Source organism: Enterocloster aldenensis (genome assembly GCF_003434055.1).
Taxonomy (GTDB): Bacteria; Bacillota; Clostridia; order Lachnospirales; family Lachnospiraceae; genus Enterocloster; species Enterocloster aldenensis.
Genome location: NZ_QVEX01000009.1, coordinates 1 through 57,671, shown reverse-complemented (window position 1 = coordinate 57,671; position 57,671 = coordinate 1). Strand labels below are relative to the sequence as shown.

Sequence of the window (57,671 nt, the reverse complement as noted above, 5' to 3'; positions counted from 1 at the left end):
ACAGAAGACCCCAACAAGTTCAGTAAGGTTCTGGTATTACAGCTGCTTCCTGGTACACAGGGTATCTACGGCCTGCTGATCGGTTTCATCACCCTGACACAGATCGGTATCATGGGCGGAAGCTCCGACATTTCCGTAGCTAAGGGATTTTTATACCTGGCTGCCTGCCTTCCAATGGCATTCGTTGGTTTATATTCAGCCATCAAGCAGGGCAAGGCCGCTGTTGCAAGTATTGGTTTAGTTGCTAAGAAACCGGACCAGTTTGGTAAGGCAATGATCTTCCCGGCCATGGTTGAGACCTACGCCATCCTGGCACTGCTGATCTCCATTCTTGCTATCTTCGGTATTGCAGGCGTTAATGCGTAAGCAGCGTACGGATATCAGGAGAGAATCAGGAAAGGAGAACATGGCATGGCGGGATTAGATAAAATCATCAGCCAGATAAAAGAAGAATCCCAGGAAGCGGCAGCCCGCACCCTGGCAGGGGCCAGGGATGAGGCAGATAAGGTCCTGGCAGCTGCCCGTAAGGAAGCGGAAAGCGAGTGCGCCGACATTGAAAGGCGTTCCAGGCAGTCCGTTGCCAACATCCTGGAAAGGGGGCAGTCCGCTGCCGACCTTAAGAAACGCGGAAGTATCCTGGCCGAGAAGCAGAAGCTGATTGGCGACACCATTGAGAAGGCGAAAGCAGAACTTAAGGGAATGGATACGGATGCCTACTTTGACATGATTCTTAAACTGGCTGTCAAATCCGCACAGAACGGTAAGGGCGAGCTTCTGTTTTCAGCAAAAGACCTTGCCCGGGTTCCGGAAGGATTTGAGGACAGACTTAATGCAGCGTTAAAGGATAAGGACGCGGCCCTGCACATTTCCAAGGACACCAGGGATATTGATGCCGGATTTGTGCTGACCTACGGCGGGATCGAGGAGAACTGCTCCATCAACGCAATCTTTGATTCAGCCCACGAATTATTGCAGGATAAGGTGCAGGAAATTCTTTTTTCATGAACGGAGGAACGATTTAAATGGCAGACAAACAATATGTTTATGCAGTAGCCCGTATCCGTTCCAAAGAATTGTCCCTGCTATCCGGCGCATTTTTAGATCAGCTGACAGCTGCAAAAGACTACGATGAGTGTATCCAGCTTCTCATGGAAAAAGGCTGGGGCGACGACAGCACTGCAAGTGCTGAGGCGCTTCTGGCCCTGGAGCGGGAAAAAACCTGGGGATTGATTTCAGAACTGGTGGAGGATGTGTCCGTATTCGACGTGTTCCTGTACGGCAACGATTACCACAACCTGAAGGCAGCCATCAAGGAGGCGGTCAAGGCGGAACGCACCGGCCATGACTATCCGGGGATTTTCATTGACCAGGGCTCCGTGGATGTGAAGCTGATACGCGACTCCATACAGAACCGGGAATTCCAGAATCTTCCGGAACCCATGAGGGGACCGGCGGAGGAGGCGTATAAGGCGCTTCTGCACACCCAGGACGGACAGCTTTGCGACATCATCATTGACAAAGCGGCCCTGGATGCGATTTATCATGCCGGTAAATCATCCGGCAATGAGTTCCTGAAGCTTTATGCGGAGCTGACAGTGGCAGCGGCAGATATAAAGACAGCGGTGCGGGCATCCCGTACCGGTAAGGACAGGGCATTTTTGGAACAGGCGCTGGCGCCTTGTGATACCTTGGATATAACACGCCTGGCCCAGGCGGCCATAGAAGGAGTGGATGCCATCGGCATTTACCTGGAATCCACCACCTATGCAGACGCGGTAGAGGAACTTCGCCGCTCACCTTCAGCCTTTGAACGGTGGTGCGACAATCTGATGATCCGCAAGATTAAGCCTCAGCAGTACAGTCCCTTTGGGCTTGGGCCGCTGGCAGCTTATATTCTGGCGCGTGAGAACGAAATCAAGTCAGTTCGGATCGTACTTTCCGGGAAACTCAACCATCTTCCCGAAGAGTCCATCCGGGAAAGGGTAAGGGAGATGTATGTATAAGATTGCAGTGATGGGCGACCGGGACAGTATCTACGGTTTCGCAGCCCTGGGTCTGGAACCATTTCCCCTGACAGACCCGGTGGTGGCAGGAAAGAAATTAAGGGAACTGGGAGAAAGCGGGTATGCCGTGATTTATATCACGGAAGCCCTGGCAGCCCAGGTTGAACCGGAGATTGACCGCTTCCGTGAAGCTGACCTTCCGGCCATCATACTGATTCCAGGCGTGTCCGGCAACACGGGCAGGGGAATCATGGCAGTGAAGAAGTCAGTAGAGCAGGCAGTTGGCTCTGATATAATATTTAACGGGCAGTAGCGCCCCATTGACGGGTGTCTGGTGCTCTTGACGAGGAGGTAAAAGATGAGCAAAGGCGTAATCAAAAAAGTGGCAGGTCCCCTGGTTATCGCAGAGGGCATGCGCGACGCCAACATGTTCGACGTTGTACGCGTTAGCGACCAGCGTTTGATTGGTGAAATCATAGAGATTCATGGCGACAAGGCTTCGGTCCAGGTTTATGAGGAAACCTCCGGACTGGGACCAGGGGAGCCTGTGGAATCCACAGGCGTACCCATGAGCGTTGAGCTGGGGCCTGGCCTGATTGGAAGTATATATGACGGTATCCAGCGTCCCCTGGATGCAATCATGGAGAAGACAGGCGGAAACCTGTTGAACCGCGGAGTGGAGGTTCCCTCCCTGAAGCGTGAGAAGAAGTGGACCTTTGTGCCTTCAGTCAATGTGGGCGACAAGGTGGGCAGCGGCGATATCATCGGTACGGTACAGGAGACGGATGTGGTACGGCAGAGGATCATGATTCCTGTCGGCATCGAAGGCACCCTGACCTATATCAGCGGCGGCGAGTACACGGTAACGGATACGGTTGCTGTGGTGACCGATGAGAAGGGACAGGAGCATCCCGTTGGCCTGATGCAGAAATGGCCGGTACGTAAGGGCCGTCCTTACCAGAGGAAGCTGTCCCCTGACATGCCCCTTGTAACAGGACAGAGGGTCATCGACTGTCTGTTCCCTATCGCAAAGGGCGGTGTTGCGGCTGTTCCCGGACCATTCGGTTCAGGCAAGACGGTTGTACAGCACCAGCTTGCCAAGTGGGCTGATGCGGATATCGTGGTTTACATTGGCTGCGGCGAGCGCGGCAACGAGATGACGGATGTTCTGAACGAGTTCCCGGAACTGAAGGATCCAAAGACAGGCAAGTCCCTGATGGAACGTACGGTCCTGATTGCCAATACCTCGGATATGCCGGTTGCTGCACGTGAGGCATCCATCTATACGGGTATCACCATTGCCGAGTATTTCCGTGACATGGGTTATTCCGTGGCCCTGATGGCAGACTCCACATCCCGTTGGGCGGAGGCACTGCGTGAGATGTCGGGACGTCTGGAGGAAATGCCTGGTGAGGAAGGTTACCCCGCATACCTGGGTTCCCGTCTGGCACAGTTCTATGAGCGTGCGGGACGCGTGATTTCCCTGGGCAAGGATAACCGCGAGGGCGCGCTTTCCGTAATCGGCGCAGTATCCCCTGCAGGCGGCGATATTTCCGAGCCGGTCACACAGGCAACCCTGCGTATCGTTAAGGTATTCTGGAGCCTGGACGCCGACCTGGCATACAAGAGACATTTCCCGGCCATTAACTGGCTGACCAGCTATTCCCTGTACGTGGACACCATGGAAAAATGGTTCAACGCAGAGGTGGAAAGCGACTGGACCGAGCTTCGCGCCCGTCTCATGCGCCTGCTCCAGGAAGAGTCTGAGTTAAATGAAATCGTACAGCTGGTCGGTATGGACGCCCTGTCCGCGCCTGACCGCCTGAAACTGGAGGCAGCCCGTTCCATCCGTGAGGACTTCCTGCACCAGAACGCGTTCCATGAGATTGATACCTTTACATCCCTGAAGAAGCAGCACATGATGATGATGCTTATGATGGCATATTTTGATAAAGCAGGCCAGGCCTTAAGCCAGGGCGTGAACATCGAGCGTCTGGTCAACCTTCCGGTGCGTGAGGCTATCGGACGTTTCAAATACACCGAGGAAGCCGATCTTGACAGCGTTTATGCAGATGTGATCAAGACGCTGGAAGCAGAACTGAGCGATGAGCTGAGCAGAAAGGAGGACTTCTAATGCCCAAGGAATATAGAACAATTGAAGAGGTAGCAGGTCCTATCATGCTGGTCCGCGGCGTACAGGGTGTAACCTATGACGAGATGGGTGAGATTGAACTGGCAAACGGCGAGAAACGCCGCTGCAAGGTCCTGGAGATAGACGGCGGCAACGCCATGGTGCAGCTGTATGAGGCGGCTACCGGTATCAACCTGGATTCCAGCAAGGTGCGTTTCTTAGGCCGTACCATGGAACTGGGCGTGTCCGAGGATATGCTCAGCCGTATGTTTGACGGCATGGGCAAGCCCATTGACGGCGGCCCCGACATCCTGCCTGAAAAGCGTATGGATATCAACGGCCTTCCCATGAATCCGGCAGCCAGAAGCTATCCTGAGGAGTTTATCCAGACCGGCGTCTCTGCCATAGATGGACTGAATACATTGGTCCGCGGACAGAAGCTTCCTATCTTCTCCGCATCCGGTCTGCCCCACGCCAACCTGGCCGCACAGATTGCGCGTCAGGCAAAGGTGCGCGGTACCAGTGAGCCTTTCGCCGTTGTATTCGCGGCCATGGGTATCACCTTTGAGGAGGCAAACTTCTTTATGGAGAGCTTCCGTGAAACAGGTGCCATTGACAGAAGCGTCATGTTCATCAACCTGGCCAATGACCCTGCGGTTGAGCGTATTGCAACACCGCGTATGGCGCTGACCGCGGCAGAATACCTGGCATTTGAGAAGAATATGCACGTGCTGGTTATCCTGACCGATATTACCAACTATGCAGATTCCCTTCGTGAGATTTCCGCTGCGCGTAAGGAAGTTCCCGGGCGCCGCGGTTATCCCGGATATATGTACACCGACCTGGCTTCCCTGTATGAGAGAGCCGGACGCCAGAAGGGCAAGAGCGGTTCCATCACCATGATTCCTATCCTTACCATGCCTGAGGATGACAAGACCCATCCGATTCCTGACCTTACGGGATACATTACCGAGGGACAGATCATCCTGAGCCGTGACTTATACCGCAAGAACGTAACACCGCCAATCGACGTGCTTCCATCCCTTTCACGTCTGAAGGATAAGGGTATCGGCGAAGGCAAGACAAGGGCGGACCATGCCGATGTCATGAACCAGCTGTTTGCAGCCTATGCCCGTGGTAAGGATGCAAAGGAACTGATGGTAATCCTTGGCGAGGCAGCCCTGACTGACATGGATAAGCTGTATGCCAAGTTTGCAGATGAGTTTGAAAAAGAATACGTATCCCAGGGCTACTATGCTGACCGTGACATTGAGGAAACCATGGAAATCGGCTGGAAGCTGCTGCGCATCCTTCCAAGGAGCGAGCTGAAACGTATCAAGGACAAATTCCTTGACCTTTACTATGATGCAAAATAACCAGCAGTCAGAAAGGAAGTTGACATAACATGGGTGCAAAACATGTGAATCCCACCCGTATGGAGCTTACCCGTCTCAAGAAAAAGCTGGCGACGGCAATCAGGGGACACAAGCTCCTTAAGGATAAGCGGGATGAATTGATGCGTCAGTTCCTGGACCTGGTGCGTGAGAACAAAGCTCTTCGTGAAAAGGTAGAGGCAGGCATTGCGGCGGCCAACCAGAATTTTGTGCTGGCCCGCTCCGGCATGACAGACGAAGCCCTGAATGTGGCCCTGATGGCTCCCAAGCAGGAGGTTTATCTGGAATCCGAGACAAGGAATGTGATGAGCGTGGAGATTCCTGTGTTCAAGTATAAGACCAGGACTTCGGACCCCAATGATATCTATTCCTATGGATTTGCCTTTACCTCCAGCGATCTGGATGATGCGGTGAAAAGCCTGGCAGACCTTCTGCCGGATATGCTGCGCCTGGCCGAGTGTGAAAAGTCCTGCCAGCTCATGGCAGCGGAGATTGAAAAGACCCGCCGCCGTGTAAATGCCCTGGAGCATGTGATGATTCCCCAGACCCAGCAGAATATCCGCTACATCACCATGAAGCTGGATGAAAATGAGCGCAGTTCCCAGACAAGGCTTATGAAGGTTAAGGATATGATGCTCGAAGAAGCCCACCACTACAGCGAGAGGGAAGTGGTCCCTGTGGTGGATGAGGTATGACCGGTATGCAATCCGTACCGGAGTATCAGCCATAAGGCTCAGTGACGGTTTTATGAAAGGTTAATAAAACTTTCATAAAAACCCCCGCAATGCCGGGTGGACAGAAGATAATAAATATGATAGAGTAAATTCCAGGTAATGGTATGAAAGCCATTGCCTGGATTTATTATTTTAGGGAAGCCCGGACAGCCGAGCTTTTTTTGTCACTGCAGATTGTAAATCATGATACTGGATACTGAAACCAGGGTGTGTTTAATAATTGCTTTCCATCCGCTGTGTGTCCCGGTATGTGGCAAATTTGGGCCAAATGAAGGACGCACATCTGGCGGAAAGCAATTTTCAGACACGCTCTAGGGCACTGGCTGCGCCGGAACGGACATGGCGCGGTTTGGAATGATGGGAGGAAATCTATATGAGGAAACCGTATTTTATGGTAAATAGGAAATCAGCGGTCAGGATGGGGGCGGTACTGTCCCTGACCATATGTATGGCCCTTCAGACTGCGGGATGCAGTTCTGCGGGCAAAGGTGGGGAACAGACAACGGCTGCGCAGGCGGATGGGGATGTGAAGGAAGCAGCAGGCACAACGGCAGGAAATCCAGGAGACGGGCAGACCGGCGGGGCTGCAGGGAAAGCCGCGGCAGATAAGGATAAGACGGATGCTGGCCAGGGGGCCGGTGAGGCAGCCAAAGACAAAGCGCCGGAAGGCGCCGGACAGACAGACGGTGAGGCAGCGGCAGGTGAGACCCGGCCAGACGCCGGTGAGGCAGCGGCGGATGAAGCCCAGGCAGACGCCGGTCAGGGCGAGGGCGACAGCGGTATCGAGGCCCAGCCAGGCGTGCCTTTAAAGGCAGGCAATAAGGCGCCTGACTTCACGGCAGAGCTGATTGACGGTTCCAGCCTCGCGCTCTCGGACCTGAAAGGCAAGCCTGTCATCATTAATTTCTGGGCAACCTGGTGCGGACCATGTGTCAGGGAGATGCCTGCATTTGAGCGTCTAAAAGAGGACTTTGGGGATGAAATAGGCATTATTGCAGTGAACTGCGGGGATGATGCTGATACGGTAAAGGATTTTGTGGACGAGAACGGATACACCTTCCCGGTGGCGCTGGATGAAAATTATGAGGTAGCCATGCTCTATCCATCCAATTCCATACCATATACCGTGGTTCTTGACGCCAATGGCAAGATTACCCATGTATCAACAGGCGCATATGACGCAGATACCATGTACGACAGGTATAAAAAGGCGCTGGGGTTATAAGGATACAGGGATATCAGGGCGTGTCAGGGATGGGATGGATGATTAGCCAATACGTGTCCTATCAGCCAGTACGTGTCCTATCAGCCAGGACACGTACTATCAGCCAGGGCACGTACTATCAGACAGGACACGTACTATCAGACAGGGCACGTCCTGGCTATGGAGACACGTGAAAAGGAGGTTTGTCCCATATGAGGCATATGACAAGACAGAATAAAATAGCTGTCCTGCTTCTTTTTCTGGGAATCATATTCCTGTGCACCGGATTGTACCAGGGCGGATATCAGGATACCCTGCACAAGGCCATACGGGTATGCCTGGAATGCATAGGAATCGGATGAAAGGATGAGGACCATGAAAAGGCGGCTGATACAGCTTTGTTCTGCATTACTATATAACCTGAACCTGAAGGGATTTGCCCAGGTATCCATCTACCAGGGCAAGGCCAAGGGCTTATGCGTGCCTGGGCTTAACTGCTACTCATGTCCAGGCGCGGTGGGTTCATGCCCGCTGGGAACGCTTCAGAACTCCCTGGCGGCATTGGACCGGAAGATACCCTTTTATATACTGGGGGTGCTGCTGCTTCTTGGGGTCACGCTGGGAAGGACCATATGCGGTTTCCTGTGCCCCTTCGGGCTTGTGCAGGAACTGCTTTATAAAATTCCTGTCCCCAAACTTAAGAAGAGCCGGTTTACCCGGGTATTATCCAAATTGAAGTACATGATACTGATTGTATTTGTAATCCTGCTCCCCATTATACTTAAGATGGCCACAAGGCTTCCGGTGCCTGCGTTCTGCAAATACATATGTCCCGCAGGAACCCTGGAAGGCGGTATACCGCTGGTGCTCCTGGACGAATCGCTGGGCAGCCTTGCAGGGGCGCTGTTTTCCTGGAAAGTGTTTGTGATGGCTGTCATCCTCATCAGCGCATGTTTTATTTACAGAAGCTTCTGCCGTTTCCTCTGCCCTCTTGGGGCAATCTATTCCCTTTTTGCCCCGGTGGCAATGCTGGGGGTAAGGATAGATGAAGGCGCCTGTACCAACTGCGGCAGGTGCGTGCGCACCTGCAGGATGGATATTAGGAATGTTGGGGATATGGAATGTATCCAGTGCGGGGAATGCATGAAGGAATGCAGTGTGGATGCAATCCATTGGAAAAAGCCGTTTCGGTCATGAGAAGAGATTGATTAAACTATAAAATTAAAAGCTCCTGTACGGGAAGTTGGCGGCAAAATGCCGTGTTTCCCGTATACAGGAGTTTTTTTAGTACATAAGGACTTGCAATATGCTGTAGTATTCCGCCTTTGGCAGGATTTTTATTCTGTTTCCAACAGGATTTTATCCTGCTTCCATCAGGATTTCTTATTCCACTTCCACCAGGACTTCGATTTCACATGCAATTCCCCCGGGAAGTGCATTGGTACCGATGGCGGAACGGGCCGGGCAGCCCGCTTCCTCGCCGAACAGGTCAACAAGCAGGTTGGAAGCGCCGTTTACCACCTGGGGCTGCTGGGTAAAATCATCTGCGCTGTTCACAAAACCCAGCACTTTTACGAAACGTTTGATTTTGTTCAGGTCGCCGGTTTTGGCCTCAATGTTTGCCAGAAGGTTCAGCATGCAGTTATAGGCGGCCTTCTGTCCTTCCTCAACGGTCAGGTCCTTTCCTAATTTGCCGACCACGGTATTGCCGTTTCCTAAGTCAGGGCCGCAGCCTGAGCAGTATAAAAGGTTTGTCCCGAATTCCTGGACCGGTGTATAAACACCGCCCTTTGGCGGCGGCGCGGGAAGGGTGATTCCTTTTTCGTTTAATTTGTCATATACGTTTGCCATAGTATTATTTCCTTTCAATCAAATGTTTATTTTACGGTTTCTGGCTGTTACTTCCCAAGTATGGCGGATATGTCCCTTTTCCACCACCGGTACGGATGGATACAGGGCGCTTGTGGGGCAGATATGGGTGGGCACCACGAAAAGTTCATCCCCCACCCCGGGGCACTGGTCTTCGTATCCGGGTTCCATGCAAAAGGCCCAATGTTCCTCGCTCTGGAACAGTTCCCTGACATGTTCCATCCCGGCAATGACGCCCCGGGTCCCTTCCGGGTCAGAGGCAATCCCCTTATATCCCAGGTCCAGTGTAAAATGCCCTTTCACCGGACAGCTGATGACCCTGGTCATGATGGCTGCGCCCGGAGTGAACACAAGGTCCGGATACTTCATTGTATACCCATAGTCGTTGACGAAATAGGTACCCGGGGAGAGGTACACCTCATACTGTGTCCTGGGAAAATCCACATAACATGGCATGGAAGGGGAACCGCCCAATACCAGGGTCCTGCAGGAGTAGCCTTTTTCACACAGGCTGCTTGAGATTGCCTGGATCTGGGCAGCGCTTGCGTCTGTTTCCTTCTTGCGCCGGTCAAAGTCATGCTCGGTGCGGTGGCCATCATAACAGTGAAGCCCCATCATGGAGATACCGTCCATCAAAGCGCACTCCATGAAGAATGCACCTGTATCCTGAACCGGTACGCCGGTGCGGTCCATGCCCAGGTTCACATCCACCAGGACATTGGCCCTGAGACCGGCTTTGGAGCATTGCTGCCCAAGGGCGCGTACCTGTCCCTCATTGTCACCCACTGCCCAGAAACAGACCTGGGGGTAGGTTTGCATCAGTTGGATGAAACGGCTGATATTCGGACCTACCAGAGGGTATGCCACAAGGACATGGGCTGCCCCGCAGCTGGCTGCCATCTCTGCTTCCGCTATGGTGGCGCACTTAAAACGGGTTATGCCGGCTTCCATCTGAAGGCGGACCATCTGCGCCATCTTGTGGGTCTTTACATGGGGCCACAGATATCCGGGTCCGCCGGCCAGGTCCACTGCCTTCTTAATATTTTCTTTAATGATATCCAGGTAATAGACCAGGGCCGGGGTGATTACATCCTTGGATTCTTCAAACTTATAATGATTTTCCATAACAACCTCCTTCTCATCTGAACTCGGCAGAACCAGAAACACTGTTCATTATGGTTATAACACAAATTGTTGAAGCTTACAAGGCTAAAAATAAAAATATATGCAAAAAAGCTAGACATAATATGGGGATAAAGAAAAAAGTGCACAAAAAAGTCAAAAAACATATTGACAATTTGTTTAAAGCTTATTACAATGGGGTTAAACAAATTGTTGAACCGTTCAAAAATTTGGCAGAATTCAGAAACAGGTCCAACAATCCTGTGTGACACTATCCATTTATAATACAAAGGAGGAAGAGTATGTTAACAAAGACCCATGCAACATTCTTTATTATTGGATTCATGCTTTATGTGCTTTTAATGATTGTGGTAGGCATTATCTGCAGCAAGGGCAAATCCAAAGGAAAAGATTACCTTACAGGCGGAGGTAAGATGCCCATGTATCTTATTTTTGCCACCATGGGCGCCACCCTTATCGGTACAGGCTCGTCCATCGGGGCAACGGCCAACGGGTTTAAGAATGGTTTTGGCGGTTCTGCCTATGGTATGGGCGCCGCCCTTGGGATCCTGGCCCTGGTACTGGTAGCCAAGAAGTCCAAGCTAAGGGCCAAGAACCTGCTGACCATGGCTGAGGAAGCACAGTTCCATTACAATGGCAATAAGATGGTCAAAGCTGTCATGAGTTTCATGATGTACATCATAGAGGTTGTATGGCTGGGGAACCATATCAATGGAGGGGCTACCTATTTAAGCTATGTAACCGGAATGGACCTGACCACCTCCAAGCTGGTGGCAGTGCTTGCATTTGGAATCTACGTTATCATCGGCGGATATCTGGCGGTTGTATGGACAGACCTGATCCAGCTGACCGTGCTTGTAATCGGATTCATCGCCATCACAGCCATTGCCATTCCCATGGCAGGCGGATGGGGGACCATATCCGGGACCATCACCGAAGCCGGCAAGGCAGGCAACTTAAGCTTTTACGGTGTTGAGTCCATGGGAGGCATGGCGCTGTTCTCACTGATGTTCTCCATTGCCATCCCCTGTCTGGGCACGCCTACATACCGTATGCGTATCTACACGGCCAAGGATGACAAGACCGCAATCCGGGCTTTGAGCCTTTCTGGCTGGCTGCTGTTGATTTTCTCCCTTCTTCCTGCTATTATTGGTATGGCGGCATTTACAATCGCAACCAATACAGGCGCGCAGGCAGTGCTGGAACAGCCGGATTTTGCATTTACCTATATCGCAACCGTTGTGTTAGGACCGGTCCTGGGTCTTATGTTCATGATTTCCGGCCTGTCCGCAACCATGTCCTCCGGTGACTCCGATGCAATCGCAGGAGTAACCATATTGATACAGGACATCTACCCGATCCTCACCGGCCGGCAGCTGGAGGATGAGAAGGTTGGCAAATATTCACGGGTAGCCACCGTGGCAACCCTGCTCCTTGCCTTCTTTGCAACCTTGTTTGCAAAGGATGTCATGAGCTACATCAGCAATGTAATCGGCTCCATCATTCCGGGCGTATCCATTGCCATGCTGTTAGGCGCATGCTGGAAACGCGCCACCTGGCAGGGAGGCATTGCTTCGGTAGGCGTGGGAACCCTGTTCGGCGTCCTGTATCTGGCGGTCCCTGCATTCTCCGGCGCGGTGGCAGGCATTTTCACCGGACCTGCCATTCCTGCAACACTGGTAGCCCTTGCAGCGGAAGTGATTGTTTCCTTATGTACAAAGAAAGAGGAAATGTCTGAAGAGGAAAGACTGGCTCTGGTTGTGGAATCAAGAGGAGCTGTAAAATAAGCATCAGCCGGGCATCGGGATTAAGTCCTGATGCCTTAAGGCTTGAAGGGAGATAGGTTCATGGGGTTTGTAAAAGATAATTTCGAGGTTCTTGACAGTCTGGCAAAGTGTATTGCCATCCAGTTCGGGACGAACTGTGAGGTGGTGCTCCACGACCTGACGCTGCCATATGACCGCACGATCGTGTCCATCTATAACGGCCATGTGACGGGCCGTGAGGTAGGCGGGGGCGGCACCAATGCGGGCCTGGAGATACTGAGGGGGACAGCCATGCCTGAAGACCAGTATGGTTATATCAACTATACAAAGGACGGCAGGACGCTGCGCACCTCCAGCAAGTATTTCATGGGCGAGGATGGCAAGGTAGAGGGAAGCCTCTGCATCAACCTTGATATTACAGGCCTTATGATTGGCGAGGCAGCCATGAGGGCCCTGAGCGGTCAGGGCGCTGAGACAAACACCAAGGAAGTATTCACCGCCAATGTGGACGAGCTTTTGGACACCCTGATGCAGGATGCGGTACAGAGCACCGGCAGGCAGCTGGCCATGCTGACCAAGGAAGACAAGGTGGCAGTGGTCCGCTATCTGGATGAAAAGGGTGCGTTCCTCATTAAGAAATCAGCTGAAAAGGTGGCGGACTTCCTTGGCATCTCCCGGTTTACTGTGTACAATTATCTGAACGAAGGAAATGGGACAAAGGAAAGCGGGGAAGACGGATAATGGCTTCTACATTAATAAAAAACGGATTGGTATACGACGGCCTGGGAAATGCACCCAAAAAGGCTGATATATATATAAAGGATGACAGGATTGAACGGATTGGGGAAACCATCTGCCGGGAAGCGGATCTGGTGGTGGATGCGGCAGGAAGGGCGGTGACGCCCGGATTTATTGACATACACCGCCACTGTGATGCCAAGCCATTTATCAGCCCTGATTTTGGGGATGTCCTGCTGACCCAGGGCATTACAACCACCGTGGTGGGCAACTGCGGCATCTCCATGACGCCGGCCAGCGCGGACCCGGTGCGCGCAAAGGAGATGTATGAATTCGATGAGCCGGTGCTGGGGCCCATTAAGGACAACCGGATCCGCACCTATCATGACTATATGGAAGCGCTGGATAAGACAGGGCTTCCGGTGAACTTTGGGTCCATGATAGGGACCGGGGCAGTGAAGATAACGGTCAAGGGATTTGCCGACACCCCGTTCACGGACAAGGAGATGGCTGAGGCCAGGGCCTTGGTGGAGGATGCCATGAAGGAGGGGGCCGCGGGCGTGTCCGTGGGCATCATGTACCTTCCGGAATGCTACAGTACAACGGATGAGTTTGCCAGGCTGCTGGAGCCGGTGGGACGTTACGGCAGGGTCGTGACCGCCCATATACGGGGGGAGGGCGACAGCATGGTGGACAGCGTGAAGGAAATGATTGAGATTGGCAGGAAGGCAGGCTGCGCCGTGGAAATCAGCCACTTCAAATCCTGCGGCATGGCCAATTGGGGAAAGGATATCCACAGGGCCATCGGGCTGATAGAAGAGGCAAGGGCCAAGGGACAGGATGTGACCTGCGATTTCTATCCATATGAGGGAGGTTCCACTGCCCTGACCACCATGATCCCGCCTGTGTACGTGCAGGGGGACATGAACCGTGCGTTAAAGCGCATGGGCACGCCTGAGGGTATTGCTGAGTTCAGGAAAGCCTGCAGCGTGACCTATGATGACTGGGATAACTTTGCAATCACCCTTGGATGGGACAGGATACTTATATCCGGGGTTGTGAGGAAGCATAATGAAAAGTACCTTGGGATGACCGTGACGGAAGCAGCCAGGACATTTGGGTTTGAGGATGCCGCGGCCTTCGCGGCCTGGCTGATGCACGATGAGGACGGAAGGACCGCCATCATTAACATGAGCATGTGCCAGGAAGACATTGACACGGTGGCCAGGCTTCCCTATTCCGTGGTCATATCGGATTCCATCTATGCGGACACCAATACGCCCCATCCCAGGATGTACGGTGCATTTCCAAAAATCATCCGGGAATATGTAAGGGAGCGGGGCATCCTTACCATGGAACAGGCAGTCATGAAAATGACCTCCCTGCCCGCGGACCGCATGAAGCTTGAGGGACGCGGAAGGCTTGCCGAGGGATGTTATGCGGATGTGAACATATTTGACCCGGCGCGGTTTAGGGACAACGCCACATTCCCTGACCCTGCCAGGATGGCCGAGGGACTGTGGCTCTGCATGGTCAACGGCAATGTTGCTTTAAGGGATGGAAAGCCCTTAGGCGGATATTACGGAAGGAATCTTCGCATTAAGAGAAAGTAAAAGGAGGAAGACATGCCTCAGATTGTTACGGTTGGAGAGACAATGGCTGCATTTACCCCTGGTTCCACGGGATTCTTGCGGTATGTGAAAAACTACGAGATGCGGATTGCCGGTGCGGAAAGCAACCTTGCAATCGGCGTATCCAAGCTGGGACACAGCGCCGGATGGATCAGCTGTCTGGGAAAGGATGAGTTTGGGGAGTTTGTCCAAAACAGCATACGGGCAGAGGGAGTGGACACCAGCAGGGTCGTGTTTGACCCTGAGTACAGGACAGGCATCATGTTCAAACAGGTAAGGAACGCATCGGAGACTTCTGTATTTTACTATCGGGAAAATTCAGCGGCAAGCCATATGCGGCCCCAGCTGCTGGACGAGGGATATCTGGCCCAGGCCGATGTCATCCACCTTACCGGAATCACGCCCGTGCTGGGGGACAGCTGCCGGGAGACCGTGCAGGCAGCCATGGATCTGGCGGTGAAGCATGAAAAGCTTATCAGCTTTGACCCCAATATCCGCAGGAAGCTTTGGAAGGGCAGGGACTTTGTCCCGATGCTGCGGGATATGATGTTCAGGGCGCAGATCGTGCTTTTGGGAGCGGATGAGGCAGAGGCGCTGCTGGGGGTATCTGAGGCCCGCAGGGTCATGGACATCCTGTTTGAAAAGGGGCAGGCCAGGTATGTGGCTGTTAAGAACGGCGCCAAGGGAGCCATTGTGGGAGATGGGGACGGACTGACGGAAATCCCGCCGTTTCCATGTGCCAGCATTGATCCGGTGGGCGCGGGCGATGCGTTCAACGCCGCCTTCCTCTGCGGCATCCTGGAAGGTAAGGATGTGGCGGACTGCGGAAGGATGGGCGCTGTGGCTGGCGCCCTTGCAACGGAGACCTATGGGGATACGGAAGGGTATCCCTCCATGGAACAGATGGAAACGGCAATGAAAGGTGAGGACATCATCTACCGGTAAGGATGCCGGAAAGAAAGGAAAGGGAACCAATGAAACATATTTTGGAGAATAACAGGATTTGTGCAATCATGCGCGGAGTGCCCTTAGGCAAGACGCTGGATTATGCGGACGCCGTGTACCGCGGAGGCGTGCGGATGTTTGAGGTGGCCATGAATTCCGGGGATGCGGCCAGGCAGATTGAGCTTATGAGGAAGCATTTCGGGGACAATGCCTATGTGGGCGCAGGTACTGTAATCAGCGCAAAGCGCTGTGAGGCGGCGAGGGAGGCGGGTGCCCAGTTTTTCCTCACCCCATCGGCAACCACGGGCACCATGGAATTCTGCCGCAGATACGACATCCCTCTTCTTCCCGGCGTGCTTACCCCAACGGATGTGGCCGTGTGCCTGGAGTACGGATATACCATCATGAAGCTGTTTCCGGCAGGGGATATGCCTCCTTCCTATATCAAAAGCCTGAAAGGACCCTTTGACGGCACCGAGTATGTGGCTGTGGGCGGTGTGGACGCAGGTAATATCAAGACCTTCCTGGACAATGGATTTATCGGGGTGGGGATTGGAAGCAACCTGATGCCAAAGGAATACGTGAAAAATGATGCGTGGGATAAAGCATCTGAATATGTAAAAGGGATTGTAGGGTCTATATAGAAAGCCATGAACTTTACATTCCCGGCTGCCGGTGTTACAATAAATTGGACACCGGCATTTTTGACTGCAGAAACAGGCGGGTCGCTGATGAAGGTCTGGAACAGGGCATTTTGCAAAAAAGTCATATAAAAAAGTCCTGTAAAAAACATCCTGGATACAGAGGTAATGACATGGAAACAAAGAGAATTGTTATTAAAGATAGAAAGAACATAAAGGATGAGGAGCTGGCAGAGGCTGCGGCGGTACTCAGAAGCGGGGGCCTTGTGGCTTTCCCCACAGAGACTGTATACGGCCTGGGCGGCAATGCCTTGGATGAAGATGCGGCCAGGAAGATTTATGCTGCCAAGGGGCGCCCCTCCGACAATCCCCTGATTGCCCACATATCATGCGCCGCAGATCTGGCGCCCCTGGTAAAGGAGATACCCGTGGCCGGCAGGAAATTGATGGAAGCCTTCTGGCCCGGTCCGCTGACCATGATATTCCCAAAGAGCGGCAGGGTGCCCTACGGCACCACGGGAGGGCTTGACACAGTGGCTGTCCGCATGCCCGACGACCCGGTGGCTGGACGCCTGATAGCCCTGGCCGGGGTTCCAGTGGCAGCGCCCAGCGCCAATACCTCGGGCCGTCCAAGCCCTACCACGGCAGACCATGTGTGGCAGGACATGAATGGACGCATTAACATGATCATTGACGGAGGGCCGGTGGGAATCGGTGTGGAGTCTACCATTGTGGACGTGTCCTCCCCTGTGCCGTCTGTCCTGCGCCCGGGGGCCATCACCATGGAAATGCTCAGGGAAGTGCTGGGGGAGGTGACCATTGACCCGGCCATACTGGGACCCATGAAGGAAGATATAAGGCCGAAAGCGCCCGGGATGAAGTACCGTCATTATGCGCCGAGAGCAGAGCTTACACTGGTGGAAGCCGCGGAGGATGAAACTGCCGGATGTGAAGCTGCCAGATATGAAACTGCCGGATATGAAGCTGTCCGTGGACAGGAAAGGGTTGGCTGCGGCGGGCAGATGAGCGGTGGGCAGATGAGAGACGGACAGGTGGAACGCATGGTGGGGAAAGTGAAGGAGCTGGCCCATGAAAAGCTCATCCAGGGCTGTCAGGTGGGTATTATCTGTACGGACGAATCACGGTCTTGCTATACCGAAGGCACGGTCCGCAGCATCGGAGCCAGGAAGAGCCAGGAATCGGTGGCCCATAACCTGTATGCGGTGCTTAGGGAATTTGATGATCTTAAGGTGGAGTATATATTCTCGGAGAGTTTTTCAGAGGATCACCTGGGACAGGCAATCATGAACCGGCTTTCGAAGGCGGCCGGGTATAAGATTGTACGGGTATGAGATTGCACGGGTATAAGACTGCGCGGGTATGAGATTGTACAGGTATAAGATTGCCCGGGTATAATATTGTACAGGTATAGATTGCCCGGGTATGAATTGTACGGATTTAAGACCATACGGGTATGGAATGGCCTGTTTATGGTGATACACAAGCTAGGACGGAGCGGACAAGGAGGCAACATGGAAAAACAGACCCTGGGGGAAATTGCAGCCCAGAAGCTTTTAGGAATGATACAGGATAAGGGATACACGGCCGGGGATAAGCTGCCTACGGAGGCAGAACTGGTGGAACGTCTGGGCGTGGGGCGCAACACGGTCCGTGAGGCCCTGCGCATCCTTATGTCCAGGAATATCGTGACCATACGCCAGGGCTCAGGCACCTTCATATCGGATAAGAACGGGGTGGCTGACGATCCGCTGGGATTTTCCATGATAGAGGACAGGCGCAAGCTGACAGAGGATTTAATCCAGATCCGGGTCATGCTGGAACCTCCCATAGCGGCCCTGGCTGCCCAGAACGCCACAGAGGAGGATGTGCGGATTTTAGGGAATATCCTCTTGGAACTGGAATACTGCATGGAACGGCATGAGGATTATGCGGACAAGGATTCCCAGTTCCATGCCCACATAGCCGGCTGCAGCCACAACCTGGTCATGACCAACCTGGTGCCTGTGATTACAGACGGGGTACGCGTATTTGCCGGCTCTGTCCGAGAGACAGAGTATGACAAGACCAGGGAATCCCACCGGCGGATTTACGAGGCAATCCGTGACCGGAGGCCGGTGGACGCCCAGCAGGCCATGTATTTCCATCTGATGTTTAATGACAACCGGTATAGGGATGAGATGAAATAGGGGGATGTCAAGTGCTTTATGCAAATCCCCCTAAAACATAAGACATCATTTCTGTGAACATGGATTTAAACGCGTGGGAATCCACCTTCAGCGCCACCATGGTTTCTTCGGTCCCGCCGTGGTCCGCCATAAGATTTTCCGTTATCCTTCCAATCAGGGGGCCGTCGGTGCACACGGTCAGATGGAAGGGCAGCATGGTGAAAATCTGCGGGCAGCAGGCAGCAGCCACTGCCAGGGGGTCATGAAGGGCGCATCCCTGCAGGTAGGGATAGAAGCGGCGGTACTCATTCAGATAAAAAGTAAGGAGGTCACAGTAAAAGGACCCGGCTGCCGTGCCCATGTTTTTCCATGTTTGGATTTCCTCCCATGTAAGCAGTGTTTTCCTGGTTACATCCAGACCAATGAGGGTAAGGGGAAGCCCTGCTTCAAGTACTGCTTTTGACGCTGCCACATCAGCCTTTATATTGGCCTCAGCCACAGGGGAAGAATTACCCGGGCAGGTAAGGGCGCCGCCCATGGATATGACCTGTCCAAGGGCCCGGCATTGGCTGGGATACAGATTTAGAAGTCTGGCCAGGTCCGTAAGCGGACCGGTGGTGACAAGCGTTAAATCCCTGCCGTACCGCTCAATGGATTCATGAATAAATGCAACGCTGCTTTTCATATGCTCTGGCGGCCTTTCTTCCCATGCCGGCTCCCCTAGAAGATTGGCTGCCCCGTCCATCCCATGAAAATCCCCGTTATAGGTACGGATTCCCTGAAGCGGCGCGCTGCTGCCCGGATAGACAGGAACCTCCGGATGTCCCATGAGATTTAAAAGATGGCGGGTATTGCGGTAGGTTTTTTCCAATGGGGCCATGCCATAGGATACCGTAATCCCCAGAAGCCGGTATGTTTTCTGCCCCAGGGCGTAGGCAATGGCCAGCGCGTCATCGATTCCCGTATCAACGCTCAATATCATATAGTTCATTTTTCCTCCTATCAGATTCCCGCTTTTTCAGACAGCGGATCATCGCTCATTCCTCCCTTTGTCCGGTTTCGTCCGATGGGCCGGACACACGGTATCTGGAGGGCGGCACTCCCCAAAACGATTTAAAACGTTTGGAAAAATAGAATAAATCACTGTAACCGGCCTGTTCTGAAATCTGGGCAATGGACATATCCGTATGTTTCAGCAGGTTCCTGGCATGCTCCATCCTGCATCTGGTGATGTAAGCGGTAAGGGAAATCCCCTGTATTTTGGTAAAACTGCGGCTCAGATAAGAAGGGCTGACAAGCAGTTCTGACGCAATGGTATTAAGACTGAGGCAGGCCTTGGCAAAATCCCGGTCTATTATCTTCTTGGACTGCAGGACCACTTCTTCTATAAAGTGGCGGTCCCCCAGCTCCTGTGCGCTCAGTAAAGCGGAGAAAAGGCGTGCGAAGGTATCCTTTATCTGCTCCAGCCTTAGCCCGGATTGGATTAATTCCGTGCAGGACAGGGAATTCCAGTCATTTTCACTGCTCAGGATATCCAGGTGTTTTTCTGCTGCATGGTGGATGGCCATACCCATCAGGGATACAATTTCGGATTCAAGGGCCTGAATGGGAAACAGGTGCTTTTTCAGCAAAATAAAAATCCGGTCCAGGTTGTGGAGCATAGCGGCTTCCTGTCTGCCGGACAGGTCAAGCCTGAGCCTGTTGTTTAAGGCGGACAGGCTGTCCAGCACCGGGAGGGAGGGCATTAAGACCTGGCTGATGTCAATGGTTTCTCCATAAATGGTGCGGAGCCAGAAAAACTGAAGGCTGTTCTGATAGGCGGCAAGGATATCCCCGGCATTGCCGGAGGCGGATATGGAATAGCCTGACAGTAAGGACAGATGAAAGCGTTCCCTGACTAAGGCCTGCAGCCTGGATGTCAGCTCCTGGCCCGATATGGAGGCAGGGAGATTTTCCAGAAGAATAACGGAACGCCCGTATCCATCCGGGGTAATGAGATAAAAGCAGGCAGGAGCCAGAAGCTGTTCCACACAGTTATTTACAGCCAGACGGTCAGCCTGCTTCTGACCGTCATGCCTGTCATGGCCATTTTTTGATATGGTATCAAGAATCAGGATAAGGTACCGGGAAGAGGGGCGGATACCGTAGGTTTCCAACAGCTCGTTGGCACGGTCCGGGATGTGCCCGGTATAAAGGTTCCGGAAAAAATTCCGCCGCGTTTCCTGTTCGATGGCAGCACTGGTCCATTCCAACTGCAGAAGCGCCTTTGCGCGGCTGCTCTCCCGGTCCAGTTCTGCCTTCAGGGAGGTGATGGCCGCCGTAAGGGTTTCAGGTCTGATTGGCTTAAGGAGATAATCACTGACACCAAATTTCAGAGCCTCCCTGGCATATTCAAAGGTGGCAAAGCCGGTCAGGATGATTACATGGGGACGGGGATGCTTTTCCTCATCCAGAAGCTTCAGAAGGTCCATGCCGCTCTGGCCAGGCATGGAAATATCCAGAAGAATCAGTTCCACTGCGTTGTGCTCCAAAAATTCCATGGCCTGGTATACGTTGGAAGCCTCGCCTGCATATTGGAAATCATAATCCTCCCATGGAATACAGCAGCGGATGTGCCTGCGTATGTAATATTCATCATCAACGATTAAAAAACGATACATCATGCTTATATTCCTTTCATTTTCCTGTGATTGCCGGCTGCCTCTGCGGGAAACAACAGGCAGATGACAGTCCCCCTGCCGGGCTCCGATTCAATGGAAATGGACACCGAGTCCCCAAGATTCAGCCGGAGGCGCTCTTCAATACTGCGGATGCCAAACGAAATACCTGGACGGGAAACGGATTCCCCTGAAAGGCAGTTCAGCTGTTCTTTTGTCATGCCGGCCCCATTGTCAGAAACAGTCAGGCGGATTACATCTGATTCCCGTCTGCATGAGATAAGGATTTTTCCCCGGATTTTTCCCGAGGAAAAGTCCGGGCAGGAGGCAAAGGCATGGATGATGGAGTTTTCCAAAAGCGGCTGCAGGGTGAGCTTTGGAATGCAGCAATCCATCACATCCCCGTCTGCCTCAATATCCCAGGCAAACATTGCAGGGTAACGCTTGTCCATGATATTCATATAACTTTCTGAGATTTCCAGTTCCGCCTTCAGGGAAATGATGGAATCGCCCTGATTTAATACCGCCCGGTAGAACTGGGAGATATCATGGATCATGGAAACAGCAGTGGAGTTCTCTCCGATTGCAACCATGCCGCATAGGTTTTCCAATGTATTGTAAAGAAAATGGGGCCGCATCTGCATTTGGAGATAGGCCACCTCATATTCCTTTTTCCGCTCCTCTGAGGTACGGATCTGTTCCATTAAGTGCTCTGTATTTGCCGCCATCTGGTCAATCTGGCCTGCAAGGGAACCCAGTTCGTCATGAAATGCGGCATGGATCCTGGTGGAGTAATCTCCCTGGGAGAGAAGCCTTACTTTATTTACAATCAGTTCCAAGGGCGCCAGGAAATACCGTGTTGCCTGATGGAATACAAAGAAGGACAGAACCAGCGCGCCAAAGCCAATGAGTATGATGACTGTCACAAGGATATAAGAGTCATGGTAAACGGAGGCCTTGGAGACCAGTGTGGCGGTGGTGGCAGAGAGACGGTCATAAGGCCTGGTAACCATAAGCTGGGAGTCATCCAACATGACCGGGGTTCCTGACAGGGGCGTGGGCGAATAAAGGTCCTCCGGGAACAGCAGTACATAAGCGGCATCTCCTGACAGTTCGGAAGGAAAAAGGCTGGTCACGCTTTTTTCAGCCAATGTCAGGGAAAGGATGCCCCGCAGATGGCCGTTGAGATTATACATCTTTCTGATAAATACAAACTCTGCACATTGTGGATTCCCTTCCCTGGGGATGACATACCAGTGATGGGAATAACCGTCAGAGAGAAAGGTCTCGATTAACTTTTCCTGGCCCGGGGAACTTTTTAAGCTGCTTTCCTCATTGAAGGCCCGGTAAAAGCTTTTTCCGTCATATGTAAAAAATGCCATGGAGTAGATATCCTTCTGGACGCTTAAGAACTCCAGCAGATGGCTGGTGATTGTGGCGGAATAAAGATAGGAATCATAATAACCTGATTGTTTTTGGGATTCATAGGTCTCCTTGTATGCCTCATTCACCACAAAATGAAGGGATGCATTCTCAACACGGTCCAGCAGGGCATCCAGCCGTTCCGATGCCAGGGCTGCCTGCTGTTCCAGGGATGCAACGGATTTTTGCCTCAGCATCCGGTTGCTGATGAAACCGATGCCTGCAGCAATGCAGATGATAATGATAAGGTTGATTGCCATGCAGAATAGGTTGAGGCGGAAACGCAGCGAGGTTCTTTTGAACAGGGTCATTCAAATCTCCTTTCCTGATACAGTATTATCATACTATAATAAAAATAATATTGTCAATTTTCCGGGCTTAACCAGACAAAAAAATACAAAAAGGACAAGAAAGTATAAAAATATTGAGAATAAAGTGGGAGGGGGAAGATAATAAAGGAAAAATACATACATAACTGCAAAAAAATACAAAAAATAGAAAAATGTCTCCATGGCAATGAATCATATAGGTGATAAAATAAATGCAGATAGAAAAAATAAGGAGGAGGAGAAGTAAATGAAACGGGTGATATCATTGGTAGTGGCAGCCGCCATGACAGCAGGTTTTCTGACGGGCTGCGGGTCATCTGGGACCCAGGGGGGAAATGCCAAAACAGAGGCTGTGAAAGAAGAGCCGAAAACAGAGGAATCAAAAGAAATGGACTCAAATGAGGAAAAGCCGAAGGCAGAGGGGGCAGACGGCAAAACAGTAAAGATAACGTATCTATCCAGATTTGTAAATCCGGAGCTGGTCAGGGCTGGTTATTATATTGAAAAGTTAAATCAGTTCCGTGGGGAAAATCCCAATATAGAGATAGAGGATATTTCCATTGGTGACGACTCGGAAGCCTTTAAGGCTAAAATCAATGCCGGGGTTGCTTCGGGAGACCTGCCTGACCTTTTCATTGCCAATAATGGTTTTCCTTTGGACCAGTGGGTTGAAAACGGGCTGGTGGCAGACCTGACTGAGGTGGTGAAATCGCCTGATTGGACAGGTCCGTCGTCCGACGAGATGCTGGAGGCATTTACCTTTGGAGGTAAGGTCTATGGCGTCCCCAATGCGTTAAATACAGGACAGGTATTTGTAAATACCGGCTTGCTGAAAGAACATGGCATTACAGAGGTTCCAAGGACCTGGGAAGAAATTGAGGCCATGGCGCCCGCACTCAATGAGGCAGGAATTGTACCCTTTGGCGTGGCTGCAAAGAGCAAGGCAGAGGTGGGGCGGTTTATCAGCGCGCTGTCCTGTATGATGTACGGCACACAGTTCCGGGATCAGCTGGCAGATGCTTCGATTAAATGGGATGGCGAGGAAGGCATGGCCCTTGCAAAACAGTTTAAGGCCTTTATAGATGAAGGCGTGCTTGACCCGGACGCTGTTTCCTTTGAGGTACAGGACACCATCTCACTGTTTGAACAGAAGCAGGTGGCAATGATGTACACGGCTGCGTATCATTTTGACCGGTTCCAGCAGATGGACTTTTCAGACGATATCGTGTGTGTGAATTTCCCTTCTTTCAGCGACAGGCCTGAAAACAAGGATATCTGGATTGCCAGCGCCAGTGAAGGGTTCATGATTTCTTCAAAACCCGGCACCCCGGAATACGATGCAGCCTGCAGCCTGCTGTCCTTCATGCTTTCAGCAGACACATTTAAGGGATATGCTGAGAGGAACGGCGGCGGTGCGTTCCCTGTGGATTTTGATTTTGATCTTTCCCAGGCCAAGAATGTGGTGGGCAGCTTCATGGAGGAATTTTCTAAGAGGACGGCATCCACGGATGAATTTACGGCGTACCTGAATAATGCCAGCCTGGTGGATACCACCAGATCAGAGTTCCAGTCCCTGTTTGTAGGCAGAAGTCCTGAGGAAGTCTGCAGGACCCTGGCAGAGCAGTATGCCAAGGAAGGGCGGTAGCCTTTCGGGCGCTGTGTGAGGAAAGGAGCTGCCGGATGAAGTTTCGTATAAATGGCAAGAAATATTCGCCGGAAGGGGTACTGCTCCTCCTTCCGGCCCTTCTTCTATATGGGGCAGTCATTGTGTTTCCGGTGTGCAGCACATTCTATACATCCTTTTTTGAATGGAATGGGATTAAGCAGCAGGCCTACCGCTTTGTTGGACTTGAGAACTACAGGACCTTTTTTCATGATTATCAGACAGCCACTGCATTTAAGAATGTGTTCATGCTGGCAGGCACCGGCGTATTCCTGACAATCCCCATTGCATTTTTCCTGGCAACCGTCATCAACCAAAAGTTCAGGGGACTGCGCCTGTTTAAGACATTCTATTTCATGCCTGTGGTCATTAACCGGATTGCCATCAGCCTGATGTTTACATTTATCCTCTATCCCAAGATGGGGCCGGTCACCGTGCTTTTGCGTGAGTTTGGAATCCGAGGCGTTAATATCCTGGGGAATTATGCCACGGCCATGCCGGCGGTATGCCTGATTTATATGTGGTGTGATGCGGGCTTCCAGATGATTGTGTTCTCATCCGGCCTGGCCGCCATACCCGATGAGATTTACGAGGCGGCCCAGATTGACGGGGTAAGCAGCTTTCAAAAGCTGCGTTATATCACAATCCCCATGATGAAGTCCACATTTAAGATTGTATTGGTGTTTGTATTTACCGGGGCATTTAAAATGTTCGACCTGGTGATGGGCCTGACTTCAGGCGGCCCGGGCGGGGCCACTGAGGTCCCCAACACCTTGCTTTACAACAATGCCTTTACATACAGCCGCCTGGGATATGCGGATTCCATTGCAGTGGTGGTGGTCCTTATCTGCCTTGCGTTTTCGTTTGTCGTCAATCTGGTATTCCGTCAAAGGGATTGAGAAAGGATGGGATTATGAAAAAAAGGATAAGGCCGGGAACTGTTCTATACTGGTCGGCAGCAATCATCTGGTTCCTGGCTGCTGCGTTCCCGCTGTATTTTACATTTATATCGTCCTTTAAGGACAACAGCCAGATATTCAGCGCATTCCTGATACCTTCGTTACGGCCGGTTTTTGACAATTATGTAATGGCCCAGAAGATGGCCGGGATTTTAAAGGCCACGGCCAACTCTCTGTTTGTATCCGGCAGCGCCATTGCAATCATGCTGTTATTCTGTACAATGGCAGCCTATGTGACGGCAAGGAAAAGGGTACCTTTCGCATCCGCGGTTTCGGGCCTGTTGATTGCGGCCCTTATGATTCCCATACAGAGCGCCATTGTACCCATTGTACAGATGGTAAGCAGTCTGGGGCTGAAGAACCGCCTGTGGACATTAACCATCATATATGCGGGATTAAATATGGCGCTTGTGTTTTTTATCATGAAAAATTATATTGAGGGAATCCCCTCGGACCTGGATGAGGCTGCAATGATTGACGGCTGCAGTTTGACCAAAATCGTCATGCTGGTCATCATGCCGGTGGCAAAGCCTGCCATGGCAACCTGCGCCATCATCACCTTCCTGTTTACATATAACGAACTGCCCATTGCCAATGTCCTGATTAATGATAAAAGCTTAAGGACCATTTCCGTGGCACTTTTAAGCCTGAAAGGGGATTTTGGGGTATTGTACTCCGTAATATTTGCAGCCATCATGATATCATTGGTTCCCACGGTAACCATCTATCTTCTGGCACAGGAAAAGGTGGAAAAAAGCATTGCAAGCGGTATGGTGAAAGGATAGGGAAAAGAACATGAAATGTGATATTTTGGTTAAGGATTGTACGGTAATGATGCAGGATTACTCTACGCCTGGACATATGGCAGTGGCCATTGACCAATCCATGGTGCTGGAGGTGGGGCCGACAAAGGAGATGGAGGAAAGGTACCAGGGAATCACGGTGCTAGATGGGCGGGGTAAGCTTGTCATGCCGGGCCTTACGGACGGACATACCCATGTATGCCAGCAGCTGCTTAGGGGCAGGATTTCCGATGAGTTCCCCATGATCTGGACCAGGTTCCTGGTACCTTTTGAGAGCAGCCTCACGGAGGAGGATGTGGCTGCCAGCGCCAGGCTTGCATGTCTGCAGATGATAAAATCAGGGACAACCTCCTTTGCGGATGCCGGAGGCACGCACATGGAACAGGTGGCAGAAGTTGTCCTGGAATCCGGAATGAGGGCTTCCCTCACCCGGTCCACCATGGATAAGGGGGAAATGATACCGGCATCCATGAAAGCGCCTGCCAAAACGTGCATCCAGGGCACGGAAGAACTGTACAGGCATTATAACGGAAAAGGGGATGGAAGGCTGGCCATCTGGTTTGGGCTGCGCCAGATTATTTCCTGCTCGGATGAGCTAATCCGCATGACAGGGGCGAGGGCAGCGGAATTAAAGACAGGAATCCATTTACACCTGGCAGAACATAAGGATGAGGTGGTTTACTGTCTGGAACATTACCACCTAAGACCGTTGGAATATCTCCATAAGACGGGGGTACTTGGGGAAAATGTGGTTGCTGCCCACTGTGTGGCGGTAGCGGACAGGGAGATACCCTTGATGGCGTCCAGCGGCATGAAGGTGGTCCACTGTCCCAGGGCGAATTTCTGCTGCCAGGGCATCCCGAAAACGCCCCAGTTTTTAGACCGTGGGGTAACCGTGGGACTGGGGAGCGATGGGGCTGCCAGGGATGATGTGAGTATATTTGAGGAAATGAAAACAATCCGGACCGGGTTATCTGCCGCATGGGGGCTTCCTGTCTTTGACTCCACGGCGCTGCCCAATAAGGATATCCTGAGGATGGCGACCATGGGAGGCGCCGCCGCCATGCAGATGGAGGCGGTAGAGGGAGCTGTGAGGCCAGGGGCGAAGGCGGATCTTATACTCATCCGTACCCATGCCCCCCACCTAGAACCCACCAGCAATCTGGCCTACACCGTGGCGGAAACCGCTTATGGCAGCGATGTCAGTGATTCCATCATCAACGGAAAACTGGTCATGAAGGAAAGGCAGGTGCTGACCCTGGATGAGGAGGCCATACTGGCGAATGCTGGACATAGGATGAAGCAGGTCTATGAGAGGGCCGGGATTTAGGGGGAATCTGGTTTGGAACGGTATGACAAGGAAAACATGGTGTTAAAAAGGGTAAGCCAGCCCAAGGCGGATAGGCTGGAGCCGGTTCCTCTTTCTGATTCCACCATGGAGGAGAGAAGGAAGAACTTACTACGCGCAATGGAAGAGGAACAGATAGACTGCCTTATTATTTATGGGGATTTAGAGCATGGGTCTAATTTTGAATATCTCACCGGCTTCCTTCCCAGGTTTGAGGAGGCCCTGCTGGTAATCCACCGCAAGGATACTGCCTTTTTGCTGTTGGGAAATGAAAACCTGAAAATGGCCCGCCATTCCAGGATACAGGCCCAGCCTGTCCATGTACCGGCATTTTCATTGCCGAACCAGCCCATGGACAGGGGGCTTACAGTCAGGGATGGGCTTATGCAGGCGCGGACAGCAGAGGCAGGGCGGATCGGGGTTGTGGGATGGAAGCTGCTTGAAGAAAAATGCCCTGACCAGGATGGACTTTTTGATGTTCCATACTATATCGTCGACGCGCTGAAAAAGCTGACCGGGGAGAAGACACAGATAATAAATAAAACAGGCATCTTCATCCATCCCGGACATGGAATCCGCACGGTGAATAATTGCAATGAGATAGCCCATTATGAATTTGGTTCAGCCCTTTCCGCCAACTGTGTGCTGGATGCCATGAATCAGTTAGGGCCGGGGAAAACTGAGATGGAGATTGGGAGCAGCCTGAAAATCTGGGGCCAGCCAAACAGCGTGGTGTCAATCAGCGCAGCTGGCGAGCGGTTTCAGGACGCATCCCTTTACCCGGGAAGGAAAAGGATAAAAACAGGTGACAAACTATCCTTAACAACGGGGTTTAAGGGCGGCCTCACCAGCCGGTCCGGGTATGCGGTGAGCTGTAAGGAAGAGCTTCCTGAAGATTCCAGGGATTATCTGGAACGTGTGGCGGCCCCTTACTATGCAGCTATGGCGGCATGGCTGGAGCAGATTAAAATCGGTATGAAGGGAGGAGAAATGTACCGGTTGATAGAAACCGTCCTGCCCAAGGACACATACGGATGGAGCCTGAATCCCGGGCATCTGACTGCGGATGAGGAATGGCTTTCATCTCCCATATGGAAAGATTCCGCCCATCTGCTTAAAAGCGGGATGCTGCTGCAGGCAGACATCATTCCCAGCGTACCCGGTTATGGGGGCGCCGGGGCTGAAAGCGGGATTGCCCTGGCAGATGAGGACTTGAGGAACCAGCTGAAGGAACATTACCCAGAGACGTGGGCACGGATAGAGGAAAGACGGGATTACATAAAGGAAGAATTGGGAATCCTCCTGCACCAGGAAGTGCTGCCCTTATCCTGCCTTACCGGGTATTACCGTCCGTTCATGCTGGACCGGGACCGGGCATTTACGGTTGGCAGATAACATCATATAGGAAAGGCGGAAGCCTTGATACCCATGGCATTGGCTGTATGGCGGTATCAGGGCTTTTTTAAATATTAAGGAGTGTCCTATTGGAAATCTGTCCTGCGGTAAATGATAATATGTCCTATGGAAAATCAGTCCAGTGGATAATGATCATATGCCGTATAGTAAATCAGCCAGTGGAAATATATGTTTCAATAAGATTCATCCCATGAATTTGAAAAAATATATGAATATATATTGACAATCCATTTTATATATGATAAATATAGACTATATTTATAGGATGAATAATGCGGTTTATAGAAAGATGACCCAACATTTAGGGGCTGCATGCAAACAGATCCGGACAGGCCCTAAGTATTAAAACAAGGAGGAAACAGCGGCATGAAACAGCTATATGATGTACTCATTATCGGCGGCGGCGTGGTAGGCAGTGCCATAGCCAGGGAAATGTCCAGATACACCCTGAAAATCGGTGTGCTGGAGAAAAATCTGGACGTATGTTATGAGACCAGCGGACGCAATTCCGGCGTGGTCCACGGAGGGTTTGCCTATGACACCGGGTCCCTTAAGGCCAGGCTCTGTGTGGAGGGGAATAAAAACATGGGACAACTTGCAGAGGAACTGGATTTTAAATTCATCCGCTGCGGGAAAGTGTTGGTAGGCAGCACCGAGGAAGATATGGAGACGCTGAGACGTACCATCAGGCAGGGGGAGGCCAACGGCGCTTCGGGGTTGGAGCTGATTGACAGTAAACGCCTTCATGAGCTGGTACCTGCCGTGGTGGGTGAGTTTGCCATGTTTTCACATAACAGCGGCATTGTGGATCCGTTTAACTACACAATCGCTCTGGCTGAGAATGCACATGCCAATGGGGCGGACTATTTTTTTGACCATGAAGTGACTGCCATTGAACGGGATGCGGATGGGATTTACGCCCTTACAACCCCTCACGGCATATTCCACACCCGCTGGGTGGTCAACAGCGCAGGACTGGGCTGCGGACGTATTTCCGATATGCTGGGAATCAAAGGTTATAAGATCATCGGCTCAAAGGGTGATTATATCATACTGGACAAGAGGACAGGACCCCTCCTTCCCATGCCGGTATATCCGGTGCCAAGCAATACCTATATGGGAATCCATGTGACCAATACCACGGATGGCAATGTGATCATTGGGCCTAATGCGGATATGGTATTTGATTTTACATATTACGGCGTGCCTCAGGAGAATATGGATTACCTTGCAGAGAGCGCGTCCAATCTCTGGCCCTGCATCCGCAGGCAGGATTATATCCGCAATTATTCCGGCATCCTTCCTAAGTGGGTGGACGACAATGGCGCCATCCAGGATTTTAAGATTGAAATCCGTGATGATATTGCGCCGCGGGCCATCAACCTGGTGGGCATTGAGTCCCCCGGCCTGACCGCCGCGGTGCCCATTGCCCGATATGCAATCGGGCTTATGGCAGAGCGGGAGAAGTTAGAACCGAACCCTGACTTTAATCCTGTGCGCAGGGGAATCCCAAGATTTGAGGAGCTGACAAAGGAAGAACAGAACCAGCTGATACTGGAGGACCCGGACTATGGCGAGGTCATATGCCGCTGTGAAAAGGTGACCAGGGCTGAAATCCTTGCCGCGATCCACAACCCCCTGGGCGTGGATACCATGGCAGGCATCAAGTACAGGACCCGCTCCATGATGGGGCGCTGCCAGGGCGGGTACTGCCAGATGCGCATTGCCCAGATGATAGAGGAGGAGCTGGGCAGGAAGGAAACTGAAGTACAATATGCAAGAAAAGGCTCCCGGATGTTTTTCGGCAAAGTCAGGCAGGAGGTGTAGGGCATGGACGGGCAGATGGATAAAAAAACATGCAGTCAGATAAATGGAATCAGAACAGAGGCCGTTGACGTGGTTATCGTAGGTGGCGGCCCTGCGGGGCTGGCGGCTGCAGCAGAACTGTATCATAAGGGAATCCACGATATCCTGATTGTGGAACGTGAAAAACAGCTTGGGGGGATCCTGCGCCAGTGTATCCACGATGGCTTTGGGCTGACCCGCTTTTGCACCACGCTCAGCGGGCCGGAGTATGCCAAGCGCTTCATTGACGAGGTGGAGGAACTGAAAATCCCATACATTACGGATGCGGCCGTGTTGGAAGTAACGGACGCAAAGCTGGTAACCGCTGCCACCCGCGACGGATTAAGGCAGTGGCAGGCCAAATCCGTCATCCTTACCATGGGCTGCCGGGAGAGGACCAGGGGGGCGCTTGGGATTCCCGGAGAACGTCCCACCGGTGTGTTCACGGCAGGTGTTGCCCAGGCGTACATTAACCTTTATAACACCATGCCTGCCAGGGAAGTGGTGATTCTGGGGTCCGGCGATATCGGAATGATCATGGCTAGGCGGCTGACCCTGGAAGGCGCCCATGTACAGGCCGTGTTCGAGATCCAGCCATACCCCAGCGGACTTCCGCGCAACATTGAACAATGCCTTAACGATTATGGCATCCCGCTGTACCTGAGCCACACGGTTACTGCAATCCATGGCGACAAGCGCCTTACGGGCGTGACCATTTCCCGGGTGGATGAGCATTTTAAACCCATTCCGGGCACGGAAAAGGAATACAGCTGCGACACGTTAATCCTTTCAGTGGGACTGATACCGGAAAATGAACTTTCCCTGGATGCAGGCGTTGCCCTGGACGGCAGGACAAAGGGCGCTGTGGTGGATGAATATTTCCAGACCAATGTGCCGGGCATCTTTGCCGCGGGCAATGTGCTCCATGTCCACGACCTGGTGGACTTTGTGTCCATGGAAGCCGAGAACCTGGCTGATTCGGCGGCGGAATATATCAGGGACAAAAGCCTTCCCGACTGTCCGGTTGAGATTAAGACGGACAGGAATATAAACCATACCGTACCTCAGCGCATCAGCGGCACACGTGGATTTAAGCTGTCCATGCGTGTGAACCGTCCCATGAAGGACTGCCGCATTGTTGTGCGCCAGGACGGCGTGGAGATTGCTGCAAAGAAGATGAAAAAAGCCATACCGGCAGAGATGATCCAGATGGAAATCAAGCCGGAGAAACTTAAAACATCCGGAAATCTGGAGGTGTGTGTGGAATGATGAGGGAATTTACATGTATCATCTGCCCCAATGGGTGTGAAATCAGGGCTGAGATAGAAGAAAAAGAGGGCGGCGCAGTGGAAATCCTTTCCATTGAAGGCGCAGCCTGCAAAAAAGGCAACGCCTATGTGGAACAGGAGTTAAAAGACCCCCAGAGGAATATTGCTACTTCTGTCCTTGTCAAAGGAGGGATCCTTCCCTTAACCAGTGTGCGCCTGACAGCGCCAATCCCGAAAGGCCGCATTTTTGATGCCATGGCTGAAATCAGGAAATGCACCCTGACTGCCCCGGTGGAATCAGGAACCGTGGTCATCCATAATCTTTTTGGTTATGATACGGATGTGATTGTGACAAAGGATATACCGGAAAATGCCGAAAAGTAATATATTATATCAAGATAGATATATTAAGATAAATATATTATAAGGGCACACTTCTGGATGTGAACCGATTAGTAAAAAAAGCTTCCCAAAACATACATGCCGGTACGGTACCACGCCGGCATGTATGCTGGGAAGCTTTCTGCATCTTCACATCCAGCTATGTGTTTATCTACAGGAAATAATCCGGGAATTTCTTCTTCAGGATTCCCTGGTCAACCAGGGCGGTGGATATATGCGCCACCATGGCCCTGCCGGCTGCTGCCGGGTCCTTGTCCTTCAAAGCCTTACAGATGGCCACATGTTCGCTGATCACACGGTCGGAGATGGCGATGTGGTAGCTTAGCTTTCTCTGACGGTCAAAGTGGGGCATTACATTCTGCATGGTATCATAGATAAAGGACATGCTGCATATATCATAAAATTCTTTATGGAACGCAATGTCCAGGGAGAGGAATTTCTCAAAATTTTCCCTTGGTCCTCCGGAAGCATAGTCTTTCTGCAGGGTGATTGTGTCATAAAGGTTGTCCAGGTTGCTTTGGGTAACGAGGCCGCAGCTCATCTCTGCCAGGGGACCTTCAATCATCTTACGCATGGTACATACCTGTTCCACAATCTCTGAATTAATTAATGACACGAAAATCCCGCGCTGGGGATAGCTTTCAATCAGCTGTCCGTTGGTAAGGGAGAGGATGGCTTCGCGGACCGGCGTCCTGCTTATATTTAATTCTTTTGATATCTCTACATCTGAAATCTTCTGTCCAGGTTCAAAGTTAAGGTTGATGATCTGGTACAGCAGATACCTTTGCGCGTATTCGCGGGCAGTTTCCCCGGGCTTCTGAGTGAAATTTTCCATATTCAGGTCTCCTTTGGCAGTATATATATATATTAATACCACGATTCGAGTAATATATTAAGTTATATAACTGTTAAATTTTACTTTTCTAGTATATCGTCTTTGCCATCAATCTGTCAAGTAAGACAGAAGGTTGTGATATACAAAAATGTGGTATGTCAATAGGGTGTTAATAAATCTTAACGGTTAAATTGCACAAAAAAATTATGATATTAATGTAAAAAGTAACAAAAGTATTGTTAAAAAAATATTTAATATTGCATTTGTAATTCGGTAGTAGTATATTAACTGCATTAAGATATATTACACCCGTATTAATATATCGTTAAGATTCTTAGCAACAGCATTAAGAAGGTATAAAGATAAGCAGAGGAGGATTAGAACATGAAGAAAAACATGAAAAAAATCTTAGGCGTAACACTGGCGGCATGTATGGTGGCAACCTCACTGGCAGGATGCAGCGGATCCCCGGGCAAGCAGACAACAGCAGCACCGGCAGCAGGAGAGCCAGGGGCAGGACAGGCAGCGCAGTCCACTGCAACCGGAGAGCCCATCAAGGTAGGCGTTTCCAACATGGTGACAGGCCCCATGGCAGCCGGCGGCATCCGTATGAAACAGGCCATTACCATGGCATTTGAAGAGATTAATGCAGACGGCGGCGTACTGGGCGGAAGACCCCTTGAGATGGTCCTGGTAGATGATACAGGAACACCCACAGGCGCTGTTAACGCGGTCAACAAGATCCTGGGCGAGAACGTATCTGTTTCCATTGGACCGCACACTTCCCCAATGGCATCTGCAACCCAGGAACTTTACAGAAAGGCAGGGGTTCCTTTTATCACGGCAGCCACATCACCAAAGCTTCTGGAAGCTGAGAACCCATACTTTTTCCGTATTTCCGTATCCGACGGAGCGGTTGGACCAGCTATGGTGGAGTTTGCAAAGGACAAGTTCGGGGTTAAGAAGATTGGCGCCCTGTATGATACGGACGACTATGGCGTGGCTGCTGACGGGGCAACCAAGCAGTACTGTGCAGACAACGGCATTGAGTATTATTCAGAAGGATTTACCTCCGGCGACAAGGACCTGACCTCCCAGCTTTCCAAGATTAAAGGATGGGGACCGGATGTTGTGTTTGACTTCTCACATGACGCCGAGGCAGCGCTGATTGTACGTCAGTTAGACGAGCTTGGCATGGGCGATATTCCTCATGTCGGACCAAACGCACTTGCACAGTCCCAGACCTATGACCTGTGTGATGCAAAGCAGCTGGAAGGCACCTATGCGTCCACGGATTTCTACGCAGACGAATCCAATGCAGTCATGAAGAAGTTCCTGGATGATTTCCATGCACGCTGGGGCGAGGACGTGGAGAGATACGCAGCCATGTACTATACGGCAGCTTATCTTGCAGCAGACGCCATTGACAGGGCCGGTTCCGACAAACCTGAGGATATCAGGAAGGCACTGTCTGAGACAAAGGATTTCGACGCAGTATTCGGTAAGCTGAACTGCAATGCACAGGGCGAGATGAACACCAACCTGTACATCCTGGAATTTGACGGCGATAAGAATATGAACGTAACACAGCAGATATCCCTTGATTAATAGGAGGTTTTACATATGCAGGTTTTTGTACAGCTGCTTATTACCGGTGTTGCCATGGGCTTTATCTATGCCCTGGTAGGTATTGAGTATACACTTATATGGAATTCAACCGGGCTCCTTAATTTCAGCCATGATAAATTCATTCTCTTTGGCGCCTATATGTTTGCAGGCTCCTATGTATTGAGCTTAGGGCTCCCGCCGGTACTGGCAATCCTGTGCACGGTCCTTACCATGTTCCTGCTTGGTATGGTAAGCGCATTTGCCATATTTAACCCCCTGAGCAGATTATCAACGAATCTATTTGCTGTAATCGGAACCGTCATACTTGGCAGGATCATCACTGAATGCGTACGTCTGATTTGGGGACCGCTGCCATTTACCCTGGACAACTTCCTTAGGGGCTCTTTTCACCTGGGCCCCATCGTGGTGTCCAAGGCGCACATTGTAATCATTGTTGTATGTTCCATCATAACGGCAGGCCTTCAGATTTTCTTTAAGACCACCAAGATGGGCAAGGCCATGCGCTGTGTGTCTGAGAACAAGACAGCCGCGTCCCTGATGGGCATCAACGTTCCCATGAACATTGCATTTACGGTTGGCCTGTCAGCCCTGATCTGCGCAACCATCGGTGTCCTGGTCATACCGATTTTCAACGTAGAGCTGCAGATGTCATCCATGATTGGCCTGAAAGGCTTTGCATCTGGTGTGATTGGCGGGTTCGGATATCTTCCGGGCGCCATTGTAGGCGGCATCCTGCTGGGGGTTGTGGAAATCTTCGGAAGCATGATCATCCCTTCCGTGTATAAGGACTGCCTGTCCTTTGTGCTGCTGATCATCTTCCTGCTGATTAAGCCTTCAGGAATCTTAGGAAACAGGAGATAAGGAGGAGAGCTATGAAAAAGAATAAATCAGCAATGATAATTGCATTGGCAGCGATTGCTCTGGCAGCGGTTCTCCCTATGTTCATAACCAATAACTACCACCTGAACCTGATGATACAGGTGCTTATCAACATCATCATCGTGGTGGGCCTTAACTTCATCACAGGCCTTACGGGCCAGATGAACCTCGGCACGGCGGGAATCTTTTCCATGGGCGCTTACACATCCTTGCTGCTGGCTACCAAGCTTGGGCTGAATCCCTGGATCTGCCTTGTGGCAGCCGTGGGCATGGGATGTCTCATCGGTATGGGGCTTGGATATCCTTCCCTGCGTGTGTCCGGCGTATACCTGGCGCTGACCACCATCGGGTTTTCCGAAATCGTAAGGATCCTGATGACCAACCTGACCGGACTTACCGGAGGGGCTCTGGGTGTCACGGGCATCCCCACCTTCTCCATCTTCGGCTTCAAGTTCCAGAGCAACAAGGAGATTTACTACCTGTACCTGGTCATTGCGGTGCTGCTCATATTCAATGCGTACCGGATTGTCAATTCCAAGTGGGGGCGTTCCTTCCTTGCTGTCAAGGATAATCCGGATGCGGTGGAGGCAGGCGGCGTCAACATTGCCAATATCAAGATCATGGCATTTACCCTGGCAGCCATCTATGCAACCATTGCAGGCAGCCTGTATTCACATTATGTGGGCTTCATCAACCCAAGCGCCTACAACCTGGAATTTTCAATTAACTACGTGGTCATGCTGGTCATCGGCGGCATTGGTTCCGTGCCGGGCAATGTGCTGGGCGCAATTCTGGTTACCCTGGTACCTGAGTTCTTACGGTTCATGGAGAATTATTACTGGCTGGTATTCTCCATCATTACCCTGCTGTTCGTCATTTTCCTGCCAAACGGGATTGTTTCCCTGTTCAGGGTTAAGAAAACAGCGGAAAAAGCAGTGAAAGGAGGACAGGCAAATGTCTGATAACAGAGAAGGAAAATCCGTACTGACCTTGAAGAATGTGACAAAACGTTTCTCGGGACTGGTTGCGGTCAATGACCTGTCCCTTGATATGAAGGAGCGCACCATCCACGCCCTCATTGGGCCAAACGGCGCTGGCAAGTCCACTGCCATCAATATGATTACAGGGCTCCTGCCGTTAACGGAAGGCGAGATTTACCATGAGGGAACCAAAATAAGCGGAATGAGCGCGCACCAGATTGCCCAGACACGCTGCAGCCGTACCTTCCAGAACCTGAAGCTGTACCGCTCCATGACCGTGAAGGAGAACCTGATGATGGGCAGCATGATGGATATGAAACAGGGATTTTTCCCATTCATGTTTAACTTCGGGGCAGCTGCAAGGGAGGAGAAGCTGATTCAGGAAAAAGCTGATTCCATCCTGGAGTTCATCGGGCTTAAGGACCTGGCAGACGAATACCCGGCCAACATGCCTTACGGAAAGCAGAAGCTGACCGAGCTGGCCCGTTCCCTGATGTCAGACCCCAAGCTGCTGTTCCTGGATGAGCCGGCAGCCGGCCTGAACCCGTCGGAACGTGTGGAATTTGTCAATATCATGCTTAAGGTATTTGATTCCGGCATTGACATTTTCCTTATTGAGCACAACATGGATGTCATCATGAACATCAGCGACTATATCACGGTCATCAGCTTCGGCGCCAAGATTGCAGAGGGTACGCCGGAGGAAATCCAGCAGGATCCGGTGGTCATCAAGGCTTACCTGGGCGACCGGTATAAGCAGAACATGGCAAGGGGGGCTGCACATGCTTAAGGTAAACGGAATTGACGTATATTATGGCAAGGTCCAGGCTTTGTTTGACGTGTCCATCGAAGTGGGGGACAACGAGATTGTCTCCATCATCGGAGCCAACGGAGCAGGCAAGACAACCCTTATGAAGTCCATCATGGGCATCAACAAGCCTAAGAAGGGAACCATTGAGTACAACGGACAGGTCATCAGCGGCCTGCCCTCCCACAAGGTAGTGGGACATAAGATTGTGTATGTGCCTGAGGGACGTGAGATATTCCCCAACATGACCGTGCAGGAAAACCTGGAGATGGGCGCTTATTCCGTGAAAATGTCCAAGGCCGACATGGACCGCCACCTGGAAGAACAGTACGAAATCTTCCCAAGGCTTAAGGAGCGTGCAAAGCAGAAAGCAGGTTCCATGTCAGGGGGCGAACAGCAGATGTTGGCCATTGCAAGGGGACTGATGTCAGATCCTGAACTTCTCATGCTGGATGAGCCCAGCCTGGGGCTGGCGCCTGTAATCGTGGACGATATGTTTGACGTCATCGTGCGTGTCAATAAGGTAAGGAATATCCCCATTGCAATTGTTGAACAGAACGCGTTCATGGCCATGTCCATCTCCAACCGGACCTATGTCCTGGAGGTTGGCAACCTGGTTGCCAGCGGGGACAGCAAGGTGCTGATGGATTCGGATGATATTAAGAAGGCGTATCTGGGCGGCTGATGACATGGGCCGGCCGCAGCCGGAATCCGTGCAGCGCAGAAAACCTGGGCAGTGCCGGGGAACAGGCCGGTCAGAGCCGGCAGCATATAGTTAGTAGTAGGAGGGAAGAAACCGTGAAGGCGATTAAGTTTGAGGAACCGTGGAAGGTTCAGTGCATTGATATAGAAAAACCAGAGCCAAAAGAAGGACAGGCGCTGATTAAGGTAAGGGCGGCAGGCATCTGCGGCAGCGATATCGGGGCATTCAGAGGGACTAACCCCCTGGTGTCATTTCCAAGGATAATCGGTCATGAGATTGTGGGTGAGGTGCTGTCCATACCGGAAGATAATGCCAGGGGTATTAAAGCTGGCGACCGCGTCATTGTGGATCCGTATCTCTACTGCGGCACATGTTATCCGTGTTCCGTCGGCCGCACCAACTGCTGTACGGACCTTAAGGTATTAGGCGTGCATGTGGAAGGCGGGATGGCTGAATACATGACCCATCCGGCCGACATGCTATGGAAACTGCCGGATGACATGCCCTGGGATATCGCGCCCATGGCAGAGCCGCTGACCATTGCCCTTCATGGGATCCACAGAGGGGAGCTGGCGGCAGGGGAGCATGTGGCGATTATCGGCGCAGGCCCCATCGGATTGCTGGCAGCCATGGCAGCGCTGGCCTACGGCGCAGAGCCGATTGTCATTGATGTGGTGGATGAGAGGCTGGAATTTGCACGTGAACTGGGGGTCAGGTACACCATCAACTCTGCCGCCCAGGATGTGGTCCAAAAGGTATCTGAGTACACAAAAGGCCGCATGGCCGAACTGGTGATGGAGTGTTCCGGCGCCAATGCCGCTGTCCGCTCCACCCTGGACATTGTGTCCAACGCGGGCCGCATTACCCTGACCGGGTGGCCCAAGAAGGAGACGCCCCTGCCAACCGATGCCATTACCCGCAAGGAAGTGGACATCCGCGGCGCCCGCACCAGCGCCAATGAGTTTGAGGAGGCAATCGACCTGATTTATACCGGGAAGGTGGATGTGAGGAAAATCCTTACCAAGGTTGTGGGTATGGATGAGACTCCGGGGACAATCATTGATATTGAGAAGAATCCGGGGAATTACATGAAGGTGAATGTAGTGCTGGATTGATGAAGGGAGCTGCGGCCGGGGATGTCCTGACTGGCCGGGCTGTATATCTGGATTCCTTTACGCAGGACTTAAATGACTGCAGGGTTTAAGCTTGATAAAAGCAGACATAGTGCCAGACATGACAGGGCCAGACATATTAGAGCCAAAAGCCGTGACCACAGATGGCCACGGCTTTTGGCTACGCTGTTACATCGGAATATATAATGTAAGGGATGTATGGCCATGTACTGAATGTCTGGGAACGCTGCCGGGGATTGGCTGCTGGGAGAATAGGGCGGTTAGGCGGTAATCTGGTTAGTAAATAATATAAATATATAAATATGGATAATTTACATAATAAATAAGGATAAAACAGGAATAATATATCAATAATGTTGAAAAAATATTTAAAATATGTTGACATCATGGTTTAAAAGTGATATATATAAACCATAAGATATTTATACGTATTTATAAAACACAGAAGAAAGGAAGAAAACATGAGCAAAACAGTTACCCGCGAAGACGTTGCCAGGCTTGCGAATGTTTCTCCGACCATTGTATCGTATGTGCTGAACAATTCCAATTATGTCAGCCAGGAAAAGAGGGAGAAGGTATTAGAAGCTGTCAGGGAGTTGAATTACATACCGAACCAGCTGGCAAGGGGACTTAGGACCAGCCGCTCCGCCCAGTTCATATTTGTCTGCGACAATATTCAGGCAGAACTTTTTGAGGCAGTGGAGACCAGGCTTTTTGAGCATGGATACTATATATCCCTTAATTACAGCAGGAATACCAAGGAGTTCCTGGATATGTTAATCAGCAGGCAGCCGGAAGGAATCTTCATGGCTACCAATATGTTTGACGCCCAGCAGCTCAACACCATTGCCATGAACGGCATTCCCATCATCCTATACAGGACAAAGCATTATGAGGCGCTGGATTCCAGGATTGTGACGGTTGTGCCGGATTATTATGACGCGGTCAGGAAGTCGGTGGATTATCTGATCCTGAAGGGCCACACCTGCATCGGCATGGTGCCCCCGGTCAAGTACCTGACAAAGGGCGTGGAGGGAGATGACTTCCGTGTCAGGGCATACGTGGAGGCCTTAAGGCACAGCAACATTCCGGTCAGGCCGGAGCTTGTGTGTACCAGGACCCAGACCGTGGACGATATATGCGAGGAGGTATTCCGCATGCTGGTGACCTCTGAGAAGGATGGCAGGCCCACGGCCCTGGTGGTGGGGAACGACTATCTTGCCGCCCAGATCATGCAGTATCTGAAGAAGCTTAACATTTCCGTGCCGGGCGATCTGTCCGTCATCGGATGCGACAATACCCAGATAGCGCCCCTCACCACGCCGGCGCTTACCACGGTAGATGTTTCAAAGGAGAGGCTGGCTAAGACGTATGTGGATAAGATGCTTGCACTGGTAGAGGGACAGCAGGTGGAGGATGAATACATGGGCGTGAAGCTTATTATAAGGGAGAGCGCCTGAGTGCACCCGGAAAGATGAAAAATGATGAGGAATCCAAGTATTCCTTTTCATTTTACCCGATATTTATTCGAATAAATATTTAGATACTTAATCCCGGATAAGGGTTAAATATAATAAAAATCAAAAAGAGCAAAAACTTTTTCAAAGAGAGGGAGAGAAAATGAGAGAAAAGAAAATCTATGAAGCATGCCAACGTCTGCTGACAGTGTGTTCCCACTGCAAAGAGGATGAGAACATCCTGATTGTGACGGATGAGGAAAGCATGGACATGGGAATGGCGCTCTGGGATGCCGCTGAAAGGTTCCCCAACCGCACCCTGGTCCTGATGAATCCCAGGAAAATGCACGGAGAGGAGCCAACGGATCTGGTAGCTGCGGCTATGCTGAAAGCCGATGTCATCTTTCGTGCAACAACCTTTTCCTTATCCCACAGCTATGCAAGAAGGAGGGCGTGCGAAGCAGGTGCACGCGATTTAAACTGTTGTGATTATGACTTCGGAATGTTGGAAAAAGGCGGCCTCTACACAGACTTCGAGGCCAACAAAAAATACGTGGACCAGATTGCCAAAGGTTTTGCAGGAGGAGACCAGGTACACATCACTTCTGCCCTGGGAACGGACTACTACTGCAGCATCAAGGGGCACAAGATATTCCCGCAGTACGGGATGAGCCATGAGAAGGGCCAGACCTGTTCACCGCCGGACATCGAATGTGCAACCGGCGCCATTCCCGGCACTGCCCACGGCAAGGTGGTGATTGACGGCAGCATCACCCATCCGGCCATGGGGCTTTTAAAGGAACCCATTACCTTATATATTGAGAACAGCTTTGTCACAAAGATTGAGGGCGGTGAGGAAGCCAGGAAGTTTGAGAAGGTCCTTAAGGAGATTTATGACCCGAGGATTTACCGCATCGGCGAAATCGGCGTGGGACTTAACCCGGATGCAAGTCTCTGCGGAAGGATGCTGGAGGATGAGGGCTGCATGGGTTATGTACATGTGGCGCTGGGCAACAATGAGACGGATAACCAGGACTGCCTGCTTCACATCGACATGATGTTCAAGGACCCGACCATTGAAGTGGACGGCAAGGTGATTTTTGATGAAGGAAAAGTAGTGTTTGATTAAGAGAATAAGTAAGCAGATAAAATATAGCTCAAACCAGGAGGAGCACAGAGATGAATATTAAGGATTACCCACAGGGTTTATTATTTGACGGGAAGCTTCAGGCAGAGATTAAGGACAGGTTCTGGAACGTGGATTCCGATCCGGAGGCAGGTAAGAGGCTGTTTTTTGAAAATGCAGGCGGTTCCCTGAGACTGAAGGCTGTCAATAAGGCTTATGAGGAAGCGGACACATTCCCTGACTGTGATTCCAGGAAACATCCAAGGGCAAAGGCGTTAAGGCAGCTGACCCTGAATGGGTTCAGGGATTTAAGGATTATGTTCAATGCCCCCAGGTACGGACAGATAATTGCTGAGAAATCATCCTCTAAGGTAATGTTTGAGATGGTCCGCACCGTACTTGAGAATATAAAAGGTACCAATGTGGTGGTAACTGACCTGGACCATCCCTCCGCATATGATTCTGTCATGTACTATGGAAGAAAAGCAGGCATGGAGGTGCGTATTGCAAAGCCAAATAAGGTGACGGGCGGAATTGACGCGGAAGAGATTGAACGTCTGGTGGATAAGGACACGGCCCTTCTGGTGTGCATCTATGCGTCCAACCACACCGGCGCGGTGATGGATATGAAGGAAATCGTAACCCGCGCCCGCGCCATCAAGCCTGACTTATACATAATTTCCGATGCGGTACAGCACATGCCCCACGGACTGGTGGATGTACAGGATTTACAGCTGGATGGCATCAACTTTGCAGCATACAAGATTTTCGGATGCAGGGGATTCGGCGCCGGTTATGTATCGGACCGTCTGGCAGCCCTGGACCATCCCGGAATCTTTGGCAATCTGGGCGACCCATGGGAAATCGGCGGCCCGGCGCCTGCCATGTATGCAAGCGTAAGCGCCATCGTGGACCATGTATGCTGGATCGGCAGCCATTACATTGACAGCACGGACAGAAGGGAACTGTACGTGGAAGGCATGGAACGCATTGAGATGCATGAGAGGGCGCTGCTATACAGGGCGCTGGAGGGAACGGAGGAGGTTCCGGGTATCCGCCATATTCCCCATGCCAGGGTTGAATTTGACAGGGAGTCTTTGGAAAATAGGGATTTCATCATGCCGCTGACCTTTGATAACATCAGCTGCCCGGATGCGGTTACGGAGTTTGTGAAGAGGGATGTCATTGTCTATGACCGAAGCGATTCCAATTATTATTCTGTCCGGTCACTGCATCCCTTTGACCTGGCAGGGATTGTGCGCGTGTCACCGCTTCATTGTCATGGGGTGGAGGATATTGATACGTTTTTGCGGGCTGCGAAGGAAATCGCGGCGCTGTAAGGTGGGGGGCGGCGTTCCGGAGTAGGGTCCGCGGCGTTTCGGAGTAGGGTCCGCCGCATCCCGGGTATCCTCCCTGTTCAGACCCGCTCGCGCTTGTTTTACGCGCAGCGGTACTAAGACGCGTGAAGGACCGCGTCTAAGTGCCGGCGGGTAAAGATGGTCTTCTCAGGAAGGATACCCGGGACGCGGCTGCGGTACTGGCAGGCCGGATTACAGCTTATGGCGTGGGAAGATGCGGCGGGCCGGAACGCAGTTTAATGATTGGGATTGTTTGATGGGCCGTACTGCGGTTTGGTGGATGAGAGTGGCTGGCAGGCCTGGAATGTGGAGTTTAGTGAATTAGAGGGAGTGGGTAGGGGGCCTGCTTCTGGTGGATGTGAGGTTTTTTGGAGCTATTGTTGAGAGCATAGATAGGGAAAGGGTTTATTTTATGAGAAGATATTGGAAGATAGCAGCGGTTTTGACAGTGGCGGCCATGGTTATGGGGACCATGTCGGGGTGCCAGGGGGATACGAAGGGTAAGGATGGGAAAGAGACGGTTGTTCTGGGATGCGTGGGGCCCCTTACGGGAAATGCGGCGGCCAGCGGCCTGGTGCAGGCCAATGCGGTAGAAATGGCTGTAAATGAGATTAATGAAGCCGGCGGCATTGACGGAAAGTATATGATTGAACTTGTGAAGGAAGATGACGAGGGGGTTCCGGCAAAGTCTGTTACCGTGACACAGAAGCTGGTGAACCAGAATAAGATAACCGCGCTGATTGGTGCGCTGAACAGCTCCTGCACCATTGCAGATATGGAGATTACGGCGGCTTCTAAGATTCCCCAGATTACACCATGCTCCAGCGCGCAGAGTATTGTGGAACAGGGAAATGAGTTCATTTTCCGTACGACTGCCACGGACACAACCCATATAAAGACGTTGTTTAAATACTTTAAGGAAAAAATAAACGGACAGAAAGTGGCTGTGCTATATGAGTCCTCTGATTTCGGCACAGGCGCCTTTGGGATTATCCAGGAGCTGGCGCCGGAGTATGGAATCGATGTGGCGGCCAATGAAATGTATAATTCGGGCGAGAAGGATTTTTCCGTACATCTGACTAAATTAAAACAGGCTGAGCCGGACGCCATCATCCTCTGGGGGTATTATACGGAGGCGGCCCTGATTTGTAAGCAGGCGAAACAGAATGGCATTGAGGTTCCGCTTATCGGTACGGGATTTAATTCTCCTAAACTGGTTGAACTGGGCGGGGACGCTGTAAATGGGCTTATTTTCACGACTGCTTTTACAGAGGCAAACCCGGATGAGAAGGTCCAGGCATTTGATAAGAAGTATAAAGAGATTTACCAGCAGAGCTATGACCAGAACGCGCCCCAGGCCTATGATTCGGTCTATCTTCTGGCGGATGCCATTAAGAGGGCAGGTTCACTGGACGGGCAGGCTATCAGGGATGCGCTTTTGGCAACCAAGGATTTTGAGGGCGCGGCCGGTGTCTATAACTTTGCTTCCAATGGCGAGATGATTAAGGACCTGATGGTTGTGCAGATAGTGGACGGTAAGCATACCATTGTACCCATGGACTGACGGCGGCGTGTCAAAACAGACAGAATGTAAGGAGGAGACTATGGTCTTTCAACAGATTTTAAACGGCCTTACCAATGGCAGCATCTATGCTTTGCTGGCCATTGGCGTGACCATGATATATAAATCACTTGGCATGCTGAACTTTGCACATGGTGATACGATTATGATTTCTGCTTTTATCTGCCTTACCCTGATTACGGTGGGGATTCCCATACCCCTGGCCATTGTGCTGACCATTATCGCGGCCGCGTTCATTGGATGCTGCCTGGAGCGGTTCATTTACAGGAAGCTGGAGTTCAGTTCATTTACAAACCTTCTGATTGCAACGGTGGGCGTGTCCTATATCATGAAGAATCTGGCTATTGTCATCTGGGGGGCTGAGCCTCAGGTGTTCCCGGCCCTGTTCAGCACGGATCCCATTAATCTGGGCCAGCTGCTGCTTCTGCCGCAGAACATAGGGATTATCTGCGTGGCGGCCTGCCTTGTGGTGGTGCTTCAGCTGTTTTTTTATAAGACCAGGACCGGCAAGCAGATGAGGGCGGCTGCCACGGATTCCGAGGGCGCGTCCATGATGGGCATTAATGTGAATAAGTGCAGGCTGGTTACATTCGGCATCAGCGCAGCCTTTGCAGCCATTGCGGGAATCCTTCTTTCGCCGATTTTCTATGTAAGCGTGGACATGGGTACGCTGGTTGGGCTGAAGGCATTTTCCGCAGCTATCCTGGGCGGGTTCGGCAACATTGTGGGGGCCATGCTTGGAGGCATCATACTGGGGATTGTGGAAGCGCTGGGAGCCACGTATGCCACGGCTGCTTATAAGGATATCATCTCATTTGTGCTGTTGTTCCTGTTCCTGTATTTTAAGCCAAATGGGATTCTGGGCAAGCGCATCGAGCAGAAGCTGTAGGGGGTATTGTGATGAAGCAGACAAAGAAAATTACTTTAATTGCAGTGGTTACGGCGGCAATCCTGATCCTGCCCTTCCTCCTTCCCAATGCATATATCATCCAGATTGTCAATATGATAGGCATTTATGCCATTGTTGGTACGGGAGTGAATATTTTGACCGGATACACGGGACAGCTTTCCCTTGGGCAGGCGGCTTTTTATGGGATTGGCGCATATACCACGGCACTGCTGAATACAAAGCTGGGATGTCCGTTTTTCGTGGTGCTACCTGCGTCTGTCCTGGTGACGGCCGTGTTCGGCGTGTTTCTCGCCATCCCGGCCCTTAAGGTGCGGGGCAGCTATCTGGCCCTTCTGACCATTGGCTTTGGCGAGATTGTCAGGATGGTGCTGGTGAACTGGATTGACCTGACGGGCGGCCCGGCCGGTGTGGTAGGTATCAAGGCGCCGGACCTGTTTGGATTCAAGTTTGATACATTATTCAAATATTATTATCTGATTGCATTTTTCGTGTTCATCGGCATCATGTACCAGAAATGGCTGATGCGGTCCAGGACAGGAAGGGCGTTCATGGCAATCCGTGATGATGACAAGGTTGCCGAGCTGACGGGAATCAATATCACTACCTTTAAAATCAGGGCATTTGTGCTGTCTGCGGTCTACTCCGCTGTGGCAGGAGTGCTGTACGCCATGATGATCCACTATGTAAGCCCTGACAGCTTTACCAGCAACGATTCCAACATGTTCCTGTGGACAGCCATCATGGGAGGGATGGGAACCACCATCGGGCCTGTGATTGGCGCCATTATCATGAATATCCTTCCGGAAGCCCTGCGTTTCCTGGGAGACTGGCGCATGGTTGTGTACGGGGTCATCCTCCTGACGGTCATTATCCGCTATCCGGGCGGCATCACGCCCTATGCGAAAAAACTCATTGGATATGCACAGGCTAAATTCGACGGAAAGGACAGGTGAGGATTGTGGCAGTATTGGAATTAAAGGGAGTTACAAAACAATTCGGCGGCCTGACAGCTGTTTCCGAGGTTGACCTTAAGATAGAAAAAAACCAGATCTGTTCCCTGATTGGCCCCAACGGCGCAGGAAAGACAACGGTATTCAATATCATTACCGGCGTATACCAGGTGACCAAAGGCGATATCTTCTTTGAGGGCAGATCCATCTGCGGCTGCGCACCATACAAGATAGTGGACATGGGAATCGCCAGGACCTACCAGAACATCCGCCTGTTTAAGAAAATGACGGCAGTGGAAAATGTCATGACAGGCTTCCACTGCCGGAGCCGGGCCGGACTGTTCAACATTATCTACAACCGCAGGAAAATGCTGGAAGAGGACAGGAATATCCGGAAAAGGAGCGAGGAACTTCTGGAGTATTTAAAGATTGCGGACTTAAAGGATGAGCTGGCCTCCAGCCTGCCTTACGGCCACCAGCGGCTGCTGGAAATCGCCAGGGCCATGGCCACCCAGCCAAAAATCCTTTTGTTGGATGAACCGGCAGCAGGAATGAATGCCCAGGAAAAGGAAGAACTCATAAGGACAATCCGTGGCATCCGCAATGACTTTGGCATATCCGTCCTCATAGTGGAGCATGACATGGACCTGATCATGAATATTTCGGATGATATCACGGTGTTAAACTATGGTGCGAGGATTGCCCACGGGGTTCCGGAAGAGATTCAGAACAATGAGGAAGTAATCGAGGCATACCTGGGAAGGAGTGATTCTTAATGGGCCAGAGGGAAACGGTTTTAGATATATCCGGCTTACATTCCAGCTATGGGATGATTAAAGCCATCAAGGACATAAACATCCATGTGGACAAGGGAGAGCTGGTTTCTCTGCTGGGAGCCAACGGCGCAGGCAAATCAACCCTTTTAAAATCCATCATCGGCATGGTACATATTGAAAGCGGCTCCGTCAAATACCAGGGGGAGGAACTTGTGGGCAGGAAATCCCATGAAATCATCCCCATGGGAATCTCCATCGTGCCGGAGGGGCGCAAGATATTCGCCGATGCCACGGTTATGGAAAACCTGGCCATCGGCTCCTACACAAGGGCCGCAGACAAGGCGCTGGACCAGAAAATCTTAGACCAGGTATTTGAATTCTTCCCACGCCTTGCGGAGAGGAAGGGCCAGATGGGGGGCACGCTGTCCGGAGGCGAACAGCAGATGCTGGCCATCGGAAGGGCCATGATGTCCGACCCCAAGCTCCTTTTGCTGGATGAACCGTCCATGGGCCTTGCGCCGCTGGTGGTGGAGCAGGTATTCAACATCATTGAAAAGCTGAAACAGACAGGAATCACAATCCTTCTGGTGGAGCAGAACGCCAGGATGGCAATAAAGGTCAGCGACCGCTCCTACATGCTGAATACCGGGAAGATAGCCGGTGAGCTGGATGCCTCCGACGGCGCCAGCCAGGATGCGCTGTTGGAAGTGTACCTGGGCAAGAGCGGGAAATAAAGGGGGAAATGGGTATCATGAATCTGGAAAATGTTAAATTCAATACGGACACAAAGCTTGTGTTAAATATAGGCGACCCCATGGGCAAGACCAATGCGCCCAGGGCGTACAACAAACTGTTTGGCGAACTGGACATGAACGCCATCATGCTTCCGGTGGAGGTAAAAAAGGGAATGCTGCCCCGGTTTATGGAGGCATGTAAAATGCTGGGCATCCGCTACATTTCCCCTACCATGCCGCACAAAAAGGATATCATACCTTTGCTGGATGATGTGGATGAAAGCTCCAGGATATTCCAGTCCGTCAATGCAATCCGCATTGACGAAGACGGCACCAGCCACGGCGTGGGCATGGACGGTAAGGGCGCCCTGAATGCCATCCTAAGCAGCGGCGCCCGGCTTGAGGGAAAAGAGGCGGTGATGCTGGGAAGCGGCAGCATCAGCGGCGTGATTGGGCTGGAACTGTCAAAGCACGGCATCAGGAAACTTACCATATTAAACAGGACCGTAAAAAAGGCACAGGAAATCGCCGACATACTGAACACCCATACCTCCATGGAGACAAGGGCCCTGGCATCCACGCCGGAGAACCTTGATAAGGCGGCCGGGACAGCCCAGCTGTTCCTTCAGGTGACGCCCCTGGGAATGGCGGGATACGGAAAGACCCACGAATACCTGGGGTTTGTGGACTATCTTCCAAAGGACTGCGTGGTATTTGACGTTATCATCAATCCGGCTGACACTCCGGTAATCGCAGCCGCCAGGGCAAGGGGCCTTAAGACCGTACCCGGGCTCAAGATGCTGGCCGGGCAGATGGAGGCCATTTTCCGTTTCATGTTCGGGGTGGAGCTGACCCAAAAGGATAAAGACGCCTGTATCCAGGAATTATGCCAGTTTCTGGGCGTTACCGTGGACTGAGGATGGAAGTCAGCCGTTATCTGGACCTGTTTGTGGACATAGGGCAGGCAATGCTTGAAGCAGGGGCCGGGATACACCGGGTGGAGGATACCATATACCGCCTGTGCGGGGCCTATGGCCTGGGAAGGGCGGATATATTCGCAATCCGTTCCCTGATTCTTGTGACAATCAGGGAAGACACAGGAAAATCATACACGGACTCCAGAAGGATATATGGGATAGGAACCAATATGGCCAGGCTGGAAGAACTGAACGCCCTGTCCCGCTATATCTGCCGGGAACGGCCGGAGGCCGCGGAGATAGACAGCGAAAAGGGGAGGATGAGAGGAGAAGAAGATGAGGGTAAAATATGAGGATATGGTAAATGAATTTAAACGTGTTCTGGCCAAATACGGATTTACGGAAGAAAATGCAGCGGATGCCGCAGGGATATTTGCCCAGAATTCCCTGGCTGGCGTATACTCCCATGGCCTGAACCGGTTCCCCAGGGTAATTGAATACCTGAAAAAAGGGGAGATTGACCCCCAGGTCACGGCTGGCTGTGAGATGGCCATGGGCGCGTTCGAGCGATGGAACGGACACAGGGGATTCGGCCCATTAAATGCCAAAAAAGCCATGGACCGCGCCGTGGAGCTGGCAAAGCAGTATGGCATCGGCGTTGTGGCGCTGGGCAACAACAACCACTGGATGCGCGGCGGAAGTTATGGATGGCAGGCAGCCGACCAGGGCTGCATCGGAATCTGCTGGTCCAACACACAGCCCAACATGCCTGCATGGGGCGGCGTTGACAAGAAGATTGGAAATAACCCGTTTATCATGGCCATCCCGAGAAGTAACGGGGAGCATGTGGTAATTGACTGCGCCGTATCCCAGTTCTCCTACGGCAAGATGGAGGACTGCAGGCTCAAGGGCACCCAGCTGCCCGTACCAGGCGGTTATGATACCAAGGGCAACCTGACCACGGACCCGGCGGAGATTGAAAAATCCTGGCGCGTGCTGCCCATGGGATACTGGAAGGGAAGCGGCATTTCCATTGCCCTGGACCTGATTGCAACCGTGCTTTCCAATGGGAACTCCGTGCATACCATAGGAACCTTTGGGGATGAGGTTGGCCTTACCCAGGTCATGATTGCCATTGACCCGTCTAAGGCCAACACACCAGAGCTGACAGACCGGATCGTGACTGATATTGTCAGCGATGTCAAATCCTCCGTCCCGGAAAAGGAAGGCGGCCAGGTCCTGTACCCGGGCGAACCTGAGTTAATTGCCATCCGGGACAACCGGGAAAACGGGATTCCTGTGGTGGAGGAGAAATGGAACGAAGTATTGGCTATGTAGATATCCATATAGAAAGCGAAGTAATAGCCAGGTATAGAATGGTGCAGAAAGCCATGCAGCAGCCATATAAAAGTCCATATAAAAAGCCATGTAAGAAAAGAGGTAGGAAAGATTATGTATGCAATCAAATATGACGGGCCGCGGAAGGTTCAATGCGTTGAGATTGACAAGCCGCAAGCAGGGGAAAATGAAGCCTTAATCAAGGTCAGGTCGGCAGGAATCTGCGGAAGCGACATTGGCGCGTTCCGCGGTACCAACGGACTGGTTACATATCCGCGTATCATCGGTCATGAGGTGGCAGGGGAAATCCTGTCCATACCAGAGCACAATAAAAAGGGTCTGAAAGCAGGAGACCATGTAATTGTTGACCCCTATCTCTACTGCGGCTCCTGTTATCCCTGCTCCATCGGCCGGACCAATTGCTGTACGGACTTAAAGGTGCTGGGCGTCCATGCAGAGGGCGGGATGTCTGAATATTTTGTCCACCCGGCAGATATGCTGTGGAAGCTGCCAAAGGATATGCCCTGGGAACTGGCGCCCATTGCCGAACCCCTTACCATTGCGCTTCACGGAATCCACAGGGGAGGATTAAAGGCAGGGGAACATGTGGCAATCATTGGAGCGGGCCCCATCGGCATCCTGGCGGCCATGGCCGCCATTGCGTACGGCGCCCATCCTATCATGATAGACCTGGTGGATGAACGGCTGGAGGCGGCAAGGAAGCTGGGCGTGCGGTATACCGTCAACTCCGGCAGGGAGGATACGGCGGCCAAGGTTTCTGAGTATACCGGCGGGCGCATGGCTGAGCTGGTGATGGAGTGTTCCGGGGCTAACCCGGCCGTGCGTTCTGCCCTGGACCTTGTATCAAACGCAGGGCGTATTACCCTCACAGGCTGGCCCAAGAAGGAGACGCCCCTTCCCACGGATGTGATTACCAAGAAAGAGGTGGACATACGCGGCGCCCGCACCAGCGCCAATGAATTTGAGGAAGCCATTGACCTGATTCATACAGGAAAGGTGGATGCCCGGAAGATACTGACCAAGGTGGTCACCATAAAGGAAGCGCCTGGGACAATCATTGATATTGAGAAGAATCCAGGGGATTATATGAAGGTGAATGTTGTGATGTAAAATGGTTTCCAGCCCGCGGTTGTGGGCTGGAAACCATTTTTGGGCTGTGATGGGAAAAGCCTTATAAAAAATGAAACGCAGCCCGATGGCACGTTACCCGGCCCGCGGGGGCAAAAGGCCCTGGGGAAAAACAGGGCTTTTCGGGATAACCCATATAAAGTCCGAAAACAATAGGAAAATGCATGATTATATGATATAATACGCTCCAAGAAATATTCCATTAATTGATGACTTAAGAAGGAGGAATGCAGCAGTGACTGGAAAGCGTGCGGATTATATAACATGGGATGAGTATTTTATGGGGGTTGCCCTGCTGTCAGGCAGACGGTCCAAGGATCCCAGCACCCAGGTAGGCGCGTGTATCGTGAGCCAGGACAACAAAATCCTGTCCATGGGCTACAATGGGTTCCCAAAGGGATGCTCGGATGACGAATTCCCGTGGGGCAAGGAACAACAGGAGGAAGATCCCTATAATTCCAAATATTTCTACTCCACACACAGCGAGTTAAATGCTATCCTTAACTACAGGGGAGGAAGCCTGGAGGGAAGCAAGCTGTATGTGACCCTGTTCCCGTGCAACGAGTGTGCCAAAGCCATTATCCAGGCCGGGATCAAGACCATTATCTATGGGGAGGACAAGTATGCCGAGACTCCTGCCGTCAGGGCGTCTAAGCGCATGCTGAACGCAGCCGGCGTGCGCTATTACCAGTACCAGCCCACGGGCAGGAAAATCGAAATAGAGGTATGAATTTCATGAAAATATTACTGGTGGCCGTCAATGCCAAATATATCCATTCCAATCTTGGCATCTACAGCCTGAAAGCATATGCAGGGCAGCAGATGGACAGGTGCCGGTCCCGGCAGGCCACAATTGAACTTGCAGAGTATACCATCAACCATCAGATGGAAGTATGTCTGCAGGACATTTACAGGAGAAGACCCGATGTAATCGGGTTTTCCTGTTATATCTGGAATATCGCGACCATCCGCGCCCTGGCAGCCGACCTTAGAAAGGTACTGCCAGGCATTCCCATCTGGTTGGGCGGACCCGAGGTATCCTTTGACGCTGAGAAGGTTTTAAGGGAAAACCCTTCTGTCACAGGAGTCATGAAGGGTGAAGGAGAAGAGACATTTGCACAGTTGGCGCGGCATTATGTGGATGACCTGACCGATATGTCTGATATCGCCGGCCTGACCTACCGCAATCCCGACGGTACCCTGACAGATACCGGCATCCGGCCCGTGATGGACCTGAACCGGATTCCATTTTCCTATCATACCGTGGCATTGAAAGATCTGGAGCACAGGATTATTTATTATGAAAGCAGCAGGGGGTGCCCGTTCTCCTGCAGTTACTGCCTTTCATCCATAGACAGGCAGGTGCGGTTCCGCGATTTGGGACTGGTGCGGGAAGAACTCCGTTATTTCCTGGATGCCGGGGTCCCTCAGGTGAAATTTGTGGACAGGACCTTTAACTGCAGGAAGAGCCATGCCATGGCCATCTGGAAGTTCATACAGGAACATGACAACGGTATTACCAACTTTCATTTTGAGATAGCAGCCGACCTGCTGGACGAAGAGGAGATGGACCTTCTTGCAAAGATGCGTCCCGGGCTGGTGCAGCTGGAAATCGGGGTCCAGACCACCAATGTACGGACATTGGTGGCCATACGGCGCAAAACCGACCTGGAGGAGATACAGCGGATTACCGCCAGGATTAACCGGGGCAGGAACGTGCACCAGCACCTGGACCTGATTGCAGGGCTGCCCCATGAAGACCTGGACAGTTTCCGGCGTTCCTTCAACGATGTGTATGCCATGGAACCGGAACAGCTCCAACTGGGATTCCTGAAGGTACTGAAGGGCTCCTTTATGGAAGAGATGGCTGGCTCCTACGGACTTGCCTACTCATCCCTTCCTCCCTATGAAGTCCTGTCCACCAGATGGCTGTCCTATGACGGCATCCTGGAATTAAAGGAAGTGGAGGACATGGTGGAGGTCTACTACAACAGCAGACAGTTCACCTGTACGCTGAAAGCCTTCGAAAACGAGTTTGCGTCCCCCTATTCCATGTTTTATTTCATGGGGGAGTATTACCGGCGCCGCGGGCTGGCTGGGATTAGCCACAACCGGATTGCCAGATATGAAATCCTGTTTGATATTATAAGGGAACGCCTCACGCCATGCGGCGGACAGGAGGAGGCAGCCCGTCCGGAGGGCACGGCCGGGCTTGGGCTGGAAACATACAGGGACCTTCTCATGACCGACCTTTACCTTCGGGAAAATGTCAAGAGCCGCCCTGTCTTTGCCCGTGACCCGGCAGCATCCAAGGCCAAAATAAAGGATTTCTTCATAAAAGAAGGAAAATCCCCGCAATATCTGACAGACTATAAAGGTTACGATTCCAGACAGATCAGTAAGATGGCCCATGTTGAGGCAATGGCCGATGGAACCCTTGTGCTGTTTGATTACAGGAACCGGGATCCATTGACCTACAATGCCAGGGCATGTGTAATCGATATGGATGACAATGGATAAAGGAATTAAAGAATGAAAAAAACAGAAGTGAAAAAACCCAAAATACGCGAGAACAAAAAGGAACAGGCAGCCCGGATCGAACGCATCCTAAAAGCCCTGGACCGGGAGTATGGAACCGAATACCGGTGTTACCTGAACCATGAAACGCCCTGGCAGCTTCTGATTGCTGTCATTATGAGCGCCCAGTGCACGGATGCCAGGGTCAATATGGTGACAGAGGACCTGTTCAAAAAGTACGATACCCTGGAGAAATTCGCGGCCGCCGACCTCAAGGAGCTGGAAAAAGACATCCATTCCACCGGCTTTTATCATATGAAGGCAAAGAACATCATTGCCTGCTGCAAAGACCTGGTGGGAAAGTTCGGGGGCCAGGTGCCGGCTGCCATGGAAGAGCTGACTTCCCTGGCCGGCGTTGGCCGCAAGACCGCCAATGTAATCCGAGGCAATATTTACAATGAGCCAAGTATTGTGGTGGACACCCATGTGAAACGCATTTCCAGGAAGCTGGGCCTTACAAAGGCAGAGGACCCGGAGAAAATCGAATACGATTTGATGAAGGTATTGCCGAAGGACCACTGGATCCTCTGGAACATCCACATCATAACCCTGGGCAGGACCATCTGTATTGCCCGCAGGCCCAGGTGCGGTGAGTGCTTTTTAAGGGATGACTGCCCGGGCCGCGAAGAATAGGAGAAAATGTAAGATAATGACAAATTCATACATAGCCCTGGACCTGGAAACAACAGGACTGGAGCCAAAGCAGGAGAAGATAACGGAGATAGCAGCCTTAAAAGTAGTGGACGGGGTCATTTCCAAGAGATATGTCACATTTGTAAATCCCGGCCGGAGCCTTGGGGCACATATTACCCAGCTCACCGGAATCACGGACAAGATGCTGGCGGACGCGCCTCCCATTGAGGAGCTCATAGAAGATGTGGTCAGGTTCTGCGGTGACCTTCCCCTTCTTGGCCACAATATCCGGTTTGATTACAGCTTTTTAAAACACGCGGCAGTGAACCGCGGCCTGGAGTTTGAACGCCATGGAATCGACACCCTGACGCTGTGCCGCGCATTTATGACAGGAGATACCAGGAAGAACCTGTCCTGTGCCTGTGCCTATTTCCATGTCCCTCAGTCCACGGCCCACCGGGCCCAGGCGGATGCAGAAGCCGCCCACCTGCTGTACCAGGAGCTGATGTCGCGCCACAGCCAGGACCAGCCGGACATGTTTGCACCCAGACCATTGATTTATAAAGCAAAAAGGGACCAGGCAGCCACAAAAAGACAAAAAGAATACTTGCAGGATTTATTAAAATGTCATAGAATAGACGTAACTGTGCAGATAGAAGACATGAGCCGCAGCCAGGCATCGCGGATGATTGACACCATTATCTCCCAGTATGGAAGGATACCAAGACAAATCTTTTAAAAAGAGTGGTCTGCAGCAGACTAAGTAAGAGATTCTGAGGCATATTATTATAAAGAGGTGAATGTACATGATGAATATGAGTGATCCCAAATTCAAGAAAATCATTTCCACTGTCATTGTAGTGGTATTGGTGCTGGCAATGATTGTGCCCATGGCGCTCAGTGCTTTGATGTACTAAGTCGTACTGGTGCTGGGATTCAGAGGACAGACCCAATATGCTGTACTAGAGCCTGTTTGAAAATTCATTCCCGCCGTCTGCACGCCCCACTTCGCGGTATATTTGGCCCCGATTCAGTCAGCGTAGTTCGCTACGCCTCCATCATCGGGACCAAATCTCCCACAAAGTGGGACGCACAGCCAACGGAAAGCAATTTTCAAACACGCTCTAGGATCCGCAGCATTGAATTAAAACCGGGAAGAGGAGAAATTATGAGAAAAGCAATAGGAAGTGCCGGATTGGCGGCAGTCATCAGTATGGGGCTGCTTGCGGCATTTCCAGTGATGGCCTGGGCCGCTCCCGTACTGCCTGAGGGTATCAGTGCAGGCAGCCAGAGTCTGGCGGGGATGACGGCCGAAGAGGCAAAGGCAGCAGTGGAACAGTATGTGGACGGATTGGCGGGTCAGAAGGTGATTCTGAGCGTGGACGGACAGGATGTGGAAACCACGGCAAGGGAACTGGGCTTTCACTGGAGCAATACACAGGCAGTAGACGAGGCAGCCGGACAGTATGCAGGAGGCAGCCTGATTAAACAGTATATGGTTCAGAAGGACCTGGCGGCGGCGCCCGTGGACCTGGAACTGGACACGGCGGTGGATTCCGAAAAGGTAAAAGCGTTCGTGGATACCCAGTGCCAGGCTGTGACGGCACAGCCCCAGGATGCGTCCATTACAAGGGAAAACGGCCAGTTTGTCATCACGGACTCCGTGGCAGGCAAGGTGGTTGACGCGGCGGCAACCGAGGCGGCGCTCAACGAAGCCTTAGAAGGCGGATTAGAAGAACCGGTCAAGGTAACGGCTCAGGTAACGGAACAGCAGCCTGCCATTACAAGCGGGGACCTGGCGACCATCCAGGATGTGCTGGGTACCTATACAACTGATTTCAGCAGCAGCGGCGCATCGCGCTCCACCAACCTGGCAGTAGGCGCGGCCAAGATAAACGGCCACCTGCTCATGCCCGGGGATGTACTTTCCGGTTATGAGTGCCTGCAGCCATTTACAACAGCCAATGGCTACCGGACAGCGGCGGCTTATGAGAATGGCCAGGTCGTTGACAGCATTGGCGGAGGCGTGTGCCAGATTTCCACCACACTGTATAATGCATCACTGGAAGCGGAACTGGAGATTGTCCAGAGACAGAACCACTCCATGATAGTAACCTATGTTAAACCGTCCAGGGATGCCGCCATTGCAGGCACGTACAAGGATCTTAAGATTAAGAACAATTACGGCACCCCCATTTATGTGGAAGGGTATACCGAAGGCAAGAAACTGACATTTACCATTTACGGCAAGGAGACCAGACCTGCTAACCGCAAGGTGGAGTATGTCTCAGAGACAATTGGAAGCACCAGCCCGGGAGACCCCCAGCTGATTGTGGACAATACCCTGGCGCCAGGCGCCCAGGTCAAGGTACAGTCTTCCCATACAGGACTCAGGTCCAGGCTTTGGAAGGTGGTGACCGTGGACGGCGTGGAGCAGGAAAGGACCCTTCTGAACAAGGATACCTATAATGCGTCCAAGGCAATCTACCGTGTAGGGCCGGCACTTCCGGCCATTGTACCGCCAGACCCGAACATGACGGCCCCGGTGGAGACGGCTCCGGTGGAGACAGCGCCTGCAACCGGCGTTGACGGCGGACCTGGAGTCACGCAGCCGACCCCGGAGAATCCGGCCCCGGCGGCACCTGCAGATCCGGCCCCGGCCGCGCCGGCGGATCCGGCCCCGGCCGCACCCGCGGACCC

56 protein-coding genes and 1 pseudogene (1 of these 57 running past the window's edge) are annotated in these 57,671 nt (G+C 51.8%); 50 read left to right on the top strand and 7 right to left on the bottom strand.

Translation table 11 applies throughout. The features are described 5' to 3' along the window. The 10 genes from DWX59_RS17585 to DWX59_RS17545 form a co-directional block, all read left to right on the top strand. Window positions 1-366, top strand: partial view of a V-type ATP synthase subunit K gene (locus DWX59_RS17585; protein ID WP_008724579.1) — the 3' portion only. Its footprint begins 117 nt before the window's first position; 366 of the gene's 483 nt are visible here — the last part of the coding sequence; the start codon falls outside the window, past its left edge; its stop codon occupies window positions 364-366. 45 nt (window positions 367-411) lie between these two features. Further along, window positions 412-1,005 (top strand): V-type ATP synthase subunit E, encoded by a 594-nt coding sequence (locus DWX59_RS17580; protein WP_117560521.1) that lies wholly within the window; start codon window positions 412-414, stop codon window positions 1,003-1,005. Between the two features lie 17 nt (window positions 1,006-1,022). Then, window positions 1,023-2,003, top strand: coding sequence for a V-type ATPase subunit (locus tag DWX59_RS17575; protein WP_117560520.1), 981 nt, complete (start codon window positions 1,023-1,025; stop codon window positions 2,001-2,003). Further along, on the top strand, window positions 1,996-2,316 hold the full coding sequence (locus tag DWX59_RS17570; RefSeq protein WP_117560519.1) for a V-type ATP synthase subunit F: 321 nt from the start codon (window positions 1,996-1,998) through the stop codon (window positions 2,314-2,316). The genes DWX59_RS17575 and DWX59_RS17570 overlap by 8 nt, the downstream gene beginning before the upstream one ends. Before the next feature lie 45 nt (window positions 2,317-2,361). Then, window positions 2,362-4,137: a V-type ATP synthase subunit A gene (locus tag DWX59_RS17565; protein ID WP_117560518.1), complete on the top strand. Its 1,776-nt coding sequence runs from the start codon at window positions 2,362-2,364 to the stop codon at window positions 4,135-4,137. Continuing rightward, complete coding sequence (locus tag DWX59_RS17560; protein WP_117560517.1) at window positions 4,137-5,510, top strand: V-type ATP synthase subunit B; 1,374 nt, start codon at window positions 4,137-4,139, stop codon at window positions 5,508-5,510. Before DWX59_RS17565 ends, DWX59_RS17560 begins: the two co-directional genes overlap by 1 nt. Window positions 5,511-5,539: 29 nt before the next feature. Continuing rightward, window positions 5,540-6,223, top strand: coding sequence for a V-type ATP synthase subunit D (locus DWX59_RS17555; RefSeq protein WP_117560516.1), 684 nt, complete (start codon window positions 5,540-5,542; stop codon window positions 6,221-6,223). A gap of 412 nt (window positions 6,224-6,635) precedes the next feature. After that, the gene (locus DWX59_RS17550; RefSeq protein ID WP_117560515.1) at window positions 6,636-7,487 is read left to right on the top strand and encodes a TlpA family protein disulfide reductase; all 852 of its coding nucleotides are present in this window, start codon (window positions 6,636-6,638) and stop codon (window positions 7,485-7,487) included. 191 nt (window positions 7,488-7,678) lie between these two features. Continuing rightward, window positions 7,679-7,828, top strand: coding sequence for a CD1871A family CXXC motif-containing protein (locus DWX59_RS28790; protein WP_165641872.1), 150 nt, complete (start codon window positions 7,679-7,681; stop codon window positions 7,826-7,828). 13 nt (window positions 7,829-7,841) lie between these two features. Beyond that, window positions 7,842-8,663: a 4Fe-4S binding protein gene (locus DWX59_RS17545; protein WP_117560514.1), complete on the top strand. Its 822-nt coding sequence runs from the start codon at window positions 7,842-7,844 to the stop codon at window positions 8,661-8,663. A gap of 186 nt (window positions 8,664-8,849) precedes the next feature. On the opposite strand, the gene DWX59_RS17540 is transcribed toward DWX59_RS17545, so the two are convergent. Then, window positions 8,850-9,317: a RidA family protein gene (locus DWX59_RS17540; RefSeq protein WP_117560513.1), complete on the bottom strand. Its 468-nt coding sequence runs from the start codon at window positions 9,315-9,317 to the stop codon at window positions 8,850-8,852. An 18-nt stretch (window positions 9,318-9,335) separates the two neighbouring features. Next, window positions 9,336-10,460, bottom strand: coding sequence for a D-TA family PLP-dependent enzyme (locus DWX59_RS17535; RefSeq protein ID WP_117560512.1), 1,125 nt, complete (start codon window positions 10,458-10,460; stop codon window positions 9,336-9,338). Between the two features lie 50 nt (window positions 10,461-10,510). Here DWX59_RS17535 and DWX59_RS17530 point away from each other — a divergent pair, with 50 nt between their 5' ends. The 8 genes from DWX59_RS17530 (at window position 10,511) to DWX59_RS17495 (ending at window position 18,406) form a co-directional block, all read left to right on the top strand. Then, entirely contained in the window at window positions 10,511-10,726 is a 216-nt protein-coding gene (locus DWX59_RS17530) for a hypothetical protein (protein WP_117560511.1), read from the top strand. A 33-nt stretch (window positions 10,727-10,759) separates the two neighbouring features. Continuing rightward, complete coding sequence (locus tag DWX59_RS17525; protein WP_117560510.1) at window positions 10,760-12,265, top strand: sodium:solute symporter family protein; 1,506 nt, start codon at window positions 10,760-10,762, stop codon at window positions 12,263-12,265. Window positions 12,266-12,325: 60 nt separating this feature from the next. Further along, window positions 12,326-12,985, top strand: coding sequence for a helix-turn-helix transcriptional regulator (locus DWX59_RS17520; protein ID WP_117560509.1), 660 nt, complete (start codon window positions 12,326-12,328; stop codon window positions 12,983-12,985). Further along, window positions 12,985-14,595 carry an N-acyl-D-amino-acid deacylase family protein gene (locus DWX59_RS17515; protein WP_117560508.1) on the top strand — a complete coding sequence of 537 codons (1,611 nt, stop codon included), beginning with the start codon at window positions 12,985-12,987 and terminating at the stop codon, window positions 14,593-14,595. Before DWX59_RS17520 ends, DWX59_RS17515 begins: the two co-directional genes overlap by 1 nt. Before the next feature lie 12 nt (window positions 14,596-14,607). Further along, the gene (locus DWX59_RS17510) at window positions 14,608-15,558 is read left to right on the top strand and encodes a sugar kinase (RefSeq protein ID WP_117560507.1); all 951 of its coding nucleotides are present in this window, start codon (window positions 14,608-14,610) and stop codon (window positions 15,556-15,558) included. Between the two features lie 29 nt (window positions 15,559-15,587). Further along, on the top strand, window positions 15,588-16,202 hold the full coding sequence (locus DWX59_RS17505) for a bifunctional 4-hydroxy-2-oxoglutarate aldolase/2-dehydro-3-deoxy-phosphogluconate aldolase (RefSeq protein ID WP_117560622.1): 615 nt from the start codon (window positions 15,588-15,590) through the stop codon (window positions 16,200-16,202). A gap of 170 nt (window positions 16,203-16,372) precedes the next feature. After that, on the top strand, window positions 16,373-17,551 hold the full coding sequence (locus DWX59_RS17500; RefSeq protein WP_117560621.1) for an L-threonylcarbamoyladenylate synthase: 1,179 nt from the start codon (window positions 16,373-16,375) through the stop codon (window positions 17,549-17,551). A gap of 180 nt (window positions 17,552-17,731) precedes the next feature. After that, complete coding sequence (locus tag DWX59_RS17495; RefSeq protein WP_117560506.1) at window positions 17,732-18,406, top strand: FadR/GntR family transcriptional regulator; 675 nt, start codon at window positions 17,732-17,734, stop codon at window positions 18,404-18,406. A 16-nt stretch (window positions 18,407-18,422) separates the two neighbouring features. Here DWX59_RS17495 and DWX59_RS17490 read toward each other — a convergent pair whose 3' ends face one another. Genes DWX59_RS17490 through DWX59_RS17480 form a run of 3 tightly spaced genes read right to left on the bottom strand, consistent with a single transcriptional unit; the run spans window position 18,423 to window position 22,775 of the window. Then, window positions 18,423-19,376, bottom strand: coding sequence for a nucleoside hydrolase (locus tag DWX59_RS17490; RefSeq protein WP_117560505.1), 954 nt, complete (start codon window positions 19,374-19,376; stop codon window positions 18,423-18,425). A 46-nt stretch (window positions 19,377-19,422) separates the two neighbouring features. Continuing rightward, entirely contained in the window at window positions 19,423-21,048 is a 1,626-nt protein-coding gene (locus tag DWX59_RS17485) for a response regulator (protein WP_117560504.1), read from the bottom strand. Window positions 21,049-21,050: 2 nt separating this feature from the next. After that, window positions 21,051-22,775 (bottom strand): cache domain-containing sensor histidine kinase, encoded by a 1,725-nt coding sequence (locus DWX59_RS17480; RefSeq protein WP_117560503.1) that lies wholly within the window; start codon window positions 22,773-22,775, stop codon window positions 21,051-21,053. A gap of 265 nt (window positions 22,776-23,040) precedes the next feature. Here DWX59_RS17480 and DWX59_RS17475 point away from each other — a divergent pair, with 265 nt between their 5' ends. From DWX59_RS17475 to DWX59_RS17440, 8 genes are all read left to right on the top strand, one after another. Then, entirely contained in the window at window positions 23,041-24,438 is a 1,398-nt protein-coding gene (locus tag DWX59_RS17475; protein WP_117560502.1) for an ABC transporter substrate-binding protein, read from the top strand. A 35-nt stretch (window positions 24,439-24,473) separates the two neighbouring features. After that, on the top strand, window positions 24,474-25,355 hold the full coding sequence (locus tag DWX59_RS17470) for a carbohydrate ABC transporter permease (protein ID WP_117560501.1): 882 nt from the start codon (window positions 24,474-24,476) through the stop codon (window positions 25,353-25,355). A 14-nt stretch (window positions 25,356-25,369) separates the two neighbouring features. Continuing rightward, a complete protein-coding gene (locus tag DWX59_RS17465; protein WP_117560500.1) occupies window positions 25,370-26,200 on the top strand; it encodes a carbohydrate ABC transporter permease in 831 nt (276 codons plus the stop codon). Window positions 26,201-26,210: 10 nt separating this feature from the next. Beyond that, window positions 26,211-27,548 carry an amidohydrolase gene (locus tag DWX59_RS17460; RefSeq protein WP_117560499.1) on the top strand — a complete coding sequence of 446 codons (1,338 nt, stop codon included), beginning with the start codon at window positions 26,211-26,213 and terminating at the stop codon, window positions 27,546-27,548. Window positions 27,549-27,560: 12 nt separating this feature from the next. Next, window positions 27,561-28,961 (top strand): M24 family metallopeptidase, encoded by a 1,401-nt coding sequence (locus DWX59_RS17455; protein ID WP_202048807.1) that lies wholly within the window; start codon window positions 27,561-27,563, stop codon window positions 28,959-28,961. Window positions 28,962-29,348: 387 nt separating this feature from the next. After that, window positions 29,349-30,809, top strand: a complete 1,461-nt coding sequence (locus tag DWX59_RS17450; RefSeq protein ID WP_117560498.1) for an NAD(P)/FAD-dependent oxidoreductase — start codon at window positions 29,349-29,351, stop codon at window positions 30,807-30,809. 3 nt (window positions 30,810-30,812) lie between these two features. Continuing rightward, window positions 30,813-32,096 carry an NAD(P)/FAD-dependent oxidoreductase gene (locus DWX59_RS17445; protein ID WP_330666060.1) on the top strand — a complete coding sequence of 428 codons (1,284 nt, stop codon included), beginning with the start codon at window positions 30,813-30,815 and terminating at the stop codon, window positions 32,094-32,096. Continuing rightward, the gene (locus DWX59_RS17440) at window positions 32,093-32,479 is read left to right on the top strand and encodes a DUF1667 domain-containing protein (RefSeq protein WP_117560497.1); all 387 of its coding nucleotides are present in this window, start codon (window positions 32,093-32,095) and stop codon (window positions 32,477-32,479) included. Before DWX59_RS17445 ends, DWX59_RS17440 begins: the two co-directional genes overlap by 4 nt. Before the next feature lie 169 nt (window positions 32,480-32,648). Here the strand turns inward: DWX59_RS17440 and DWX59_RS17435 are convergent, their stop codons facing one another. Then, complete coding sequence (locus DWX59_RS17435; RefSeq protein WP_117560496.1) at window positions 32,649-33,332, bottom strand: GntR family transcriptional regulator; 684 nt, start codon at window positions 33,330-33,332, stop codon at window positions 32,649-32,651. Window positions 33,333-33,716: 384 nt separating this feature from the next. On the opposite strand from DWX59_RS17435, the gene DWX59_RS17430 reads away from it, so the two are divergent. From DWX59_RS17430 to DWX59_RS17325, 23 genes are all read left to right on the top strand, one after another. Beyond that, window positions 33,717-34,940: an ABC transporter substrate-binding protein gene (locus tag DWX59_RS17430; RefSeq protein ID WP_117560495.1), complete on the top strand. Its 1,224-nt coding sequence runs from the start codon at window positions 33,717-33,719 to the stop codon at window positions 34,938-34,940. 15 nt (window positions 34,941-34,955) lie between these two features. Continuing rightward, on the top strand, window positions 34,956-35,822 hold the full coding sequence (locus tag DWX59_RS17425) for a branched-chain amino acid ABC transporter permease (protein WP_007869751.1): 867 nt from the start codon (window positions 34,956-34,958) through the stop codon (window positions 35,820-35,822). A gap of 11 nt (window positions 35,823-35,833) precedes the next feature. Beyond that, window positions 35,834-36,802 carry a branched-chain amino acid ABC transporter permease gene (locus DWX59_RS17420; protein WP_117560494.1) on the top strand — a complete coding sequence of 323 codons (969 nt, stop codon included), beginning with the start codon at window positions 35,834-35,836 and terminating at the stop codon, window positions 36,800-36,802. Continuing rightward, on the top strand, window positions 36,795-37,610 hold the full coding sequence (locus tag DWX59_RS17415) for an ABC transporter ATP-binding protein (protein WP_117560493.1): 816 nt from the start codon (window positions 36,795-36,797) through the stop codon (window positions 37,608-37,610). Before DWX59_RS17420 ends, DWX59_RS17415 begins: the two co-directional genes overlap by 8 nt. Continuing rightward, window positions 37,603-38,313: an ABC transporter ATP-binding protein gene (locus tag DWX59_RS17410; RefSeq protein ID WP_117560492.1), complete on the top strand. Its 711-nt coding sequence runs from the start codon at window positions 37,603-37,605 to the stop codon at window positions 38,311-38,313. The genes DWX59_RS17415 and DWX59_RS17410 overlap by 8 nt, the downstream gene beginning before the upstream one ends. 113 nt (window positions 38,314-38,426) lie before the next feature. Then, the gene (locus DWX59_RS17405) at window positions 38,427-39,446 is read left to right on the top strand and encodes a zinc-binding alcohol dehydrogenase family protein (protein WP_117560491.1); all 1,020 of its coding nucleotides are present in this window, start codon (window positions 38,427-38,429) and stop codon (window positions 39,444-39,446) included. Between the two features lie 479 nt (window positions 39,447-39,925). Then, window positions 39,926-40,924 carry a LacI family DNA-binding transcriptional regulator gene (locus DWX59_RS17400; RefSeq protein ID WP_117560490.1) on the top strand — a complete coding sequence of 333 codons (999 nt, stop codon included), beginning with the start codon at window positions 39,926-39,928 and terminating at the stop codon, window positions 40,922-40,924. 160 nt (window positions 40,925-41,084) lie between these two features. Next, window positions 41,085-42,050 (top strand): aminopeptidase, encoded by a 966-nt coding sequence (locus DWX59_RS17395; RefSeq protein ID WP_117560489.1) that lies wholly within the window; start codon window positions 41,085-41,087, stop codon window positions 42,048-42,050. Window positions 42,051-42,100: 50 nt separating this feature from the next. Further along, window positions 42,101-43,387 (top strand): aminotransferase class V-fold PLP-dependent enzyme, encoded by a 1,287-nt coding sequence (locus tag DWX59_RS17390; RefSeq protein ID WP_117560488.1) that lies wholly within the window; start codon window positions 42,101-42,103, stop codon window positions 43,385-43,387. Between the two features lie 140 nt (window positions 43,388-43,527). Continuing rightward, window positions 43,528-43,662 (top strand): hypothetical protein, encoded by a 135-nt coding sequence (locus DWX59_RS29655; protein ID WP_264469817.1) that lies wholly within the window; start codon window positions 43,528-43,530, stop codon window positions 43,660-43,662. 155 nt (window positions 43,663-43,817) lie between these two features. Continuing rightward, window positions 43,818-44,969, top strand: coding sequence for an ABC transporter substrate-binding protein (locus DWX59_RS17385; RefSeq protein ID WP_147325828.1), 1,152 nt, complete (start codon window positions 43,818-43,820; stop codon window positions 44,967-44,969). Between the two features lie 40 nt (window positions 44,970-45,009). Continuing rightward, on the top strand, window positions 45,010-45,876 hold the full coding sequence (locus tag DWX59_RS17380; RefSeq protein WP_117560486.1) for a branched-chain amino acid ABC transporter permease: 867 nt from the start codon (window positions 45,010-45,012) through the stop codon (window positions 45,874-45,876). Between the two features lie 11 nt (window positions 45,877-45,887). Then, entirely contained in the window at window positions 45,888-46,850 is a 963-nt protein-coding gene (locus DWX59_RS17375; RefSeq protein WP_117560485.1) for a branched-chain amino acid ABC transporter permease, read from the top strand. Between the two features lie 5 nt (window positions 46,851-46,855). Next, window positions 46,856-47,623: an ABC transporter ATP-binding protein gene (locus DWX59_RS17370; protein ID WP_165641858.1), complete on the top strand. Its 768-nt coding sequence runs from the start codon at window positions 46,856-46,858 to the stop codon at window positions 47,621-47,623. Next, window positions 47,623-48,357, top strand: coding sequence for an ABC transporter ATP-binding protein (locus DWX59_RS17365; protein ID WP_117560483.1), 735 nt, complete (start codon window positions 47,623-47,625; stop codon window positions 48,355-48,357). Before DWX59_RS17370 ends, DWX59_RS17365 begins: the two co-directional genes overlap by 1 nt. Before the next feature lie 17 nt (window positions 48,358-48,374). Further along, window positions 48,375-49,274 (top strand): shikimate dehydrogenase family protein, encoded by a 900-nt coding sequence (locus tag DWX59_RS17360; protein ID WP_166460254.1) that lies wholly within the window; start codon window positions 48,375-48,377, stop codon window positions 49,272-49,274. Window positions 49,275-49,276: 2 nt separating this feature from the next. After that, on the top strand, window positions 49,277-49,627 hold the full coding sequence (locus DWX59_RS17355) for a threonine/serine exporter family protein (protein ID WP_166460253.1): 351 nt from the start codon (window positions 49,277-49,279) through the stop codon (window positions 49,625-49,627). Then, window positions 49,611-50,612, top strand: a complete 1,002-nt coding sequence (yiaK, locus tag DWX59_RS17350; protein WP_117560480.1) for a 3-dehydro-L-gulonate 2-dehydrogenase — start codon at window positions 49,611-49,613, stop codon at window positions 50,610-50,612. The genes DWX59_RS17355 and yiaK overlap by 17 nt, the downstream gene beginning before the upstream one ends. Window positions 50,613-50,726: 114 nt before the next feature. Further along, the gene (locus DWX59_RS17345; RefSeq protein ID WP_117560479.1) at window positions 50,727-51,743 is read left to right on the top strand and encodes a zinc-binding dehydrogenase; all 1,017 of its coding nucleotides are present in this window, start codon (window positions 50,727-50,729) and stop codon (window positions 51,741-51,743) included. 253 nt (window positions 51,744-51,996) lie between these two features. Then, on the top strand, window positions 51,997-52,491 hold the full coding sequence (locus DWX59_RS17340) for a deoxycytidylate deaminase (protein ID WP_117560478.1): 495 nt from the start codon (window positions 51,997-51,999) through the stop codon (window positions 52,489-52,491). Between the two features lie 5 nt (window positions 52,492-52,496). Further along, window positions 52,497-54,281 carry a B12-binding domain-containing radical SAM protein gene (locus tag DWX59_RS17335; protein ID WP_117560618.1) on the top strand — a complete coding sequence of 595 codons (1,785 nt, stop codon included), beginning with the start codon at window positions 52,497-52,499 and terminating at the stop codon, window positions 54,279-54,281. 12 nt (window positions 54,282-54,293) lie between these two features. Continuing rightward, entirely contained in the window at window positions 54,294-54,971 is a 678-nt protein-coding gene (gene nth / locus DWX59_RS17330; RefSeq protein WP_117560477.1) for an endonuclease III, read from the top strand. 16 nt (window positions 54,972-54,987) lie between these two features. Further along, a complete protein-coding gene (locus tag DWX59_RS17325; RefSeq protein WP_117560476.1) occupies window positions 54,988-55,710 on the top strand; it encodes a 3'-5' exonuclease in 723 nt (240 codons plus the stop codon). 174 nt (window positions 55,711-55,884) lie between these two features. Here DWX59_RS17325 and DWX59_RS30040 read toward each other — a convergent pair. Next, window positions 55,885-56,088 (bottom strand): annotated as a pseudogene (locus tag DWX59_RS30040) (DUF6783 domain-containing protein). A gap of 51 nt (window positions 56,089-56,139) precedes the next feature. Between DWX59_RS30040 and DWX59_RS30280 the strand changes: the two are divergent. Continuing rightward, on the top strand, window positions 56,140-57,671 hold a 1,532-nt coding region (locus tag DWX59_RS30280; RefSeq protein ID WP_117560475.1), incomplete at its 3' end, for a VanW family protein.

Bases quoted from the DNA above. Each gene is read 5' to 3' on its own strand.
- DWX59_RS17430 (WP_117560495.1), top strand. From the start codon at position 33,717: ATGAAGAAAAACATGAAAAAAATCTTAGGCGTAACACTGGCGGCATGT.
- DWX59_RS17385 (WP_147325828.1), top strand. From the start codon at position 43,818: ATGAGAAGATATTGGAAGATAGCAGCGGTTTTGACAGTGGCGGCCATG.
- DWX59_RS17505 (WP_117560622.1), top strand. From the start codon at position 15,588: ATGAAACATATTTTGGAGAATAACAGGATTTGTGCAATCATGCGCGGA.
- DWX59_RS17420 (WP_117560494.1), top strand. From the start codon at position 35,834: ATGAAAAAGAATAAATCAGCAATGATAATTGCATTGGCAGCGATTGCT.
- DWX59_RS28790 (WP_165641872.1), top strand. From the start codon at position 7,679: ATGAGGCATATGACAAGACAGAATAAAATAGCTGTCCTGCTTCTTTTT.
- DWX59_RS17335 (WP_117560618.1), top strand. From the start codon at position 52,497: ATGAAAATATTACTGGTGGCCGTCAATGCCAAATATATCCATTCCAAT.
- DWX59_RS17400 (WP_117560490.1), top strand. From the start codon at position 39,926: ATGAGCAAAACAGTTACCCGCGAAGACGTTGCCAGGCTTGCGAATGTT.
- DWX59_RS17485 (WP_117560504.1), bottom strand. From the start codon at position 21,048: ATGATGTATCGTTTTTTAATCGTTGATGATGAATATTACATACGCAGG.
- DWX59_RS17515 (WP_117560508.1), top strand. From the start codon at position 12,985: ATGGCTTCTACATTAATAAAAAACGGATTGGTATACGACGGCCTGGGA.
- nth (WP_117560477.1), top strand. From the start codon at position 54,294: ATGAAAAAAACAGAAGTGAAAAAACCCAAAATACGCGAGAACAAAAAG.
- DWX59_RS17465 (WP_117560500.1), top strand. From the start codon at position 25,370: ATGAAAAAAAGGATAAGGCCGGGAACTGTTCTATACTGGTCGGCAGCA.
- DWX59_RS17445 (WP_330666060.1), top strand. From the start codon at position 30,813: ATGGACGGGCAGATGGATAAAAAAACATGCAGTCAGATAAATGGAATC.
- DWX59_RS17360 (WP_166460254.1), top strand. From the start codon at position 48,375: ATGAATCTGGAAAATGTTAAATTCAATACGGACACAAAGCTTGTGTTA.
- DWX59_RS17390 (WP_117560488.1), top strand. From the start codon at position 42,101: ATGAATATTAAGGATTACCCACAGGGTTTATTATTTGACGGGAAGCTT.
- DWX59_RS17565 (WP_117560518.1), top strand. From the start codon at position 2,362: ATGAGCAAAGGCGTAATCAAAAAAGTGGCAGGTCCCCTGGTTATCGCA.
- DWX59_RS17470 (WP_117560501.1), top strand. From the start codon at position 24,474: ATGAAGTTTCGTATAAATGGCAAGAAATATTCGCCGGAAGGGGTACTG.
- DWX59_RS17425 (WP_007869751.1), top strand. From the start codon at position 34,956: ATGCAGGTTTTTGTACAGCTGCTTATTACCGGTGTTGCCATGGGCTTT.
- DWX59_RS17440 (WP_117560497.1), top strand. From the start codon at position 32,093: ATGATGAGGGAATTTACATGTATCATCTGCCCCAATGGGTGTGAAATC.
- DWX59_RS17380 (WP_117560486.1), top strand. From the start codon at position 45,010: ATGGTCTTTCAACAGATTTTAAACGGCCTTACCAATGGCAGCATCTAT.
- DWX59_RS17460 (WP_117560499.1), top strand. From the start codon at position 26,211: ATGAAATGTGATATTTTGGTTAAGGATTGTACGGTAATGATGCAGGAT.
- DWX59_RS17575 (WP_117560520.1), top strand. From the start codon at position 1,023: ATGGCAGACAAACAATATGTTTATGCAGTAGCCCGTATCCGTTCCAAA.
- DWX59_RS17435 (WP_117560496.1), bottom strand. From the start codon at position 33,332: ATGGAAAATTTCACTCAGAAGCCCGGGGAAACTGCCCGCGAATACGCG.
- DWX59_RS17525 (WP_117560510.1), top strand. From the start codon at position 10,760: ATGTTAACAAAGACCCATGCAACATTCTTTATTATTGGATTCATGCTT.
- DWX59_RS17365 (WP_117560483.1), top strand. From the start codon at position 47,623: ATGGGCCAGAGGGAAACGGTTTTAGATATATCCGGCTTACATTCCAGC.
- DWX59_RS17345 (WP_117560479.1), top strand. From the start codon at position 50,727: ATGTATGCAATCAAATATGACGGGCCGCGGAAGGTTCAATGCGTTGAG.
- DWX59_RS17500 (WP_117560621.1), top strand. From the start codon at position 16,373: ATGGAAACAAAGAGAATTGTTATTAAAGATAGAAAGAACATAAAGGAT.
- DWX59_RS17355 (WP_166460253.1), top strand. From the start codon at position 49,277: ATGGAAGTCAGCCGTTATCTGGACCTGTTTGTGGACATAGGGCAGGCA.
- DWX59_RS17325 (WP_117560476.1), top strand. From the start codon at position 54,988: ATGACAAATTCATACATAGCCCTGGACCTGGAAACAACAGGACTGGAG.
- DWX59_RS17415 (WP_117560493.1), top strand. From the start codon at position 36,795: ATGTCTGATAACAGAGAAGGAAAATCCGTACTGACCTTGAAGAATGTG.
- DWX59_RS17535 (WP_117560512.1), bottom strand. From the start codon at position 10,460: ATGGAAAATCATTATAAGTTTGAAGAATCCAAGGATGTAATCACCCCG.
- DWX59_RS17395 (WP_117560489.1), top strand. From the start codon at position 41,085: ATGAGAGAAAAGAAAATCTATGAAGCATGCCAACGTCTGCTGACAGTG.
- DWX59_RS17490 (WP_117560505.1), bottom strand. From the start codon at position 19,376: ATGAACTATATGATATTGAGCGTTGATACGGGAATCGATGACGCGCTG.
- DWX59_RS17375 (WP_117560485.1), top strand. From the start codon at position 45,888: ATGAAGCAGACAAAGAAAATTACTTTAATTGCAGTGGTTACGGCGGCA.
- DWX59_RS17475 (WP_117560502.1), top strand. From the start codon at position 23,041: ATGAAACGGGTGATATCATTGGTAGTGGCAGCCGCCATGACAGCAGGT.
- DWX59_RS17495 (WP_117560506.1), top strand. From the start codon at position 17,732: ATGGAAAAACAGACCCTGGGGGAAATTGCAGCCCAGAAGCTTTTAGGA.
- DWX59_RS17520 (WP_117560509.1), top strand. From the start codon at position 12,326: ATGGGGTTTGTAAAAGATAATTTCGAGGTTCTTGACAGTCTGGCAAAG.
- DWX59_RS17450 (WP_117560498.1), top strand. From the start codon at position 29,349: ATGAAACAGCTATATGATGTACTCATTATCGGCGGCGGCGTGGTAGGC.
- DWX59_RS17560 (WP_117560517.1), top strand. From the start codon at position 4,137: ATGCCCAAGGAATATAGAACAATTGAAGAGGTAGCAGGTCCTATCATG.
- DWX59_RS17570 (WP_117560519.1), top strand. From the start codon at position 1,996: ATGTATAAGATTGCAGTGATGGGCGACCGGGACAGTATCTACGGTTTC.
- DWX59_RS17530 (WP_117560511.1), top strand. From the start codon at position 10,511: ATGGTTATAACACAAATTGTTGAAGCTTACAAGGCTAAAAATAAAAAT.
- yiaK (WP_117560480.1), top strand. From the start codon at position 49,611: ATGAGGGTAAAATATGAGGATATGGTAAATGAATTTAAACGTGTTCTG.
- DWX59_RS17555 (WP_117560516.1), top strand. From the start codon at position 5,540: ATGGGTGCAAAACATGTGAATCCCACCCGTATGGAGCTTACCCGTCTC.
- DWX59_RS17480 (WP_117560503.1), bottom strand. From the start codon at position 22,775: ATGACCCTGTTCAAAAGAACCTCGCTGCGTTTCCGCCTCAACCTATTC.
- DWX59_RS17550 (WP_117560515.1), top strand. From the start codon at position 6,636: ATGAGGAAACCGTATTTTATGGTAAATAGGAAATCAGCGGTCAGGATG.
- DWX59_RS17545 (WP_117560514.1), top strand. From the start codon at position 7,842: ATGAAAAGGCGGCTGATACAGCTTTGTTCTGCATTACTATATAACCTG.
- DWX59_RS17540 (WP_117560513.1), bottom strand. From the start codon at position 9,317: ATGGCAAACGTATATGACAAATTAAACGAAAAAGGAATCACCCTTCCC.
- DWX59_RS17510 (WP_117560507.1), top strand. From the start codon at position 14,608: ATGCCTCAGATTGTTACGGTTGGAGAGACAATGGCTGCATTTACCCCT.
- DWX59_RS17410 (WP_117560492.1), top strand. From the start codon at position 37,603: ATGCTTAAGGTAAACGGAATTGACGTATATTATGGCAAGGTCCAGGCT.
- DWX59_RS17580 (WP_117560521.1), top strand. From the start codon at position 412: ATGGCGGGATTAGATAAAATCATCAGCCAGATAAAAGAAGAATCCCAG.